Raw genomic sequence first — 47,857 nt, forward strand, 5'->3', positions numbered from 1 at the left:
CGCGCGGCCGAGCTGGACCTGGGCGCCGCGGCCGGGCCGCTGCTGATCGTGCAGGGCGGCAACGACACCTTCGGGCGGCCCGCGGAATTCCCCGCCGGGTACGCGCCGGTCGAGGTGCCGTACGGCGATCACTCGTTCGCCGTACCCAAGCGCGCGGAGCTGACGCAGGACGCGGCGCTGGCCGTGCTGACCGGGGCCGTCAGCGACTGGCTGGCCGGGCTCGGACATGCATCCGCTCGCCCTGGCGGCCGAAAAGGCTGAGCACCTCGACGGTCTCGTCCCCCGCGGGCCCGAACCAGTGCGGCAGCCGGGTGTCGAACTCGGCTGCCTCGCCCGCCCGCAGCTCCAGATCCTTGTCGGCGAGCAGCAGCCGCAGCCGCCCGGAGAGCACGTAGATCCACTCGTAGCCCTCGTGGGTGCGCTGCTCACAGGGTTTGTTCGGCTCGATGATCATCTTGTACGCCTGAAGCGCGCCGGGGTGCCGGGTCAGCGGCAGCACCGTCATGTGGTCCATCATGCGCGGCACCGTGCGCACCCGCGGGTCGCCGACCTCGGGCGCGCCCACCAGTTCGTCCAGCGGCATCCGGTGCGCGCGGGTCAGCGGCAGCAGCAGTTCGAGGGTGGCGCGCCGCTGCCCCGACTCCAGCCGCGACAAGGTGCTCACCGAGATCCCGGTCGCCTCCGCCAGCGCGGCCAGTGTCACCCCGCGCTCCACCCGTGCCGCCCGCAGCCGCGGCCCGACCCCGGCCAGAGTGCGCTCGACGCCGTCGTCCGTACCCCTGGGTGCTTTCTCCGCCATGCGCCGATTTTGCCATGCCGGCAAGCGCGTTTGCCGTCCGACTCCGGTGTGAACTCCGTACGCCCGCCGCGCGACGTCCGCGCGATCCGCCCGCGCGCCCCCTGTGCCACCGGGAATGAGCCGCGCGATACCGGTGTTGTGCGAATCGGCAGAACGATTCGATCCCGCATCGACGAAGCGATCCGTGAAGATCTGTTGAGAGAGGCAGCCGCATGGTTTCAGCCGCTTGCCGGACCCGCGCCGAGGCCGCACAGGCCACCGCGCGACCGGACGCAGCCGCGCCCTACCTGAACTGGGCCGAATGGCCGGTCAAGGACGACGGCAAGGGCGCATCCGGCACGTCGATCTCCAGCGGGATATCCTCCGGAACAGGCGTGGCCGCTCTTGGGCGCGCTGACGTTTCTGAGGAGGTGGGTGCGGTCACCGGCACCGACGACAGCACGGCGGAAAACGCGGGTGCGTCCGGTGAGGCAGCACAGGAGAGCAGCGCGGAGCGCACCGAGCGCTTCGAGCGGGACGCCCTTGGCTTCCTCGACCAGATGTACTCGGCCGCGCTGCGGATGACCCGCAATCCGGCCGACGCGGAAGACCTCGTCCAGGAGACGTACGCGAAGGCGTACGCCTCCTTCCACCAGTTCCGTGAGGGCACCAACCTCAAGGCGTGGCTCTACCGCATTCTCACCAACAGCTTCATCAACTCCTACCGCAAGAAGCAGCGCGAACCGCTGCGCAGCGGCTCGGAGGAGATCGAGGACTGGCAGCTCGCGCGCGCCGAGTCGCACATGTCGACCGGTCTGCGCTCGGCGGAGTCCCAGGCGCTCGACCACCTGCCCGACTCCGATGTGAAGACGGCATTGCAGACGATTCCCGAGGAGTTCCGCATCGCGGTGTACCTCGCGGACGTCGAGGGCTTTGCCTACAAGGAGATCGCGGACATCATGGGAACACCCATCGGCACAGTGATGTCCCGGCTGCACCGCGGGCGGCGCCAGTTGCGCGAGCTGCTGGAGGACTACGCGCGGGACCGCGGTCTTGTACCGGCGGGCGCGGCGGATGAGAAGGGCGCGGATTCATGAGTTGCGGCGACGCACATGAGACGGACTGCTCGGAGGTGCTCGACCACCTCTACGAGTACCTCGACAACGAGATGCCCGATGAGAGCTGCGCCAAGTTCAAGGAGCACTTCGACGAGTGCCACCCGTGCCTGGAGAAGTACGGCCTCGAACAGGCCGTCAAGAAGCTCGTCAAGCGGTGCTGCGGCTCCGACGACGTGCCGACCGACCTCCGTTCGAAGGTCATGATGCGGATCGAGCTGATCCGCTCCGGTGAGGTCGCCCCGGTCCCGGACCAGGCGCCCGACATCCTCGCCGCCCCGACCGAGGCCGAGGCCCGCTGAGGCTTCGCCCTCCGCCGCCGTCCGCCCCCCGGCGCCGGCGTATCTGTCAGTTCGCATACGCCTCACGTCACCCGTGCGGGTGAGCGCCGGGTCCCGCTGACGGCCCCACGCCGGCCAACGCCCCTTCCACGACGGGCGCGGCCCTGTCCTCCTGACGCTCAACGGGCCGGGAGCCGACCGGGCCGCGCCCGTCGCGCGTTCGCACCCGTTTCGAGCGCGCCTCGCGCACGGTCGCGCACGTTCGCGTACGGCCGGGCGCGGCCCTCGGCCACCGGCTCGCGACGGTCGGGCGGCTACGGCCGGCGACCGCACGTACGTACGATCCGCAGGTGGTGGCGGCCCTCACCAGGGTGCTCGCACGGCGCCCCACCTGGGCATGGTTGGATGCCCACGGGAGTGGCAAGGGTGTCGAGTGAGGAACCGCGCTCACCGGTGAGCCGCGGACCGCACGGACCGGGTGGCCGGCCCCGGGGGACGGGGGCGGCGGCCGGGCTGAGACAACGGCCAAAATGTGCAAGGTTGGAGTCGTGCGGGGGGACGCGATCGTAGTGGTGCGGGAAGGCGACGTCCTGGCAGTGATCGGCTGAGCGGGCAGGCGGGTAACGACGTTGAACATCTTCGGAAGAGTGCGGCACCGGCCGTCGCCCACGTGGCGGCAGGCCACTGACCGGGCGTTCTCGCTGATCGGCGACGGCCGTTACGAGGACGCCGGAGCGCTGCTGACCCGGGCCGCCGATCTGGAGCCGTGGCTGTCGGAGTCCTGGTACAACCTCGCGCTGCTGCACAAGTTCCGGCACGACTGGGCGCAGGCCCGGATCGCCGGGCTGCGCGCGGTGGCGCTGCTCGACCGCCCGGTCGGCTCCCCCGACTGGTGGAACCTCGGCATCGCCGCCACCGCCGTGCAGGACTGGCCGCTGGCCCGCCGCGCCTGGCAGGCGTACGGCCTGCGGATGCCCGCGGGCACCGCGAGTCACAACGGCGAGGAGTCGGTGCGGCTGCCGCTGGGCAGCGCCGCCGTACGGCTGTCGCCCGAGGGCGAGGCCGAGGTCGTGTGGGGCCGCAGGCTCGACCCGGCGCGTGTCGAGGTGCTCTCCATCCCGCTGCCGTCGTCCGGGCGCCGCTGGGGCGAGGTCGTGCTGCACGACGGCGTCCCGCACGGTGAGCGCGCCACCGCCGACACCGCGGGCGGCGCGGTCTACCCCGTCTTCGACGAGATCGAACTGTGGGCGCCGTCCCCGGTGCCGACCTGGCTGGTGCTCCTTGAGGCGGACACGGCCGCCGACCGCGACGCGCTGGAACGGCTGGCGGCGGAGGCCGGATACGCGGCCGAGGACTGGTCGTCGTCCGTCCGGCTGCTGTGCCGCACCTGTTCGGAGAGCCGGATGCCCACCGACGACGGCTCGATGGCCACGCGCGACCCGCACGACCACGGTGAGCCCGGTCACCCCGGCCACCTCAGCCACCACAGCGCGGGCGTGCGCTGGTCGCCGGAGCGCGAGTGCGGGATCGCCGCCCCCGCGTCCCTGGTCCGCGGCCTGCTCGACGGCTGGGTCGCCGACAGCCCGGACACCCGGGACTGGCGTGACCTCGAAGAGGTCTGCTGAACGGCCGGGCCTGACGCCTGCCCTGAACCGCGCGCCTGAACCGCGCGCCCTGAACCGCGTGCCCGTGCCTGAACCGCGTGCGTGAACGCCGCGGTGTGACGAACGACGAGGTGTGGGGAACACCGTCTTGCGCGGGCCCGTACCCTAGGGGGGTTCGTTTACGGGTTCGCGGAAGGCGTACGGCGCAGATGTCCCAGCAGCACACCGAGCACGGCCACGGTCACCAGCACCACCACGGTCATGACCACGACCACGCGCACAGCCACGACGCGGCCACCGAAGGCTTCCTCGACGACGTGGCCGACGCGAAGGCGCGCGAACTGGCGTACCGCGAGCGCGGCACCGTCCGCCCGATCACCGTGGTCGGCAACCCGGTACTGCACCGGGAGTGCGAGGACGTCACGTCCTTCGACGACGACCTGGACGCGCTGATCGCCGACATGTTCGCCAGCCAGCGCGCGGCCGAGGGCGTGGGCCTGGCCGCCAACCAGATCGGCGTCGGCCTCAAGGTCTTCGTCTACGACTGCCCGGACGACGACGACAACCGGCACGTCGGCGTCATCTGCAACCCCGTACTGGACGAACTGCCCGCCGACCGGCGCCGGTTGGACGACTCCAACGAGGGCTGCCTGTCCGTCCCCGGCGCCTACATGGAACTGGCCCGCCCCGACTACGCGGTGGTGCGCGGCCAGAACGCCAAGGGCGAGCCGATCGTCGTCCACGGCAACGGCTACTTCGCCCGCTGCCTCCAGCACGAGACCGACCACCTCTACGGCCGCCTCTACATCGACCGTCTCTCCAAGCGCGACCGCAAAGACGTCATGAAGCAAATGGCCGAAGCCACCCCGAAGTTCGAAACGGTCCCCAACGACTGACCCGCCCCGCGCACCCGTTCAGCGACGAGGGGGCGGCGGAAGGCGATGAGCCTTCCGCCGCCCCCTCGCGCTGTCGGCTGCTGTTCGGACCCCGGGTCTAGAAGTCCTCGTCCAGGGCGAAGCTGCCCTCGACCGCGACCTGGTAGGCCGACGAGCGGCGCTCGAAGAAGTTCGTCAGCTCCTGCACGCCCTGCAACTCCATGAAGGAGAAGGGGTTCTCCGAACCGTAGACCGGGGGAAAGCCGAGCCGGGCGAGGCGCTGGTCGGCGACGCACTCCAGGTAGGCGCGCATGGACTCGGTGTTCATGCCGGGCAGGCCGTCGCCGCACAGGTCGCGGCCGAACTGGAACTCGGCCTCGACGGCCTCGCGCAGCATGTCCGTGACCTCCTGTCGCAACTGCTCGTCGAAGAGATCGGGCTCCTCCTTGCGGACGGTGTCGACCACGTCGAAGGCGAAGCTCATGTGCATGGTCTCGTCGCGGAACACCCAGTTGGTGCCGGTCGCGAGCCCGTGCAGCAGGCCGCGCGAGCGGAACCAGTAGACGTACGCGAAGGCGCCGTAGAAGAACAGGCCCTCGATACAGGCGGCGAAGCAGATCAGATTGAGCAGGAAGCGGCGCCGGTCGGCCTTGGAATCCAGGCGGTCGATCTTCTCGGCCCCCTGCCCGTCGAAGTTGGCCATCCAGCGGAAGCAGAACTGGGCCTTCTCGCGGATCGAGGGGATCTCCTCGACCGCGTCGAAGGCCGCCGCGCGGTCCTCGGGATCGGGCAGGTAGGTGTCGAGCAGCGTCAGATAGAACTGGACGTGCACGGCCTCCTCGAAGAGCTGGCGGGACAGGTACAGCCGCGCCTCGGGGGAGTTGATGTGCTTGTAGAGGGTGAGCACCAGGTTGTTGGAGACGATCGAGTCACCGGTCGCGAAGAACGCGACCAGGCGGCCGATCATGTGCTGCTCGGCGGGGCTGAGCTTGGCGAGGTCGGACACGTCGGAGTGGAGGTCGACCTCCTCCACGGTCCAGGTGTTCTTGATCGCGTCGCGGTAGCGCTCGTAGAAGTCCGGGTAGCGCATCGGACGCAGGGTCAGCTCGAAGCCCGGGTCGAGCAGATTCTTGTCGGCGGAGCGAGTGGTCGGGGTGGTCATTACTGGCAGGCCTCGCAGGACTCGGGGTTCTCAAGGGAGCAGGCGATCGCGTCGGCGTCGGCGATCACCGGTACGGGTACGGGGGTCGCGGCCGTCTGCTGCTGGGCGCGCGCCGCGCGGGCGATCCGGGTCGCGGGCCGGGACCGCAGGTAGTACGTCGTCTTCAGGCCCCGCTTCCAGGCGTACGCGTACATCGAGCTGAGCTTGCCGATGGTGGGCGTCTCCAGGAACAGGTTCAGCGACTGGCTCTGGTCGAGGAACGGCGTACGCGCCGCCGCCATGTCGATCAGGCCGCGCTGCGGGATCTCCCACGCCGTGCGGTACAGCTCACGGATCTCGGCCGGAATCCAACTGAAGCCGTTCACCGAGCCGTTGGCCTCGCGCAGCGCCTCGCGGGACTGCGCGTCCCACACGCCGAGCCGCTTGAGGTCGGCGACCAGGTACGAGTTGACCTGGAGGAATTCACCCGACAGCGTCTCGCGCTTGAAGAGGTTGGAGACCTGCGGCTCGATGCACTCGTAGACACCGGCGATGGACGCGATGGTCGCGGTCGGCGCGATGGCCAGCAGCAGCGAATTGCGCATGCCGGTGGCCGCGATCCGGGCGCGCAGCGCCGTCCAGCGCTCCGGCCAGTTCAGCTCGGTCGCGTAGTGGTCGGGGTGCAGCACACCGCGGGCGGTACGGGTCTTGTCCCAGGCGGGCAACGGGCCCTGCCGCTCGGCGAGATCGCAGGACGCCTCGTACGCGGCGAGCATGATCCGCTCGGCGATCCGGGTGGACAGCTCGCGCGCCCGCGCCGAGTCGAAGGGCAGCCGCAGCTTGAAGAAGACGTCCTGAAGACCCATCACGCCCAGGCCCACCGGGCGCCACTTGGCGTTGGAGCGGCCCGCCTGCTCGGTCGGGTAGAAGTTGATGTCCACGACCCGGTCGAGGAAGGTCACGGCGGTGCGGACGGTCTCGTCCAGCCGCTCCCAGTCCAGCTCGCCGCCCGCGCCGCCCCCCGGCGTCACGAAGGCGCCCAGGTTCACCGAACCCAGGTTGCAGACCGCGGTCTCGCCGTCGTCGGTGACCTCCAGGATCTCGGTGCACAGATTCGAGGAGTGCACGGTACGGCCGGGCTCCGCCGTCTGGTTGGCCGTACGGTTCGAGGCGTCCTTGAAGGTGATCCAGCCGTTGCCGGTCTGTGCGAGGGTCCGCATCATCCGGCCGTACAGCTCGCGCGCCGGGATCGTGCGCTGGGCCAGGCCCTTCGCCTCCGCCCTGCGGTACGCGGCGTCGAAGTCGTCGCCCCACAGGTCGACCAGCTCCGGCACGTCGGACGGCGAGAACAGCGACCAGTCGGCGTCGGTCTCCACGCGGCGCATGAACTCGTCCGGGATCCAGTGCGCCAGGTTCAGATTGTGGGTGCGGCGCGCGTCCTCGCCGGTGTTGTCGCGCAGTTCGAGGAACTCCTCGATGTCGGAGTGCCAGGTCTCCAGGTAGACCGCCGCCGCGCCCTTGCGACGGCCGCCCTGGTTGACCGCGGCCACCGACGCGTCCAGCGTCTTCAGGAACGGCACGATGCCGTTGGAGTGGCCGTTGGTGCCGCGGATCAGCGAACCGCGCGAGCGGATACGGGAGTAGGACAGGCCGATGCCGCCCGCGTGCTTCGACAGCCGCGCCACCTGGTGGTAGCGGTCGTAGATCGAGTCCAGCTCGTCCAGCGGCGAGTCCAGCAGGTAGCAGGAGGACATCTGCGGGTGCCGGGTCCCGGAGTTGAACAGCGTGGGGGAGCTGGGCAGGTAGTCCAGCGCGCTCATCAGCCGGTAGAGCGAGGCGACTTCCTCGGCGGCGCGCACCGAGTCGTCCTCGGCGAGACCGCAGGCCACGCGGAGCATGAAGTGCTGCGGGGTCTCGATCACCTGACGGGTGAGGGGGTGCCGCAGCAGGTAGCGGCTGTGCAGGGTGCGCAGGCCGAAGTAGCCGAAGCGGTCGTCCGCGCCGGCGGCCAGCGCCTCGTCCACCAGCGCGTCGAGCCGGGGCTTGTGCAGGGCCACGAAGGCGGCCGTGCGGTCGGCGATCAGGCCCTCGCGGTGCCCGACCGAGACGGACGCGGAGAACGACACCGAGCCCTGGCCCGCGGCCTCTTCGGCGATGGCCGAGGTCAGCAGCCGGGCGGCCAGCCGCGAGTACGCCGGGTCCTCGGAGATCAGCCCGGCCGCCGCCTCGGTGGCCAGGCTGTGCATCTCGGCCGCGTCGGCGGCGGCGCTGCGGCCGCGCAGCGCGGCGGCGGCGACCCGGCCGGGGTCGGTGTCGGACAGGTCGGCGGTGAGCCGCACCAGCGTACGCAGCAGGTCCGCGCCAGGGCCCTCGTCGGGGCCGGCGGGAGGTCCGGGGAGAGGTCCGGAGGGGGGAGCCGAGGGGATCCGGGGGGCGACGGTGCGGAGTTCGGCTGAGGCGGGGTCTGCGGGCGCGATGGTCACGGTGGTGCTCTCTCCCTCGAACGCGGCGACGGCCAGGCGGGGAGGAGCGGGTACGCGTGCGGAGGCGCACCCCCGCTCAGGCATGGGCGTGCCGCGACGCGTCCGCCGGCCCAATCCGCGAGGCCCGGACACAACTGCGCCCGTCGCTTGTGGGCGCTACGGGCGCGCTGGCGGCAGGTCCTCGGGCTGTGCGGGCGTACGCCCGCTCACCGTTGCGGGGCAGCGCCGGATTCGCACCGGCTTCCCCTGCTCGACAGCGAAGTTGAGCATACATGTAGTGCCACGGTTCGCGTGGAAGCCCAGATGTTGTGTCGCGAGGGTGGGTCGCCGGGGTCGGCGCACAAGCGCCGGAGGGATTTTATTCCCTCCGGCGGCCTCAGATCCGCGGGGCTGCGGCCGGTGTGCGGGCGGGTGTGCGGGCGGGTGTGCGGCCCGGTTCGCGGCCCGGTTCGCGGTCCGCGCGCGCCGTACGTCTCGCGTGCGCCCGGCGTGTCGCCTCGGCCTCGCGGGCGGCGTCGGCCGCGCGGATCTGGCGGGTGATCCTGGCCTCGGCGCGCAGGCCCAGGACGGGGACGAAGGACAGGATGAGGAGGAGGGCGGAGAGGGCTGCGAGGTCCAGGAGAACGGTCATGGGCCAATCGTGCTCGCGCCGCTTACCCGCGAACAGTGGCAGGACCGCCGTACTACCGCGACATCCTGCCAAGTGGCATCCTCGGGAGCATGCTGAAGAACGTGGCCGCGGTACTGCTGGAGGGTGTCCACCCCTTCGAACTCGGGGTGCTCTGCGAGGTGTTCGGCCTCGACCGGAGCGACGACGGGCTGCCCGTGTACGACTTCGCCGTGATCTCCGCCGAGGGCCCGACGCTGCGCACGCACGCCGGGTTCGACCTCGCGGTCTCCTGCGACATGGACCGGCTGGAGGAGGCGGACCTGATCGCCGTACCGGCCGGGGACTCGTACATCCACCGGGACTTCCCGCCGCGGGTGCTCACGGCGCTCAACCGGGCCGTGGAGCGCGGCGCGACGGTGCTCAGCGTGTGCTCGGGCGTCTTCGTGCTGGCCGCCTCCGGCATGCTCGACGACCGGCGCTGCGCCACGCACTGGCGGCACGCCGAACGCCTCGCGCTGCGGTACCCGCAGATCAAGGTCGAGTCGGACGTGCTGTACGTGGACGACGCGGGGGTGATCACCTCGGCCGGTACGGCCTCCGGCATCGACGCCTGCCTGCACCTGGTGCGCAAGGAGCAGGGCAGCGCCGTCGCCAACGGCATCGCCCGCCGCATGGTGGTGCCCCCGCACCGCGAGGGCGGCCAGGCCCAGTACGTGGACCGGCCGCTGCCGCGCGGGCAGAGCGACCCCGTGGCCGGGGTGCTGTCCTGGATGGAACGGCACCTGGACCGCGAGGTGACCGTCGAGGAGCTGGCCGCCCGCGCCCACATGTCGCCGCGCACCTTCGCCCGCCGCTTCCAGCAGGAGACCGGCACCACCCCGTACCGCTGGCTGCTGGGTCAACGGGTCCTGCTGGCACGGGAGTTGCTGGAGGCCACCGACCACACCATGGACGCCGTCGCGCTCCGCGCGGGGTTCGGGAACGCGGCGACCATGCGGCATCACTTCGCCCGTTGGACGGGGACCACGCCGCAGGGATACCGCAGGACCTTCGCCTCGCGCTGAGGCGCGGCTCCCTGCCTGCCCCCTCGCGCGTTACACCGGTGCGGGAACCTCCTCTTTCGCCGTCTCCTCCGCCTCCGCCACGTAGTCGCCCCTCGCCGTCTCGTCCACGCCGTCGGGGGCCTTGAAAGCGCGCAGGACCAGGGTGAGGACGACCGCGACCGCCGCGTTCAGGACGAAGGCGGTGAGGCCGATGTAGCCGAGCTCGCCGATGCCGGGGATCTTCGCGGAGTTGCCGCCGAAGTGCGACTGGCTGGCGCTGGTCTGCTCGTACGCCTTCCACGTGCCGTACGCCATGCCCGCCGCCCAGCCGGCCAGCAGCGCCCAGCGGTGGAACCAGCGGGTGAACAGGCCGCCGACGATGGCCGGGACGGTCTGGAGAATCCAGATGCCGCCCAGGAGCTGGAAGTTGATCGCGACCGTCTTGTCCATCGAGAGCACGAAGACGAGCGCGCCGACCTTGACCACCAGGGACGCCGCCTTGGAGACCTTGGTCTCCTGCGCGGGGGTGGCGTCCGGTTTGAACAGGTCCCGGTAGATGTTGCGGGTGAACAGGTTGGCCGCCGCGATGGACATGATCGCCGCCGGGACCAGCGCGCCGATGGCGATGGCGGCGAAGGCCACCCCTGCGAACCAGGAGGGGAACATGTCCTCGAAGAGCTGGGGGATGGCCAGTTGGGCGTTGTAGCCCTTGACGCCCTTTCCGACGCCCGCCGCCAGCGCCATGAAGCCGAGCATCGCCAGCAGGCCCAGCATCAGCGAATACAGCGGCAGGATCGTGGTGTTGCGGCGGATGGTGTCGCGGCTCTTGCCGGAGAGCACGGCCGTCACCGAGTGCGGGTACAAGAAGAGCGCCATCGCCGAGCCCATCGCGAGGGTGGCGTAAGCCCATTGGGCCTGCGGCGCCGACACCAGCGAGCCGCGCGGTTTGCCGGTGGCGGGGTTGGTCACCTTGTAGGCCGCGTCCGCCTTGTCGAAGATGTCGCCGAACCCGCCCAGTTTGTACGGGATGTAGATGATCGCCACCACGATGACGATGTAGATCAGCGCGTCCTTGACGAAGGCGATCAGCGCGGGCGCGCGCAGCCCCGAGGAGTACGTGTACGCGGCCAGCACACCGAAGGCGATCAGCAGCGGCAGGTCCTTGACGAACCAGTTGGTGGAGTCGCCGCCGCCGACGCCCATCACGTCCAGCACGGCCTGGATGCCGACCAGTTGGAGCGCGATGTACGGCATGGTCGCGACGATCCCGGTGAGCGCCATCGCGACCGACAGGCTCTTGGACCCGAACCGGCCGCGGATGAAGTCCGACGAGGTCACGTACCCGTGCTTGTGCGAGACCGACCACAGCCGCGGCAGGAAGAGGAACACCAGCGGGTAGGTGATGATCGTGTACGGGACCGCGAAGAACCCGGCGGCGCCCGCGGAGTAGATCGCGGCGGGCACGGCGACGAAGGTGTACGCGGTGTAGAGGTCGCCGCCGAGCAGGAACCAGGTCACCCAGGTGCCGAAACTCCGGCCGCCCAGGCCCCATTCGTCCAGGTGCAGGGCGTTCTCCGCGCGTCGCCAGCGGGCGGCGAGGAAGCCCATCACCGTGACCAGGACGAAGAAGAAGACACAGACGCCGAGCGCCACGCCGTTCACGTCGTTCGTCACCTGGCCGCACCCCCCTTGCGCGCCCGCTCCTCGCGCCGCACCAGGACGTACGCGGTGTACGTCAGCAGTGCAGCCGCCGGCACCCACGCCATCTGGTACCAGTAGAAGAACGGGATGCCGATGAATCTTGGGGTGAGCCGTGCGTACGAGCTGACCCAGAGCAGGGCCACGAAGGGCGCGACCAGGCATATTCCGGCGGTCACGCGCGACGCGGTGACCACCGGCTGCCGCGGCGGCGCGGGGTGTTCCTCAAATGACAGGTCGTCGGGCATACGTGCGGCTCCCGTCCCCTAGAGCTACGAGTGTGACTCGCGGGAATCTAGGGGAGGGGAGTGGCGCACGTCACCATGTGTGCGGCGATCTCACTCGGGAGAATTCAAACCGGCGGTCTCAGTCGGTGGGGCGGCTCAGGCGTGCCACGAACTTGTAGCGGTCGCCGCGGTAGACCGAGCGCACCCACTCGACCGGTTCGCCCACGGTGTCGATCGAGTGCCGGGAGAGCATCAGCATCGGCAGGCCGACGTCGGTGCCGAGCAGTCCGGCCTCGCGCGGGGTGGCCAGCGAGGTCTCGATGGTCTCCTCCGCCTCGGCCAGCCGCACGTCGTAGACCTCGGCCAACGCCGTGTACAGGGAGGTGTACTTGGCGAGGCTGCGGCGCAGCGCGGGGAAGCGCTTGGCCGACAGGTGCGTCGTCTCGATCGCCATCGGCTCGCTGTTGGCCAGCCGCAGCCGCTCGATCCGCAGCACCCGGCCGCCGGCCTTCATGTCGAGCAGCCCGGCGAGCCGGTCGTCGGCGGTGATGTAGCCGATGTCCAGGAGCTGGGAGGTGGGTTCGAGGCCCTGGGCGCGCATGTCCTCGGTGTACGAGGTCAGTTGGAGCGCCTGGGAGACCTTCGGCTTGGCGACGAAGGTGCCTTTGCCCTGGATGCGTTCGAGCCGGCCCTCGACCACGAGTTCCTGGAGCGCCTGGCGGACCGTGGTGCGCGAGGTGTCGAACTCGGTGGCCAGCGTGCGCTCCGGCGGTACGGGCGTGCCGGGGGGCATGGTCTGGGTGATGTCCAGAAGATGCCGCTTGAGCCGGTAGTACTTGGGCACGCGTGCGGTACGGACCGCGGTGCTCGCGGTCCCCGCCGTACTCTCCGCGCCACTGCCCGCGTCGCTGTCCATGACGTCTACTCCCGACTGCTGTCGTGCTGCCGTCACCGGCTCCTCCGTTATATGCGGCTCACATCGTGGCACGGCCTGACCTGGAGCGGGGAGGCGGTAGTGGTCGCTTCCCGCTCAGGTGTCGGTCCGATAACAGAGCCGACATGGGTTCTTATACACCCTTGACACCCCCAAAGGTCTAGGCCAAGCTCCCGGTACTGGTCTAAACCATTTACGACCACATCCCAGACCCACGAGCAGGACGCGGCTGCACACGTGTCTCGCGGTAGCCGACATTTCGGGTGGTGGGGGGAGTTTCGGGCATCCTGAGGAGGGTGGCGTGAAGCGCAAGCTCATCGCGGCGATCGGCGTCGCGACCATGATTGCTGGTATTGCGGCCTGTGGGTCGGACAAGAAGGACGACAAGGCCGCTGAGAAGCCGGCCGACCAGACCGGCACGGTGACCGTCTGGCTGATGGGTGAGGCGCAGACGGCCTGGCCCGAGCTGGTACAGAACACCACCGCTCAGTTCAAGGCGAAGTACCCGAAGGTCAACGTCAAGATCCAGTACCAGCAGTGGAGCGACAAGGTCCAGAAGCTGGACGCCGCCCTCTCCGGTTCCAGCGCCCCCGACGTGGTGGAGCTGGGCAACACCGAGACCCAGACGTACATCCTCAACGGCGCCCTCGCCGACCTGGACAAGAAGACCTTCCAGAACTCGGACACCTGGATCAAGGGCCTCGAGGACACCTGCACCTACCAGGGCAAGCTCTACTGCGCGCCCTACTACGCCGGTGCCCGCGTCGCGATCTACAACACCGCCGACTTCAAGGCCGGTACGGGCTCCGACGCCTTCCCCGCCACCGAGGACGAGCTGACCGCCGCCCTGGACAAGATCGAGGCGAAGAAGGGCGGCGACAAGACGTACTCGCCGCTCTACCTCCCCGGCCAGTACTGGTACGCGGCCATGTCGTACGTCGCCGCCTACGGCGGCCAGATCGCCAAGGACGACGGCGGCAAGTGGAGCGGTGACCTGGAGAGCCCGCAGGCGCAGCAGGGCCTCCAGCACTTCATCGACCTGGTGAAGAAGTACAACCACGGCGACCAGACCAAGGACGAGGCGGACCACGCCAACGTCATGGCCCACGGGAAGGCCGGCGTCATCTACGGCAACGGCTGGGAGGCCGGTTCGGTCATCACGCCGCCGAACGGCAACGCCAAGCTCAAGGACGTCATCAAGACGGCCACGATGCCCGGCCCGAACGGCAAGGCGCTGCCGTCCTTCATCGGCGGCTCCGACCTCGCCGTGGTCAACAAGTCCAAGGTGAAGGACCTCGCCAAGGAGTGGATCGCGGACTTCACCAGCGAGAAGAACGAGGCCGTCCTCGTCACCAAGGCCACGCTGCCGAACAACACCAAGCAGCTTGAGCCGATGAAGGCCGACCCGGCCACCGCCGCCGCGGCCAACGCCGTGCCGGACGCCTGGTTCACGCCGATCGCACCGGGCTGGGCCGCGATCGAGAAGCAGGGCATCCTCAAGACGATGCTGCTCGACATCCTCAAGGGCAAGTCCGTCGCCGACGCCGCCAAGGCCGCCGACGACAAGATCAACTCGCTGATCAACACCGCCTCCTGACACGGCGGTCGTCACCAGGGGAGGGCGGTCCGCGGTCGCGGGCCGCCCGCCCCGGTATCCCGGCATGGACACCGAAGAAAGGTCAGAGCGGATGAGTGCCGCCGACACGCATGCCACAGAGCCGGTGACGGGGGGCCGCCCGCAGATCCCGCCGCCGCGCTCGACCGGTCCGGTCGCCCCGACAGCGGGCCGCGCCCCCAAGCGCAAGCGGCAGAGCAGATCGCTGCCGTATCTGCTGATCGCTCCGGCGCTGGTCGTCATCATCGGCGTGCTGGGCTATCCGCTCGTCGACACCATCGTGCTGTCCTTCCAGGACGAGCGGCGCAACAACCTCTGGAACGGCGTCGCGGCGCCCTGGGTCGGCTTCGACCAGTACAGCTCGATCCTCGGCGACAGCGAGTTCTGGGCCGTGGTGCTGCGCACCGTGGTCTTCGTCGTCGTCTGCGTCGTCGCCACCATGGCGCTCGGCCTGCTGATCGGGCTGCTGATGCAGCGGGTCTCCAACTGGGTCCGGGTCACCATGAGCAGCGTGATGATCGCCGTGTGGGCGATGCCGCTGCTGGTCGCCACCTCGGTCTTCAAGTTCATGTTCGACTCCGACTACGGCCTGATCAACCAGCTCCTCACCCGGCTGCCCGGCGTCGACTACACCCGGCACAACTGGTTCCTCAACCCGACCACCGGCATGGCGATCATCGCCGTCCTGGTCGTCTGGGGCGCCATCCCCTTCATCGCCATCAGCCTGCACGCGGCGCTCACCCAGGTCCCCAAGGAACTGGAGGAGGCCGCGCGGATCGACGGCGCGAGGGGCTTCGGCATCTTCCGCTACGTCACCTTCCCGATCATCAAGCCGGTCTTCGTGATGACCAGCACCCTGTCGGTGATCTGGGACTTCGGCGTGCTCGGCCAGATCCTGCTGATGCGCGGCGGCCAGCCGGAGCAGGACTACCAGACGCTCGGCCTGTACGCGTACACCCAGGCGTTCATCTCCAACTCCTTCAGCCGGGGCGCGGCCATCTCCGTGGTCTCCGTCCTGCTGCTGTCCGGTGTCGCCGTCTACTACCTGCGCCAGCTTCTGAAGATCGGAGAGGTCGAGTGAGCACCGCTGTCAAGAGCGGCCCCGCCGTCCAGGGCCCCACGGCCGGAGTCACCTACCGCACTCCGAAGAAGAAGCGCAACGGCTGGAACGTGCTCGGCCTGATCGTCACCGTGATCATGGGCTTCCCGGTGTACTGGATGGTCATCACCGCGCTCCGCCCGAGCCAGGAGATCCTCAGCTACCACCAGAAGCTCTATCCCAGCTCCGTCACGCTGAACCAGTTCAAGCGCGCGATGGACATGCCCAACTTCTGGGACAACGTCAAGAGCAGCGTGATCATCTCGGCGTGCAGTGTCGTGATCGCCATCGGCATCGGCCTGCTCGCGGCGTACGCCATCGGCCGGTTCAGGTTCTGGGGCCGCCGCGGCCTGGTCATCGCCCTGCTGGTGATCCAGCTCATCCCGGCCACCTCGATGCTGATCCCGATCTACATCCAGCTCAACAAGATGGGCGGCCTCAACCAGTACTGGGGCGTCATCGTCGTCTACGCGGCGAGCACACTGCCCTTCGCCGTCTGGATGCTGCGCGGTTTCATCGTCAACATCCCCAAGGAGCTGGAGGAGTCGGCGATGGTCGACGGGTGCAGCCAGTTGGAGGCGTTCCGCCGCGTCGTCCTCCCGCTGCTCGCGCCCGGCCTGGTCGCCGCGTCGATCTACGCGCTGATGACCGCCTGGAACGAGTACCTGTTCGCGTACGTCATCCTCCAGGACAATGACAAGTACACGTTGAGCATCTGGCTGCTGAAGTTCACCGGACAGCGCGGTACCGACTACGGGGCCCTCATGGCGGGCTCGATCCTGATCGCCCTGCCCGTCGTGGTCTTCTTCCTGTTCGTCCAGCGCAAGGTGGCCTCCGGCCTGACCGCAGGCGCGGTGAAGGGATGACCGTCATTACCGTCGACACGCCCGCGGACGTCCTGGCCCGCGACGCCCTCACCGTCCTCCAGCCCGGCTTCCGCGGCACCGAGGCCCCCGACTGGGTGCTGCGGCTGCTCGCCGAAGGGCTCGGCGCGGTCGCGCTGTTCTCCCGCAACATCGAGTCGCCCGAGCAAGTCGCCCGGCTCACCGCCCAGTTGCGCGCGGTACGGCCCGACGTGCTCGTCGCCGCCGACGAGGAGGGCGGCGACGTCACCCGCCTCGAAGCGCGCGGCGGCTCCTCTTTCCCGGGCAACCTCGCGCTCGGCGCCGTCGACGACGTCAAGCTCACCCGGGCCGTCGCCGCCGAACTCGGCCGCAGGCTCGCCGCGTGCGGCGTCAACCTCAACTGGGCGCCGTCCGCCGACGTCAACTCCGACCCGGACAACCCGGTCATCGGAGTCCGCTCCTTCGGCGCCGAGCCCGAGCTGGTCGCGCGCAACACCGCCGCCTACGTGGAGGGAATGCAGTCGGCGGGCGTCGCGACCAGCGTCAAGCACTTCCCCGGCCACGGCGACACCGGCGTCGACTCGCACCACGCGATGCCGCGCATCGACGTCGGCCTCGACACCCTGCGCGACCGCGAACTCGTGCCGTTCAAGGCGGCCGTCGCCGCCGGCACCAAGGCCGTGATGAGCGCTCACATCCTCGTCCCGGCCCTCGACCCCGACCTGCCGGGCACGCTCAGCTCCGCCGTCCTCACCGGCCTGCTGCGCGCCCCGCGCGAGCGGGGCGGCCTCGGCTACGACGGCCTCATCGTCACCGACGGCATCGAGATGCAGGCCATCTCCGCCGCCTACGGCATCGAACGCGGCACCGTCATGGCCCTGGCCGCCGGGGCCGACGCGATCTGCGTCGGCGGCGGCCTGTCCGACGAGCAGACCGTGCTCGGCCTGCGCGACGCCATCGTGCGCGCGGTGCGCGAGGGCGACCTCCCCGCCGAGCGGCTGGCCGACGCCGCCGCCCGGGTGCGCGACCTCCAGGTGTGGGCGGCCGAACGGGCGGGCGCCGCCGGGACGGTCTCCGACGGTTCCGACATCGGCCTGGAGGCGGCCCGCCGCGCCCTGCGGATCACCCGCCGCGCCGAGTTCACCCCGCTCACCGAGGCGCCCTACGTCGCCGCCCTCACGCCGGTCGCCAACATCGCGGTCGGCGACGTCACCCCCTGGGGCATCGCCGCCGACCTCGCCAAGCTCCTGCCCGGCACCGTCACGGGCACCTACCCCGGCCGCGAGGTCGAGGATCTGGGCGCCGAGGTGTTCGCCGCCGGACTCCTCGACGAGGCCGGCGACCGTACGATCGTCCTCGTCGTCCGCGACGCCCACCGGCACCGCTGGATGTCCGAGGCGCTCGCGGCGGTCGTCGCCCGCCGCCCCGGCACGGTCGTGGTGGAGATGGGCGTCCCCCAGGCGCCCGCCACCGGCGCCCTCCACATCGCCACCCACGGCGCGGCCCGCGTCTGCGGCACGGCCGCCGCCGAGGCCATCGTGGGCTCCGTCTAGCACGACAGAGCGCCGGACAGGACCGCGATCGGTCCTGTCCGGCGCTCTTCCGCGTTCCGGGCCGCCGGCCAGGCCCTAGACGCCCTGCCAGGCGGGCTTGGCCGCGAAGGTGGCGCGGAAGTACGGGGCCAGCTTCAGCTTGGAGGCGGCGGCCTCGTCCACGACCACGGTGGCGTGCGGGTGGAGCTGGAGCGCCGAGGCGGGAACGACGGCGGCGACGGGCCCCTCGACGGTCTGCGCGACGGCCTCCGCCTTGCCCTCGCCGGTGGCGAGCAGCACCAGGTGCCGGGCCTCCAGGATGGTGCCGATGCCCTGCGTGATCACGTGGTGCGGCACCTGCTCGATGTCGCCGCCGAAGAAGCGGGCGTTGTCGACCCTGGTCTGTTCGGTGAGCGTCTTGATCCGGGTCCTGGAGGCGAGCGACGAGCAGGGCTCGTTGAAGCCGATGTGCCCGTCGGTGCCGATCCCCAGGAGCTGGAGGTCCACGCCGCCCGCGGCGGCCAGCGCCGCGTCGTACGCCTCGCAGGCGGCCTGCACGTCGTCGGCGGCCCCGTCGGGCCCCATGAAGGACTTCTCCGACAGCCCCAGCGGCTTCACGACCTCCCGCAGCACGACCGAGCGGTACGACTCCGGGTGGCCGGTGGGCAGGCCGACGTACTCGTCGAGCTGGCAGACACGGGCACGGGCCGCGTCCACCGCGCCCGAGCGGACCTTCGCCGCCAGCGCCTCGTAGACGGGCAGCGGGGTGGATCCGGTGGCCACGCCGAGCAGAGCGTCCGGCGTGCGGCGCAGCAGCGCGGCCATGGCCTCCGCGATCAGCTCGCCGCCTGCCGCGGCGTCCGGGACGATGACAACTTCCACGCTGGGCCTGCCGTTCTGGAGGGGACTTGTGTGGTATAGACCAATCTAGCAGAGGGGGGTCCTGTCGACGTCGGGCCGGTCTTTTCCCGCCCGCTCACCCGTCGGCGTCCGCTCTGTTCGCTCTGTTCGCTGTGGCTGAGGCTGTGGCTGAGGCCAGAAAAACCCACGGGCCACGGTGCTCGGCGGGGACCCTCAACCCCGCCGGCACCGCAGCCCGGAGCAGCCGTCGGCGCCTGGCCGGCGGGGTGTGCGGTTCCCCCCGGCGCGATGGGCCGACCTTGAGGTCAGGGCGTAGTCAGGGCAGAGAACGCCTTGCCTCGGTCCGTCCTCCTGTGCGGGGAGGACGGAGGTCTGATGCCACGCGCGTACGCGCCACGCGTGGTGTCTCGCTTCATTGTGGACTAGACCATTCGGCCTTGTCTACGGTTCCCGGCGAGGCTTCCTCCCCAGGCCCCCGGCGGGTCGATGCACCCTCCAGCGAAATCATCGCCGAAAACGGCTCGTCCCGCACCCCCCTCCCCGGCCGGTACGCTCACAGGCGTGCCCTCCATGAACGACCTCGTACGCGAGCACACGGCCCTCGACGACTCCGACCTCGAATGGCTGCATCTGCTCGTCTCGGAGTGGCAGCTGCTCTCCGATCTGTCCTTCGCCGACCTCGTGCTGTGGGTCCCCACCCGCGACGGCACCCGGTATGTGTCCGTCGCGCAGATGCGGCCGAACACCGGGCCGACCTCGTACCAGGACGACATGGTCGGCCACCTGGTGCCGCGCGGGCGGCGTCCGCTGCTGGACGTGGCGCTCGACGAGGGCCGTATCGTCCGCGAGGGCGACCCGGAGTGGCGCGAGGAGGTGCCGGTACGGGTCGAGTCGATCCCGGTGCGCCGCGACGGCCGGGTGCTCGGCGTGATCGCGCGCAACACCAACCTGCTGACCGTACGCACCCCCAGCCGCCTCGAACTCACCTACTTGCAGAGCGCCAGCGACCTGGCCCAGATGATCGCCCAGGGCGCCTTCCCGTTCCCGGCCGAGCAGGTCGACATGGACGCCTCACCGCGCGCCGGTGACGGGCTGATCAGGCTGGACGCGGACGGGCTCGTGCAGTACGCCAGCCCCAACGCGCTGTCCGCGTACCACCGGCTGGGCCTGGCGGCCGACCTGGTCGGCCACCACCTGGGCAAGGCCACCGCCGAACTGGCCCCGGCCCGCGGCCCGGTGGACGAGGCGCTGGTGAAGCTGGCCAGCGGCTGGGCGCCGCGCGAGTTCGAGGTCGAGGGCGGCGACGGCGTCATCCAGCTGCGCGCGATCCCGCTCAAGCCCAAGGGCGTCCACACCGGTTCGCTGGTGCTGCTGCGGGACGTGACCGAACTGCGCCGCCGCGAGCGCGAGTTGATGACCAAGGACGCCACCATCCGGGAGATCCACCACCGGGTGAAGAACAACCTCCAGACGGTCGCCGCGCTGCTGCGCCTCCAGGCCCGCCGGATGGACTCCGACAACGCCCGTGAGGCGCTGGAGGAGGCGGTCCGCCGGGTCGGGTCGATCGCCATCGTGCACGAGACGCTCTCCCAGACCCTGGACGAGCGGGTCGAGTTCGACGAGATCGCCGACCGCGTGCTGTCGATGGTCGCGGAGATCTCGCCCGGCCGGGTCACCCCGCGCCGCGCCGGCCGGTTCGGCATCCTGACCGCCGAGATCGCCACTCCGCTGTCCATGGTCCTGACCGAACTGCTCCAGAACGCGCTCGAACACGGCTTCGGGCCGGGGGAGTCGGGCACGGTGGACGTCACCGCCACCCGCGGCCGGGAGCGGATCACCATCTCGGTGCAGGACGACGGCCGCGGCCTGCCCGACGGCTTCGACGCCCAGGAAGCGGGCAACCTCGGCCTCCAGATCGTCCGCACCCTCGTGGTCGGCGAACTGGGCGGCACCTTCGACATGGTCCCCGCCGAGCCGCGCGGCACCCGCGTCGTCCTCGAACTGCCCCTGGAGAGCTGAGAGTTCGCCTTTCCTCCGTGGGGGCACAGCAAAGGACCCCGGCCTGGAAGGCCGGGGTCCTTCATGATGCTGTGTGCTGCGCGTGTTGGTGGGTGCTGCGCGCTGCGGCTCGGGGGGAAGTGGTAAGTGCGCGTCAGGCGCTGGCGTTGCGGGCCCGGTTGCGAGCGGCGCGGCGCTTCATCGCGCGGCGCTCGTCCTCGCTGAGGCCACCCCAGACACCGGCGTCCTGGCCACTCTCCAGCGCCCACTGCAGGCACTGCTCCATGACGGGGCAGCGGCGGCAGACGGCCTTGGCTTCCTCGATCTGCAGCAGCGCAGGACCGGTGTTGCCGATGGGGAAGAAGAGCTCGGGATCTTCCTCGCGGCAAACGGCGCGGTGACGCCAGTCCATGGCTGCTCCAACTCCTTGTGTGACAAGCACGTTGCTTGTGAATGTGAACGCTTTCACGAATCCCTACGCAGGCAACGGGACGCTGCCCAGTCTTCACTGGTGCTGGTCCCGCTGAGTGAGGTAGAAGATTCGGGCTCTCAAGGGGGTCGTTGTCAGACCGTCCCGAGCGCCACCTAGAGACTCGCAAACCTCGGCTGGAGATACAACCCCTTCAGAGAAGTTTTTTTGGATTCCTCGGTGTCGCCTCGGTCACAGCCGTACTTCCATGGGGTGCAGGGCAGTCTAAACGTTCGAGTAAAAGGACTTTAGGCTCTTCGACTTACACAATCACACGCAGTGCACGGCGTACGCCTGTGAAGGTCGCGCTCGTTCGCAGCCCCAGGTGGTCACCGTCCACCTGGAAGGGCAGTGCCGCCTGCGATTGCAAGGTGAAGTCGGTCAGGTCGTGGAGCGCCAGCGCGTTCTTTCCGTGCGGTCCCCGCTCCGGAGTGGAACGGAGCAATTGCGCCGAGTAACGCGTGGCAGAGGCCATGGACATCTTTGTCACGCCCAGCAGATCGAGGGCGGTGTCGAAGGACGCGCCGGGGGAGGCGTACACCGGTCTGTTCCCGAGATAGGTCCACGGCGAGGTGTTGCAGATTATCGCCATCGCGAGCCCCGACACCGGTTCGCCGTCCGGGCGTTGCAAGGAGATCGTGCCGTGCCTGCGGTGCGGATCGGCCAGAAATTGACGTGCGACCTGGCGCAAATACAGCGCGTGCGTGGAGCGCTTGCCCAACTCCCGCTGCTGTTCGACCCGTCCGACCACCCCGGCGTCGAACCCCAGACCCGCGCAGAAGGTGAACCAGCGCGGCGGCACCCCTTCGTCCTCGGTGCCCGGCGTCCCGCTCACCAGACCGAGCCCCACCGTCCGCGAGGACCCCTCGCGCATCGCGTCCAGCAGCGCGCCGGTCGCCTCCACCGCGTCGTTGGGCAGTCCGAGCGCCCGCGCGAAGACATTGGTGGACCCGCCGGGCACCACCGCGAGCTGCGGCAGCGCCTCCGGGTCGGGGCCGTGGTGCAGCAGCCCGTTCACCACCTCGTTGACCGTGCCGTCGCCGCCGAGGGCGACCACCAGGCCCACCTCGCCGCCCTCCGCGGCCCGCCGCGCGAGGTCCCGCGCGTGCCCCCGGTACTCCGTCGTCGCGACGTCCAGCTTGAGGTCGCTCGACAGTGCGGTACTGATCACATCACGCACCCGCGCGCTGGTGGTGGTGGCGGCAGGGTTGACCACGAGGAGAGCGCGCATGGTCGACAGCGTACCTACCGTCTGGTACGGCGGGCTACGCTGGCCGGTGTGAGCCAGCCCTCGAAGAAGACCCGGAACACGCCTCGGAAGCCGCCCCAGCGGGTGGCGGAGAAGATGCGGAAGTTCGTGCCGCCGATGCGCGAACAGCCCACCGAGCGCGAGCGGGAGGCCGCCGCCGCCGCGAAGGCCGCCGCGGACGCGGACGCCGGACCGCCGCCGCTGCGGCTGACCGCCGCTGCCGCCGTCGCCGCCGTGGAGGGCCTGGCCGTCGTCGCCTGGGGCGTCACGATGTTCTTCGGCGGCTCGGGCAGGGCCGTGCTCGCCGGGCTGCTCGTCCTCGTCCTCGCGGGCTTCCCGCTCGCCGCCGCGTACGGGCTGCGCAAGGCCCGCCGGTGGAGCCGCGGGCCCGCGCTGATCATCCAGCTCCTGTCGCTGCCGGTCGCCTGGACGCTGCTGCACAGCGACGGCGGCGGTTTCGTCGCGGGCGGCGCGGTCCTGGGCGCCCTCGCCCTGACCTGTCTTGTCCTCCTGGCCCACCCGGCCACCACGGACGCCCTGGGAATGAGCCGGACGTCGTCCTGACTGGGCGCGGCCGGGCGTGGCCGGCCCCGGGCGGGCCCAGCTGTTGGCCGCCCGCCCGGCGAGGGCTACTCCTCGATCAGCAGCTTGTCCCGGAGCTGGGCCAGGGTGCGGGCCAGCAGGCGCGAGACGTGCATCTGCGAGATGCCGACCTCCTGGGCGATCTGCGACTGCGTCATGTTGCCGAAGAACCGCAGCAGCAGAATCGTCTTCTCACGCGGCGGGAGCTGTTCCAGCAGCGGCTTGAGGGATTCGCGGTACTCCACGCCCTCCAGCGCCTCGTCCTCGGAGCCGAGGGTGTCGGCGACGGCCGGCGACTCGTCGTCGGTGTCCGGGACGTCCAGGGAGAGCGTGCTGTAGGCGTTGGCGGACTCCAGGCCCTCCAGCACCTCCTCCTCGGAGATCTTCAGGTGCTCGGCCAGCTCGTGCACCGTCGGCGCGCGCCCGTGCCGCTGGGACAGCTCACCGGTCGCGGTGGTCAGCGCCAGCCGCAGCTCCTGGAGGCGGCGCGGCACCCGTACCGCCCAGCCCTTGTCCCTGAAATGACGTTTGATCTCGCCGACCACGGTGGGGGTGGCGTACGTCGAGAACTCCACGCCGCGGTCCACGTCGAACCGGTCGACGGACTTGATCAGCCCGATCGTGGCCACCTGCGTCAGGTCGTCCAGCGGCTCACCGCGGTTGCGGAACCGCCGGGCCAGGTGCTCGACCAGCGGCAGATGCATCCGTACGAGCTGATTGCGCAGCTCCGCGCGCTCGTCGGAGCCCTCGGGGAGCTTGCTCAGCTCGACGAAGAGGGCGCGGGCGCCCGCCCGGTCGTGCGGGTCGTGCGCCTCCCGCTGCTCCTCGCGGTCGGCGTCCCGGCTGGCTTCCCCGTCTGCTTGTCGACCGGACCGGGGATCCGCCTCCTGGCGCGCGGACGGCTCGGCCGACTCCGTCTGCTGCTCCGTCTGCTGCTCCGGCGGCGCGTCCCGTCGCTCGGGCGGCTCGGGCTGTCCGGGCCGCTCCGGCTGCTCGCGCTGGTCCTGCTGCTCCATGGGGTCCGCCTGCTCCGCCTGCTGCGCCGCGTCCATTCCGTCCATACGGTTGTCCATGCGGGTCTCCCCGCCGGGTTCGGGGTGCTGCCTGGCCGTGTGCCGCCCGGCCGGCCCCGCGGGATCCGGTTGGGCCGGTACGGAGGCGCGGCCGTGCACCGCGGGCGACTGACGTGCGTCGTGCGCGTCGTCGTGGCCCGCGGGCGTGCCGGGGTCTTCACCCCGGGATAGCTCAGCACTCATGGCGATTCCCCGTCTTCCCGCACGCGAGAGTCACGACAGCCCTGGACCGGCGCCGCGCTTCTTGTGGAGGCTGATGCTGACGGTCTTGTCCTCGGCGACGGTGGAGTCCACCTCGCCGGCCAGTGCCGACAGCACCGTCCACGCGAAGGTGTCCCGCTCCGGCGCCCTGCCGTCGGTGGTGGGCGCGGAGACGGTCACCCACAACGAGTCCCCGACGAGCCGGAAGACACAGCTCAGCACGGACCCGGGGACGGCCTGCTGCAACAGGATCGCGCACGCCTCGTCCACGGCGATCCGCAGATCCTCGATCTCGTCGAGGGTGAAGTCCAGCCGTGCCGCGAGTCCGGCCGTGGCCGTGCGCAGCACTGACAGATAGGCTCCCGCCGCGGGCAGCCGGACCTCGACGAAGTCCTTCGACCCGGGCTCGCCTGCGATCTGGGACACCCTCACCTCCACGGTGGCACACAGTGATTGCTCTGGTTCGCAGCGACGCTATCGCGATCCGTACCCCGCTGTCGCCCGGACGGCGCACGGTAGGAGAACGGTACGGTATCCGTATCTCTGTCACCCATGGTAAGCGCACGGGCACGGACCGTGGGTAGTGATCTGCCGACTCAATTCGCATAAGAATTCGCCCGGTTCACCGAGCGTGCGCCAGCGCGGCCAGTTCGGCCAGCGCCGGGCCGGAAAGCCGCTGTACGGTCCACTCGTCCTGCGGGCGGGCGCCGATGGAGCGGTAGACGCCCAGCGCCTTCTCGTTCCAGTCGAGCACCGCCCACTCGAAGCGCTCGTAGCCGCGCTCCACGCAGACCGCCGCGAGCGCGGCCAGCAGCGCCTTGCCGTGCCCGCCGCCGCGCGCCTGCGGGCGGACGTACAGATCCTCCAGATAGAGCCCGGGGGTGCCGGTCCAGGTGGAGAAGTTCCGGAACCACAGCGCGAAACCGACCACGGTGCCCGAGCCCGCGCCCTGGCTTGAGTCCTCGCCCGTACGGTCCGCCGCGGGCTCCTCGGCGATCAGCGCGTGCGCCACCGCGTCGGGGCCGAACAGGGCCGCGTGCACCTGCTCCTCCGTGGCCCGCGCCTCCTCCAGCGCCCGCTCGTACGCGGCGAGTTCGCGGATCAGCGCGTGGATCACGGGGACGTCGTCCGGGGTCGCGGTGCGGATCATGCCACCAGGTTACGGCTCGATGATGTGACGCAGGTAAGCGCGGGGGTCGGCCAGATAGCGGCGCCAGTGGTCGACGATCGCCAGGTCCTCCCAGGCCGTCTCGTGCACACCACGCTCGCCCACCTCCAGGATGGCCGCGTCGGGGGTCGCGGTGAGCAGCGGGGAGTGGGTGGCGCAGATGACCTGCGCGCCGGAGCGGCCCAACTCGTGCATGAGGCCCACCAGATGCAGACAGGCCGTGAACGACAGCGCGGACTCCGGCTCGTCCAGCACGTACAGGCCCACGGGGTGGCTGAAACGCTCCCGGAAGGCGAGCAGGAAGCCCTCGCCGTGGCTCATGGACTCCACCGGCAGGAATTCGCGGCCGAGCGCGTCCATCGCGGTCTCGGCGCGCAGGAAGAAGCCGCGGCGGCCGGTACGGGGGCCGCCGAGCATCCGGCCGCCCGCGGCCGTCGTGTCGAAGCGGATGCGCTCGCCGAGCGGGGAGCGGGGGCGGTCCGAGACGTAGCGGTAGCCCGCCCGGCCGCCGTGCGGGTCCAGGCCGAAGCCCTCGGCGATGGCCTCGACCAGCGTGGACTTGCCCGAGCCGTTCTCGCCGACCAGGAAGGTGACGGGCGCGGTGAAGCGCAGCCCGTCGCGCAGCAGTCCGGCGACGGCCGGGACCGACCACGGCCAGCGGTCCCTGCGGAACTCCTCGTCGCCCTCTGCGGCGGCGGGGATGTGCGCGTACGCCCTCTCGATGATCATCCGGTCTCCCCGGGGTCGGTGCCCGTGATCACCGCGGCCACCCGGGTGCCCGGCGGGAAGGCGCCCTCCTCGGCCAGGGTGTGGACGCCGTGCAGCATCTTCGCCACGTACACCGGCTCGGGACGCAGCCCGTGCCGGGCGGCGAAGTCCGCGGCGAAGGCGTCGAGTTCGGGGGTGGTACGGGCGTAGCCGCCGTGGTGGAAGCGGTCGTCGAGGCGCCACCGGCCGCGTCGCCCGCCGAACGCCTCCTCCTGGAGCCGCAGCACCTCGGCGGCCAGGAAGCCGCCGCCGCGCAGGACGGGGAAGCCGATCGCCTCCGCCCGGCCGGAACCGCTGCCGGAACCGCTGCCGAGCCCGGCCGCGAGACCGGCCGCGAGCCCGGCAAGCGTGCCGCCGGTGCCGACGGCGACGGCCACCACGTCGGCTTCGCCGTCCAGCTCGCGCCCCAGCTCGGCGGCGCCGACGGCCGCCAGCGCGTTGCTGCCGCCCTCGGGCAGCACGTAGGCGGGCCCGAACCGGTCGGTGAGCGCGGCCAGCGTCTCGGGCTCGGCCTTGCGGCGGTACGTGGCCCGGTCGACGAATTCCAGCCGCATCCCGTCGGCCGCGGCCCGTGCCAGCGAGGGGTTGAGCGGCCGGTCGGCCAGTTCGTCGCCGCGCACGAGGCCGACGGTGCGCAAGCCCAGCAGTCGGCCGGCTGCCGCCGTCGCTCGCAGGTGGTTTGAGTAGGCGCCGCCGAAGGTGAGCAGCGTGGTGTGCCCGGCCTCGGCCGCCGCGGCCAGATTCAGCCGCAGCTTGCGGTATTTGTTGCCCGGCAGGTCGGGGTGGATCAGGTCGTCCCGCTTGAGCGCGAGCCGCACCCCGCGGGCGGCCAGGCGCTCGTCCGCCACCTCGACGAGCGGCGACGGCAGCCGGGCGTCCAGCGGGTCGGCGGCACCGGAGCCGGCGGGTTCCGGGGCGGCGGGCGGCGGAGGGGTCACGCCGACATTGTCACCCGGACGTGTGACATTCGCCGGGGGCGGCCGGGTGCCGCGATGGTCCCCTGACAGCACAAGAGAATCCTCCCGGCAGGTCCCACGCGGAGGATTCACGGTGCATTCTTTCCCCGTGCACGAAAACGTCCCGGGACGACCGGCCACCAGAGCAGCCAGCGTCACTGCGGCCAGTGACGCCGGTGACGCGCTCACCGCCACGGTGCGGGGGCTGCTGCCCTCGCTCACCCCGGCCGCCGCCAGGATCGCCTCGCTGATCGTGGAGGACCCGGCGCAGGTCGCGCGCAGCACGATCTCCGAGCTGAGCGCGCTGGCGGGCACCAGTGAGTCGTCGATCGTCCGCACCGCGCGGGCGCTGGGCTTCGCCGGGTACCCCGAGCTGCGGCTGGCGCTGGCGGCGTCCGCCGCCCGGCAGGCGCCGCGCTCCACGCTGACCTCGGGGATCACCGAGGACGACTCGCCCGCCGAGGTGATCGCCAAGCTCGTGCACACCGAGTCGCAGGCGGTGCTGGAGACCGCCACGCAGCTCGACCCCGAGCAGTTGGCGGGCGCCGTCAAGGCCGTCTGCGGCGGCGGGCAGCTGCACATAGCCGGGGTCGGTGCGTCCGGCCTCGTCGCCCAGGACCTCCAGCAGAAACTCGCGCGGATCGGGCGGCCCTGTCACGCCCACGGGGACTCCCAGTCGGCGCTCACCAGCGCCGTGCTCCTGGGGGCGGGGGACGTCTTCCTCGCCGTCTCGCACTCCGGCGAGAGCCGCGACGTCCTCGCGCCGCTGCGGCGCGCCGCAGCCGAGGGCGCGACGACCGTGGTGATCACCAACCACCCGCTGTCCACCGCCGCCCGGCTCGCCGACTTCATTCTCGTCTCGGCGGGCCGGGAGACGACGTTCCGCCCCGGCGCGATGGCCAGCCGCATCAGCCAACTGGTCGTCGTCGACTGCTTCTTCGTCTGCGTCGCCCAGCGCACCTTCGACACATCCAGCCACGCGCTGCGCGTCACCCACGCCGCCCTGGAGGGCGACCGCCCCGGTTAGGGCTCCGCCCCGGACGAATGGGGGCACGCCCTCGCCCACGACGTTCCCGCAGGTCACCACCAGTCCCGGAAGGGCAGGTCGGTTGTCATCGGACCACCGGCCCGGTGGTGGGTCGCTCGCGCAGTTCCTCGCGCCCCTTCGGGGCTCGCCTCGCGTGCGGCGGTGGGGGAGCGTGACCCAGGGGCGCGGGGAACTGCGCGACCAGCCACGACGCTCCCGCAGGTCACCACCGGTCCCGGAGGGGCAGTTCGGTTGTCATCGGACCACCGGGCCGGTGGTGGGTTGCTCGCGCAGTTCCTCGCGCCCCTTCGGGGCTCGCCTCGCGTGCGGCGGTGGGGGGAGCGTTACCTAGGGGCGCGGGGAACTGCGCGACAAGCCACGACGCGTCCCGCAGGTCACCACCGGTCCCGGAGGGACAGTTCGGTTGTCGCCGGGCCACCGGGCCGGTGGTGGGTTGCTCGCGCGGGCCCCGCGCGCCGGGCCGGAGGCTAGCGGGCCGGGATGACGTCCACGTCGGCCGCGTTCACGAACGCTACGCGGTGGTTGTAGACGATCTCGTACACCTTGGTCGTGCCGACGAAATCGTGCCGGTCGTAGGGGGCGGAGCCGTCGTAGTAGATGGCGAAGTAGGAGTCGGTGTACTCGGCGGGGCCGGCGGAGACGTAGGACTGGCCGGCCGGGATGGTGTATTTGGCGCGGGCGAGCTGGGCGCGAGGGGCGACGCCGCCCTCGAAGGCCACGAAGTCCGGCGGATAGACGGAGGCTTCGGGGTAGGCCGTGGTGTAGACGGGGATGGAGGTCTTCCCGGCCTTGGGGACGATGCGGGACGCCTTCACCGGGACGGTGGCCGGGTGCCGCGCGGAGTCCTGGAGCCAGGCTTCGGCGCCGCCCCACCAGATCGCGGTCCAGCCGGGCCTGCGCTCGGCGACGACGTACTGCTCACCGGCCGGTGCCTTGTCGCCCCAGTCGTTCATCGCGGTGGTGCCCGCGCTGCCGTCCGGGTGCAGATACGGGTCGGCGACCAGCGGCGCGCTCGTGCTGGGCGCGGTGTGGAGCGGTACGAAGCTCGACGGGACGTCGGTGGACGTCACCGGGCAGTCGAAGGCGCGGTACGGGCCGGGGAACTGCTTGTAGCCCTGCACGTCGTCGCAGTACGTGGTGGTCTGCTTGTTGCGCGCGTAGCCCGGCTTGATGGCGACGACGGCGCTGCCCGGCTTGGCGGTCGCGTGGATCGGCGCGCCGAGCAGGTCGAAGAAGTGCTCCCAGTCCCAGCCGGGTCCGGGGTCCCAGTGCTGGGTGGCGACGCCGCTCTCGGTGCCGCCGGGGATGTTGTCGTGGCCGAGGATGTGCGCGCGGTCCAGCGGGATGTCGTACTTCGCCGCGAGGTAGCGCACGAGCTGGGCGGTGGAGCGGTACAGGTTCTCGCTGTACCAGCTCGCGCCGTGCGTCGCCCAGCCCTCCTGCTCGATGCCGATCGAGTGCTGGTAGAAGGAGCGGTTCGCGCTGTCCCACGCGATGTCCTTGGTGGGGATCATCTGCGTGACGTGGCCGTCCTGCGAGCGGACGACGTAGTGCGCGCCCGCCGCGTAGGTCGGGTCGCGGAAGAGGTCGAGCGTGCCGTCGTACGTCTCGTCGGTGCTGTGCAGCGTGATGTAGCGGACGTCGAGGTCGCCGCCCGGACGGTCGGCGAGGTCATGGCTGCCGTAGTCCGCCAGGTCCGACGGGTCGAGCAGGGTGTACGCGCCGGGTATGAAGTCGCAGTTCAGCGACTTGGGGCACTCCGGCTTCTGACCGCTCTTGGGCGGAGTGACCTCTTTCAGGCCCAGCTTGCGCACGTCGTCGCGGTTCGGGCGCAGGCGCCCGGTCGGCGCGAGGGTGATGTGCTGGCCGTCCTGCGTGGTGCGGGTCGCGCCGCCGCGCATGGTGTCCCACACACCGTCGGCGAAGACCTGCGCGACCTTGTTCTCGGTCGACTGGCTGTAGCGGGCCGCGGCGGCGTACCAGCCGTCGATGTCACGCGGCAGCCTGCCGTGGCCGTAGCCCTTGGCGTACGAGGCGAGCAGCGCGGCGCCGCCGCGGATGTTCAGCGTCTCGTCGCTCTGCACGGCGGCGGTGTCGGCGCCGAGGAGCCCCGCCGCGACGGCGGCGGTGTGCTCGGCCGGGGCCTTCAACAGGTCGGCGTAGCGCGGCGACTGGGTGGTCAGGCCGTCCGCGTCGAGTTCCTTGGCGGTGAGGTTCGTCAGGTTCATCGGGCCGTATCCGGCCTCGGCGTTGGACTGCCCTGCGTGTGCCTCCCACCGGGTCTCGTAGAACGACACGGCTTCCAGTACGGGCAGCGGTACGCCGAACTCGTGGGCCGCCGCGGTGAATTCCGCCTGCCGGGCGGTCTGCGGGTCGTCCGCGGTGGCGGCGGTCGTGGTGACGGCGGTCACCGAGAGGCCGGCCAGCAGGGAGAGTGCGGCGGCCATGGTGAGGGTTCTGCGGCTGCGCGGTTGTCTGAGGGGGCGGTGCATCCGTGCTCCTCGCGTGTGCGTGGGTCTGCGTGGTGGGGCTGTTGTCGGGCATGTTCGGGGGCGGGCGGGCGCGTGCGGGGCAAAACTGTCGGGGGTACGTCAAGAAACTGCTCCGCGCAGCCTGTCGAGCCTGGCTGGCAGTAAGCAACCACTTGGACGTAAATCTTGGAACTTTTTGCCAGCGCGGCCGGAAATCCTCCTGGCCTTGACGCGTACGTCAAGGTCTAACGTCGTCCGTATGCGCATCGGCGAACTCGCGGAACGGGCGGGCACCACCACCCGGACCCTCCGCTACTACGAGTCCCTGGGCCTGCTGCCGCCGGCCGACCGGTCGGGCAACGGGTACCGGTCGTACGACGAGGACCATCTGCGGCTGCTGGAGCAGATCCGGGTGCTCCAGGACTTCGGCTTCGGTCTGGAGGAGACCCGGCCGTTCGTGGACTGCCTGCGCGCCGGGCACCCGGCGGGGGACACCTGCGCCGCCTCGCTGGAGGTCTACCGGCGCAAGCTCGCCGAGCTGGACGCGTGCGTCGACCGGCTCCAGGAGGTACGGGCCCAGGTCGCCGCCCAGCTCGCCCGCGCGGAGCTGGCGGCGGATCTGGCGGCGGAGTCGGCGGCGGGGCCGGGCACCGCGGGGAGCGCCGCCGAGCCGATGTGCGAACTGTCCGTCAGCGAAAGGGATTCACCATGACCAGTACCGCCACATCCGTCCCCGCCGTCACCGACGCGACCTTCGCCGCCGAGGTGCTCGGCTCCGAACTTCCCGTCCTGGTCGACTTCACCGCCGACTGGTGCCCGCCGTGCCGGATGATCGCCCCGGTGCTGGCCGAGATCGCCGCCGAGGAGTCGGACCGGCTGCGGATCGTCCAGCTCGACGTGGACACCAACCCCGCGACCCAGGCCGCGTACGGCGTGATGTCGATGCCCACGCTGCTGCTGTTCCGCGCGGGCGAGCCGGTCAAGGTGCTGGTCGGCGCGCGCCCCAAGAGGCGGCTGCTCCAGGAGCTGGCCGACGTCCTGTGACGTCGGGCGGCCCGTCAACACAAAAAGCCCCCGTCCGCCGGTACGGGGGACCTGACGGACGGGGACGTTCTGTGATCGTGCCGGTTTCCTCCGGCGCTACATAAGAGTGCGCGGGACGGGGAGATGTGACAGCCCATCACTGTGGCGCACGCCACATTCTCGGGTGATGACGAGGACTAGAAAAACGCCCGCGCTCGGCCGTATGGGTGACGGCCGGGCGCGGGCGGTTGACGCTCCGGGGTGAACCGGGGGTCAGGCCTGCTTGGTCTCCCAGAAGATCTTGTCGATCTGGGCGATGTAGTCCAGGGCCTTCTGCCCGGTCGCCGGGTCGTTCGACGCCTTCGCCGCGCTGAGCGCCTTGAGGGTGTCGTTGACGAGCTGGTGCAGCTCCGGGTACTTCTCGAAGTGCGGGGGCTTGAAGTAGTCGCTCCAGAGCACCGAGACGTGGTGCTTGGCCAGCTCCGCGCGCTGCTCCTTGATCAGAACGGCACGGGTGCGGAAGTCCGCGTCCTCGTTGGCCTGGTACTTGTCCTGGACCGCCTTGACGGACTCGGCCTCGATGCGGGCCTGGGCAGGGTCGTATACGCCGCAGGGCAGGTCGCAGTGGGCGCTGACCTTGACCTTGGGCGCGAACAGGCGAGTGAACATGGCTGTCCTTCCTCGTGATCGTCTTTCCACGTGGGAGATTACTCCCTGGGAGAGTCGTTTTCTCGGGTGCCCCAGGTGGCTTAGGACAAAAGTCTGGTGCCACTCTGGAGTCGGTGGAGGAACGAACCAGGAGGCGCAGGATGCGGGAGCAGGGGGCCAGGCTGTCGTGGCAGTTGGCCGAGGTCACTGGTCCGTCGATGGCACCCACGCTGCTGCACGGGGACTGGCTGCTGATCCAGCGGATCGCCAGCGGCGCCGAGCAGGTGCGTGAGGGCGACGTGGTGGTGCTGCGGCACCCGTTGCAGCAGGACTTGCTGATCGTCAAGCGTGCCGTGGAGCGGCGCGAGGGCGGCTGGTGGGTGCTGGGCGACAACACGTTCGTCGAGAACGACAGCCGGGAGTTCGGCGCGGTGCCCGACGAGCTGGTCATGGCGCGTGCGCGGGGCCGGTTCCGGCCGCCGGGCGAGGTTCAGCGGTCGGTGGCGGGGGCGGCCTCCTGGGCGGCGTCCTGCGTGCGGCTGCTGCGGCCCGACCGGTCGTTCTCCAGGCGCTTGCGGGCCCGGTAGGCCGCGACGTTGGCGCGGGTGGCGCACCGGTCGGAGCAGTAGCGCCGGGAGCGGTTGGTCGAGGTGTCCACGTAGGCGTTGCGGCACGGCGCGGCCTCGCAGATGCCGAGCCGGTCGACGCCGAGCGTGGTGAGCTGGACGGCCAGGCCCATGCAGGCGGTGGCCGAGTAGGACGCGCCGGCGTTCGCCGCGTGGTCGGCGAGGTGCATGTGCCAGTCGGGGCGTCCCGTGGCGTCGTCCGGGTAGTCGTGCCCGGAGATCTGCGGGCTGACCGGGAACTCCAGCATCAGCGCGTTGAGCAGGTCCACCGCCCGGACCTCGTCGCCCTCGTCGGCGGCCTCGAAGATCCCGCGCAGCCGGACGCGTACCGCCCGCAGCCGGGCCACATCGGCGTCGACCGCCCGCGCGGCGGCCTGCGAACCTGCGCCGATCAACTCCCGTACGGCCTCGACCGAGGTCAGCGCGTCCGTGCCGCGCTTGGGCTCCTCGGTGTTCACGAGGCGCACGGCGTATTCCGAGTAATAAGCCAGTTCCACTTGTGGTCCTTACTGGGTGCGGTCTAGGCTCGGTAATGGCTGAACGGGCTATCAGGGTATTACGAAACGGAGGCTGGTGTGGCTGTGGCGACGGAGAGTGTCTGGCAGGACTGGCAGCGGAGCTGGGACCGCCAGCAGGAGTGGTACATGCCCGACCGCGAGGAACGCTTCCGGGTGATGCTGGACATGGTCGAGGCACTGGTCGGCGCCGCGCCCAGGGTGCTGGACCTCGCGTGCGGTACCGGAAGTATCACGGACCGGCTGCTCCGGAGGTTCCCGGCGGCCGGCAGCACCGGCGTCGACCTGGACCCCGCGCTGCTCGCCATCGCGGCCGGTTCCTTCGCCGGGGACGCCAGGGTCACCCTCGTGACCGCCGACCTCAAGGACCCGCGCTGGACCGAGAAGCTGCCGCACGACTCGTACGACGCCGTGCTCACCGCGACCGCGCTGCACTGGCTGCACACCGACGCGCTCCAGACGCTGTACGGGCAGGTCGCCGGACTCGTGCGCGCGGGCGGGGTCTTCCTCAACGCCGACCACATGCCGGACCCGGCGACCCCCGCGATCAACGCGGCCGACCGCGCGCAGCGGCACGCCCGGATGGACCGGGCCAAGGCCGAGGGCGCCCTGGACTGGAGCCAGTGGTGGCAGCTCGCTGCCGCCGACCCCCTGCTGGCCGCCCCGACCGCCGAGCGGTTCGCGATCTACGGCGAGCACGCCGACGGCGACACCCCGCCGCTCGATTGGCACGCGCGCACGCTGCGCGAGGCGGGCTTCTCCGAGGCCCGGGGCGTGTGGAGTTCGCCCAGCGACGGCCTCGTGCTCGGCCTCAAGTAGCCCACCGTGTAAGGGAGTTGACGCGGGGCGTACGACGGAGGGGGTACGGGCCCGAGGCCCGTACCCCCTTGTGATCCCGCGTCGCGTCACAGTACCTTTGATAGGAAGGCCCTCGTGCGCTCGTGCTGCGGATTGCCCAGCACCTCCCGGGGATGGCCCGACTCGACGACGACACCGTCGTCCATGAAGACCAGAGCGTCGCCCACCTCGCGGGCGAACCCCATCTCGTGCGTGACCACGATCATCGTCATGCCGTCCTCGGCCAGCCCCCGCATCACGTCGAGGACGTCGCCGACCAGCTCCGGGTCGAGCGCCGACGTCGGCTCGTCGAACAGCATCAGCTTCGGCTCCATGGCCAACGCCCGTGCGATGGCCACCCGTTGCTGCTGCCCGCCGGAGAGCTGCGACGGGTAGTTCGCCGCCTTGTCACCGAGGCCGACCCGGTCGAGCAGCCGTACGGCGCGCTCGCGCGCCACCGCCTTGGACTCCCGCTTGACCTGGACCGGGCCCTCCATGACGTTCTCGATCGCCGTCATGTGCGGAAAGAGATTGAACCGCTGGAAGACCATCCCGATGTCCCGGCGCTTGGCCGCGACCTCACGGTCCCGCAACTCGTGCAGCCGGTCGCCCTGCTGCCGGTAGCCGACCAGTTCGCCGTCCACCCACAGCCGCCCGGCGTTGATCTGCTCCAGGTGGTTGATACACCGCAGGAAGGTGGACTTGCCGGAACCGGAGGGACCGATCAGACAGAACACCTCGCGGGGCGCGACCTCCAGGTCGATGCCCTTGAGGATGTGCGCGGCGCCGAACGACTTGTGGACGGCCTCCGACTTCACCATCGGCTGGACGCTCATCAGGCCACCTTCGGTCGGCGCAGGGTGGACAGGTTGGACATGACCTTCTGCCACGGCGTGAGCGGCAGACTCCGCAGCGAGCCGCGCGCGTAACGCCGTTCCAGATAGAACTGGCCGACGCTGAACACGCTGGTCAGCACCAGGTACCAGACGGACGCCACGAACAGCATCTCCATCACGGCGCCGGAGTCGGACCCGATGTCGGAGGTGGCGCGCAGCACTTCCGTGTACTGCACCACCGACACCAGCGAGGAGGTCTTCAGCATGTTGATGAACTCGTTGCCGGTCGGCGGGATGATCACGCGCATCGCCTGCGGCAGCACGATCCGCCGCATGGTCCTGCCGCCGGTCATGCCGAGCGCGTGCGCCGCCTCGGTCTGGCCCTCGTCCACCGACTGGATGCCGGCCCGCACGATCTCCGCCATGTACGCGCCCTCGTTGAGGCCGAGGCCCAGCAGGGCGGCCACGAAGGGGGTCATGACGGCGACGGTGTCGTTCTTGTAGATCGGCCCGAGGTTGATCACCGGGAAGATCAGCGACAGGTTGAACCACATCAGGAGCTGCACGTACACCGGGGTGCCCCGGAAGAACCAGATGTACAGCCAGGACACCGCCCCCGTCACCGGGTTTTTCGACAGCCGCATGACCGCGAAGAGCACGCCCAGCACCAGGCCGAGCGCCATCGAGCACACGCTGATCAGGACGGTGTGCCACAGACCCTTGAGCACCTGCTGGTCGAGGACCTTGTCCCCGACCGTGCCCCAGATGACATCACCCTGCGAGAACGCGTAGACCAGCCACCCCAGCAGCACGACCACCACGACGGCGCTGACCCAGCGCCCGTAGTGCCGTACCGGGACCGCGCGGATGGCCTCGTACGGCGTGACCGGTCGCGGGTCCTTCCGCAGCGGGTCCCGCGGTGCGGAGTCCTGCGGCGCCCCGTCCTGCGGCGCCCCGTCCGGGAGCGTGGTGTCCTGCGGCGGGGTGTCCCCCGATTTCTCGAAGGGGGCCGGTGTGCCCGATGCCACGTCAGGAACCGCCGTTGATCGCGGCCGACGCGATGGCGCCGCTGCTCGCGTTCCACTTCTGGAGCACCTGCGCGTAGGTGCCGTCCGCGATGATCGCGTCCATGGCCGCCTTCAGCGCGTCCCGGAGTTGCGTGTTGTCCTTGCTGACCGCGATGCCGAACGGACCGGCGTCGGCGGGGGAGCCCGCGACCTCGAAGTCGTTGCCGTTGCCGGACTTCTGCGCGATGTACGCGGCCACCGGGGTGTCGTTGAGGTCGGCGACCGCGCCGCCCGCCTTCACCCGGGTCTGCGCCTCGGAGTCGGTGTCGAACTTCTGGATCTTCAGGCCCTTGGAGCCGCACTCCTTCTTCTGGGCCTCGAACGCGTCGTCGTAGATCGTGCCGCGCTGGACGGCCACGGTCTGCCCGCACACGTCGGCCAGGGCCTTGATGCCCTTCGGGTTGCCCTTCTTCACCAGCAGGGAGGAACCGGAGGTGTAGTAGTCGACGAAGTCGACGCCCTTGCCGATCTTCTTGCCCTTGTCGTCGAGACCGCCCTGGCGGGCCTTCGTGTCGCTCATAGCGGACATCACGATGTCCGAGCGGCCGGTGTAGATGGAGGTGATCAGACCGTCGAACTTGCCGTTGGTGAACTTGAAGGTGACGCCGAGCTGCTTGGCCAGCGCGTCCGCGATGTCCGGGTCGATGCCGACGATCTTGCCGTTCTCGGTCTGCTCCATCGGCGCGTACGAGGCGTCCGTGCCGACCTGGATCGTCTTGGAGTCCTGGTACTTCTGGGGCAGCTTCGAGAAGAGCGGGGCGACCGCGGAGGTCGCCGAGGACCCCGTCCCACTAGGGGAGACGGTGTTCGCGGGCTTGTCCTTCTTGGTCTGGTCGCCGCATCCGGTCAGTACCAGGGTGCCGGCGACCGCTATGGCGGCGACCGCGGTGAGACGAGTGAGAGCGGCCGGACGCCGGGTCGTACATGCGGTCATCGCTGTGTCCTCCTGCGGAAGTGAGGGGGTCGTGCAGTGGACATGGCACACGCCATCGAGTACCGCCACCGTGTGTGATCTGTGCATCTTGCCATCCGGACACCCCCGGGCAGGGTTCCTGTTGTGTCAAAATCGGATAACGGGCGATCCCCGGGCCTCCACCAGGCCGGCACACCAAGGCCGGACCACGCGGAGGCCATGCCGATCAATTCCCACTCGTCCCCGGAACCGACTTCCGGTAGAACGGGTCCTCACCCCTCATCCGGGGCCCATGGCGTGCGTGCGGCGCGCCTGGCGTCGCGGTCACCTCGCTCACTCGTACCTGGTGACGCGGACGCCGAGCCCACCTCCACCCCCTTCGGGCGGAGTACCCTCATTCATCATTCAGACAAAGGGGTCAAAAAGTGGCAGCGGAGATCGTCAATCCCCGGACCGATGCGGACAGTACGGACACCGCGGACGGTGCCGACCGTGCGGACGGCGTGAGCGGTACGGACGACGCGTTCCCCATCGATCCGGTCTTCGCCCTGCACCGCGGCGGCAAGATGGAGATCACCTCGACCGTGCCGGTCCGCGACGCCGACGACTTGTCGCTCGCGTACACACCCGGTGTCGCCGAGGTCTGCACCGCCATCGCGAACAAGCCGGAGCTGGTGCACGACTACACCTGGAAGTCCCAGGTCGTCGCGGTCGTCACCGACGGCACCGCGGTGCTGGGCCTCGGTGACATCGGCCCCGAGGCGTCCCTGCCGGTCATGGAGGGCAAGGCCATCCTCTTCAAGCAGTTCGGCGGCGTCGACGCCGTGCCGATCGCGCTGGCCTGCACCGACGTGGACGAGATCGTGGAGACCGTGGTCCGGCTCGCCCCGTCCTTCGGCGGCGTCAACCTGGAGGACATCTCCGCCCCCCGCTGCTTCGAGATCGAGCGCAAGCTCCAGGAGCGGCTGGACATCCCGGTCTTCCACGACGACCAGCACGGCACCGCCGTCGTCACCCTCGCCGCGCTGCGCAACTCCTGCGCGCTCACCGGCCGTACTCTCGGCGACCTGCGCGCGGTCATCTCCGGCGCGGGCGCGGCCGGGGTCGCCATCGCCAGGATCCTCGTCGAGGCGGGCATCGGCGACGTCGCCGTCACCGACCGCAAGGGCATCGTGCACGCCGGACGCGACGACCTGAACCCGGTCAAGCGCGAGCTGGCCTCGTATACGAACAAGGCCGGTATCACCGGGCCGTTGGAGGCCGCGCTGGACGGCGCCGACGTTTTCATCGGGGTCTCCGGCGGTACGGTCCCGGAGTCCGCTGTCGCCACGATGGCCAGCGGCGCCTTCGTCTTCGCCATGGCGAACCCGACGCCCGAGATCCACCCGGACGTCGCGCACAAGTACGCGGCGGTCGTGGCGACCGGGCGCAGCGACTTCCCGAACCAGATCAACAATGTGCTCGCCTTCCCCGGGATCTTCGCGGGCGCCCTCCAGGTGCGGGCCTCGGCCATCACCGAGGGGATGAAGATCGCCGCCGCCGAGGCGCTGGCCGCCGTCGTCGCCGACGAGCTGTCGCCGCAGTGCGTCATCCCGTCGCCCTTCGACCCGCGGGTCGCCCCCGCGGTGACGGCCGCCGTCGCCGCCGCCGCGCGGGCGGAAGGGGTGGCGCGCCGCTGACCGCCCGCGGCGGGCTTGAGGGGTACGGGGGCGCGTCCGTGGGCCGCCCCCGGCGCCGGTCGCGCCCGCGGCCGTACCGTTCCTTCGGCGGGTCACGGGGAGGGCTTTCCCCGGCGGGGTGGGTGGAGGGTCACATGGCGGGGCGGTTCCTCGGGCGGCGGGACCGACCGTAGGGTCAACGGCATGTATGCCGCATACGCCGCACGTATTGACGCCGACAAGCCGTTGAGCGGGTTGGAGTTGGGGGAGCGGCCGGAGCCGTCGGAGCGCCCCGGCTGGACCACCGTCACGGTCAGGGCCGCTTCGCTCAACCACCACGACCTGTGGTCGCTGCGCGGGGTGGGCCTCGGCCGGGAGAGCCTGCCGATGATCCTCGGCTGCGACGCCGCCGGGATCGACGAGGACGGCAACGAGGTGGTGCTGCACTCCGTGATCGGCCAGACCGGTCACGGGGTCGGCCCCACCGAGCGCCGCTCCATCCTCACCGAGCACTACCAGGGCACCTTCGCCGAACGGGTCTCCGTACCGGCCTGGAATGTGCTGCCCAAGCCGAAGGAACTCTCCTTCGAGGAGGCGGCCTGCCTCCCGACCGCGTGGCTGACCGCCTACCGCATGCTCTTCACCAACGCCGGGGTACGGCCGGGTGACGCGGTCCTCGTGCAGGGCGCGGGCGGCGGTGTCGCCACCGCCGCGATCGTGCTGGCCCGCGCCGCCGGGCTGCGGGTGCACGCCACCAGCCGGGACGCCGCCAAGCGGGAGCGCGCGCTCGAACTGGGCGCGCACGCGGTGTACGAGTCGGGCGCGCGGCTGCCGGAGCGGGTGGACGCCGTCATCGAGACCGTCGGGGCGGCGACCTGGTCGCACTCGGTGAAGTCGCTGCGGCCCGGCGGCACGCTCGTCATCTCCGGCGCCACCAGCGGGCAGAATCCGCCTGCCGCCGAGCTGAACCGGATCTTCTTCCTGGAGCTGAAGGTGGTCGGTTCGACCATGGGCTCCAAGGAGGAGTTGCAGGACCTGCTGGCCTTCTGCGCGGCCAGCGGCGTACGGCCGGTGATCGACTCCGTACTGCCGCTGGACCGCGCCCGCGAGGGCTTCGAACGGCTCGCCGCCGGGGAGCTGTTCGGGAAGGTCGTGCTGACCGTATAACCGTCTACTCGGGCGGCGGGCGGTGCAGGGCCGCCGCGATGTGCGCCGCCGCGGCGGACAAGTGGCGCCGCACCTCGCGCAGTTGGGTGTCCTTGACGCCCAGGTCGCGGGCCGTGTCGCGGATGTCGTCGCGGAAGCGGTCCAGCAGGCGTTCGAGGTCGCGGAAGGGGTCGGTGGACGGCGGGGTGCCGTCGTCCGCGGGCTCCGCCGCCGTGTCCTTTTCCGCCTCCTCTCCCGTCTCCTCACCCGTCCCCTCCTTCGTCTCCTCCTTCGTCTCCCCGGCGGGCTCGGCCGTGGCGTCGGCCCAGACCGGGGGCGTACCGGCGGGCGCGCCCCAGGGCGTGGTCGGTACGTCCATGCCCTTGCCGAACCGGCCCAGCTCCTTGGTGAGTTCGGCGAGACCGTCGCGCAGCCCCGCCTGCCAGTCGCCGGAGCGTACGTGCGACTGCACCTGCTCCTGGACCTGGCGGGCGATCCGCTCGACCTCCTCGCGCGCGGCCTTGGCCTGGCGGCGGGCGTCGCGCGCCTCCTCCTTGGCCCGGCGGCTCTCCTCCTTGGCGCGCGCGGCCTGCTCGCGCCACTCCTGCTTGGGCGACGGGGGCGTACGCGCCTCCTGCGCGGCGGCGCGCACCTCGCGGCGCAGGTCACCGGCGGCGCCCCGGACGTCCTCGCGGATCTCCGCGGCCAGCGTGGAGACGGACTCGCGGATCTCCGCCTCCAGGCCCGCGATCTCGTCGGCGCGGTCGGCCAGCTCGCCGCGGCCCGCGTCGGTGAGGGCGTAGACCTTGCGGCCGCCCTCGGTGGAGTGCGTGACCAGGCCCTCCTTCTCCAGCTTCGCCAGCCGCGGGTAGACGGTGCCCGCCGAGGGCGCGTACAGCCCCTGGAACCGCTCCTCCAGCAGCCGGATCACCTCGTAGCCGTGCCGGGGCGACTCGTCCAGCAGCTTGAGCAGGTAGAGCCGGAGTCGGCCGTGGGCGAAGACGGGCGCCATGTCAGATGTCCTTCCGGAACGAGGGCGCGTCCTCCAGCGGCGGCCTGCGCAGCAGGGCGATGGCGCCGGAGACGGTGGTGGCTCGCAGGCGCGCCCCGCCGGAGCCGATCCGGCCGGTGATGCGCTTGGCCCCCCACTGCCCGGTGACGCGCAATTCGTCGAAGGCGCAGGAGACATGGCCGCTGGTGGTGTTGGCGTCGACCTCCGCGTCGCCCGGTTCCGGGATACGGATGGCGATCTCGCCGGAGACGCTGGTGAGCCGGACGTCCGCCCCCGCGGACGGATCGAGGTCGAGCACCATGTTGCCGCTCACGGAGTCCGCTTTGACCTCGGCGCCGCTGCCCTCGACCACGGTGAGGTCACCGGAGACGGTGTTGATCCGCAGGCTGCCGGAGACGGACTGGGCCTCGACGCTGCCCGCGACCGTGTTGGCCCGCACCGGGCCGCTGAGGCCGACGAGTGTCGTGTCCCCGTTGACCCCCTGGACGCTGGTCTCTCCGGCGATCCCGGAGATCACGGCGCCGGCGCCGACGACTCCCACTTCGACCTTCGTGCGCTGCGGGACGGCGAGGGTCACGACCGCGTGACGCTGCCAGCCCTTGGGGTCGAGCCACTTCAGGAAGCCTTTCCATGGCAGGTCGTCGTAGGTCACGGTGAGGGTGCCGCCGCGGTGGTACACCTTCAGCGGTGGGCCGTCGATCTCGGTGACCTCCACGCGGGCGGGGCCGTCCTCGGTGCCGACGACGTTCACGGCGCCGTTGACGATGCGGACGCAGAGGGTGTCGACGGGCTCTTCGAACACGAACTTTTCTGGCTCCGCCACGGTTCGGTCCGACGACGTGCGGCTCATCGTGCCCCTCCTCGGGTACGCCCTGTGACGCAACATATCGCGTCTCCTGCACTCACGATATATCGCGTGGCTCACAAGTCAAGTGCCTTGTCTTTGCCCGCCCGCCCACCCGTGCGGGTGTGTTGTTCGTCTGCGGGTGCCGCTTGTGCCTGGTCGGTCCCGGCCCGGGGTACCTCCTCGAAATCCGTAACACCTGGCCATTCCGAATCCGGTGACGTTCTTGTCAACGTATTTCTGCGGGGGCACCCCGCCCCGTCCCCTCCGGGTCCGTCGGCGTCCGCCTGTCCGGTGGGGGTGGCCGGGAGGGGGGTGGGTGGGGACCGGGCCCTGCGCCACCCGGCCGTCCAACCGGGGTGGGTGGGAGGGGGGTGGGTGGGCTCGGGTACGTCGGGGTCCGCCTGCCGGTGGGGGTTGGCCGGGGAGGGGGTGGCGGGTCCTGCGTTGCCGTCAGCCCGCCGGGGAGGGGGTAGGCGGGCTGGGGCACGGCGGCGTGTGTCGGTTCGCTGTGGCTGAGGGTGGTCTCAAGGACCGGTGACGGCGCCGCGCAGCTGTTCGTCCACCGTGGGGATTGGCGGAGGCCGGCTGTCTTCTGGCGCCCGTCCGTCTGCGGACCGTCCGAGGGCGTCACCCAGCACCCTGAGCGGAGGACGCCCGGGGCGACCTCACGGTCTTTGACACCCCCGGCTGGGCGGTTGGGTGGCGGAGAGGCTCGGGCTCCCACCCTCCTCCCGCCCACCCCCACCGACAGGCGGACGCCGCCGTACCCGAGCCCGCCCACCCGCTCCCGCTCACCCCCACCGGACCGTTGGACGCCGCCGTACCCGAGCCCGCCCACCCGCTCCCGCCCACCCCACCAGACCGTTGGACGCCGCCGTACCCGAACCCACCCACCCCCGCCCGCCCACCCGCACCGGACAGCCGGACGCCGCCGTACCCGAGCCCACCCACCCCTGCCCCCCCTCAGCCCCCACCGGACAGGCGGACGCCGACGTACCAGGAGGGGACGGGCCGGGGTGCCCCCGCAGAAATACGTTGACAAGAAGGTCACCGGATACGCGGGGCCAGGTGTTACGGATTTCGAGGAGGTACCCCGGGCCGGGACCGACCAGGCACAAGCGGCACCCGCAGACGGAGAACACACCCGCACGGGTGGGCGGGCGGGCAAAGACAAAGACAAAGACACAGGACCGAGCCGGAGGCTAGTCCTCGTCGTCGAGCCGCGCCAGCCACGTCGCCAACCGCTCGGTCGGAATCTCGAATTCGGGGTTGAGGTCGACGAATTCGCGCAAGCGCTCAGCCAGCCAGTCGAAAGTGACTTCCTCTTCGCCGCGCCGGGTGGCGAGCTCCTCGATGCCGCGGTCGGTGAAGTACAAGATCTGCTCCGGAACGGGGTGGGACGGTGGTGGACGGGGAAGAACGGGAGGGACGAGACGGGACGTACACCGCAAGGATAGGGAGTATGTCCGAAGGCCCTCGCGCCGGTCCTGGCCGCGGGCTAGCCTTCGGAGACGATCAGTCACTGGGGGTGGGATGGGGGCGCAGACGGCTGCCGCCGCGGCACCGCGATTAGGGCGGGGCGCGCGATGACGGCGTTCGGCGGTCCCGGAGGGCTCGACGAGCCCGCCGACCCCGCCGAGATCCTGACCCCGCTGGTCAGTGAGGCGACCGTACGCGTTCACGGCCGGGAACCCGGCTACCCGCTGCGGGGCAGCGGCTTCTTCGTGGCGCCGAACTGGGTGCTCACCTGCGCGCACGTCGCGCTGACCCAGAGCGGCCCCGGCGGCCCCGGCGACGGCCCCGGCCAGGCCGCCCCGGCCGGCCGCAAGGTCTCCGTGGGATACGGCGACCGCATGCTCAGCGGCGTCGTGGAGTGGGCGGAACCGGCGGGTCACACCGGCACCGGCCGCTGGCCGTCCCCCGACCTCGCGCTGATCCGGCTGCTGGACAGCGTCGACCACCCCTGCGTCTGGCTCACCGAGCGCACCGCGAAGGGCTACACCACCAACCAGGTCGCGTACTTCGGCCACATCCCGATGGACGGCGAGGTCGTCGCGTACAACGGCCGCTGCTCCATCAGCGGCCAGCTCGGCAGCGGCGGCCTGCTCAAGCTCGGCAACGAGGACGAGATGCCCAACGGCGTCTCGGGCGGCCCGGTCGTGGACCTCGTGCGCGGCGAGGTGATCGGGGTGCTGAAGGCGCGCCGCACCGGCCAGGACGGCGGACTCGCCATCGGCGTACAGGAGTTGCGCAGGCTGCCCGCCACCGGCACCGCGGCCGACCTGTACCACCGCGTGATGACGGCGCACGACCTCTACCACGCCGACCGCTACGCCTTCGTCGGCGGCCAGGAGGTCACCTGGACCGACGCGCACGGCGAGATCGGCGCCGCCGCGGGCCGCGCCCTGACCCCGGGGCAGCGCACCGCACTGCTCGGGATGCTCGCCCAACTCCCGCCGCCAGCCAGTGCGAAGAGCCTCCAGGACATCGTCGGAGCGGTCCGCGGCAGCCCCGCGCAGGGCCTGCCGACCGCGCCGCGCGCCTGGCGGGACGGCCTGGGCCTGCTGTACGACCTGCGGCGCGGCACCAGCGAGTTGGAGGCGGTGCTGCGGTACGCGGTGCAGGCCGCGACCGCCGACAGGACCCGCGCGGCGGACGAGGCGGCGGAACGCGTCCTGTGGCACTGGGCGCAGGACACCGCCGCCGACGCGATCGGGCTGACCCGGCTGTTCCGCAACACCCTGGTCACCGAGCGCAAGGCCCGGCTGCGCGCCCGCGGCACGCTGGTCACCGGCCTGACCGGCGGCCTCGGCGCCGGACTCGGCGCGGACCCGGACGTCGGCCTCGGCGCCGACTTCGACGCCCCGGGCACGGACTTCGGCGACGTTCAGGGACCGGACAGCGGTACGACCGCCGGTGCGGCCGGCGCGGGCCCCGGCGGCCGGCCGGACCGCCGTATCCGCCCCGAGGCCCTGCTGGAGATCATCCCGCGCGGCTGGGAGCCGGGCCGCCTCGACTGGCGGGTCTGCGTCGTCCCGGAGAACGGCGAAGTGGAGTGTGTCGAGGAGGACTTCCGCGGCACCGCGCTCGACGACCTGCCGGTCCGGCTGCGCGAGCCGCTGGACGAGGTGTTCCGCCGCTGCGACCAGCCCGGCTACCCGGCGCCGCTGCAACTGGCCGTCCCCGGGGCCCTGGTGGGCTTCGCCGTCGACACCTGGCCGCTCGGCCCCGGCGGGCGCGCGCTCGGCGCCGTACGCCCGGTCGTGGTGCGCCGCACCGACGCGCCGCCCGACGACGACCCGGCGGTGACCGAGGCCAGGCACGGCCGGTGGCACACCCTGCACCAACAGCGGCCGCACGCCGATCTGTTCGACTGCGACGACGGCACGCCGGGCCCGCTCCCGGCCGACGACGAACTGCGCGACCGCCCCCGCGACACGCTGCCGGTGCTCTGCCGCAGCGCCGCGACCGCCCCGGAGGAGCTGCACCGCCTGGTGACCTCCGGCTACCCGGTCGCGATGTGGCGCAGGGAGCCGGTCGCCCCCGAGACGGCCTGCGGCGACTTCCACCGCGGCGTGACCCGTACGGTGCGCGCCGCGCGTACCGCCGCACGGCTGCCCCGCGCCCTCGCCGTCCTGCGCGCGGCGGTGGACGCGGGAGTGCCCGAGGCGTTCTGGTCGGCGGGAATCACCCTGCTCTACGACGATCCGACTCGCCCCCTACCGGGGACCGACGAGCTGTTGGAGACTCCATGAGGACGAGGTATCGAGGTGAGTGAGATGACCGACGCCAGCCCCGCCGGCGAGTGGCTCATCTACCGGGGCACGGGAGAACCGCACACCGGCATCGACGGACTGCCAGAACCCCCGCCCTGGCGGGACTTCGACGGCGGCCCGCTGGTCCAGCAGGGCCCTGGACCCGACAGTTCCTCCGCCCGCAGGCTCGGCGCGTACCGGCACATGGCCGAGATGCACCGGCCGAGCCCGGAGGAGCTGGAGATGGTCAACGCGGCGCTGTACCTGCGCCGTCCGCTGCTGGTCACCGGCAGCCCCGGCACCGGCAAGAGCACCCTCGCGCACGCGGTCGCGTACGAACTCGGCCTCGGCCGTGTGCTGCACTGGCCGATCGTCAGCCGCAGCGCACTCCAGGACGGGCTCTACCGCTACGACGCCATCGCCCGCCTCCAGGACACCCAGATCGCGGCGAATTCCGGCACCGCCCCGCCCGGCGGCATCGGCAGCTACATCCGGCTCGGCCCGCTGGGCACCGCCCTGCTGCCGACCGCCAAGCCCCGGGTGCTGCTCATCGACGAGCTGGACAAGAGCGACATCGACCTGCCCAACGACCTGCTGAACGTGATGGAGGAGGGCGAGTTCGGCATCCCCGAGCTGGAGCGGCTGGCCGAACGCGAGCCGCAGGTCGAGGTGTTGACCGACGACGGCGCCAAGGTCTCGCTCCGCGAGGGCCGAATCCGCTGCCGGGCCTTCCCGTTCGTCATCCTCACCAGCAACGGCGAGCGCGACTTCCCGCCGCCGCTGCTGCGCCGCTGCATTCACCTGGAGCTGGGCCGCCCCGACCACAAGCGGCTGTCCACCGTGGTGCGCGCCCACCTCGGCGACGAGGCGGCGACCGTCGGCGACGACCTGGTGACCCGCTTCCTGGAACGATCGCGCAGTGAACTCCTCGCCACCGACCAGCTGTTGAATGCGATCTTCCTCACCCATCACGCCGCGCCCCCCACCCGCAGCCGGTTGGCGGACATGCTCATCCAACGGCTCGACCGGCCCAGGTGAACCGGCCGTGGCCACCCGGAGACCCGACTCGCAGGCCCCCGACCCAAGGACTCCTCGCCCCACCGGCACCGGCACCGAGACCGACAGCGACGACGAACGGCCCGACCCGCTCGCGTCCGTCGTCGGCGCTCTGACCGAGGCCGGACTCGAGCCGGGACCCACCGAGTTGGCCGACGCGCTGTGGCTGGCCCGCTGGTCCCGCCCGACCTCCCCCGCGAGCGCCGCGGGGGAGGCCCGCGACCCCGGCGGCGCCGGTACCGGCAGCGGCGCGCACCACCCGGGACTGTCCGGCGTCACCGACCCCACCCCGCCCGGCGGCACCGTACTGCCGCGCAGCCTCACCGACCCGGACGACGACCGCCTCGTCCAGCTCTACCCGGGCGTCAGCGCCCCCGGCCGGGCGCGTACCGGACCGGCCGCCGCCGCGCTGTCGGTCGCCGTGCCCGAAGCGGCCACCCTGCCCCGGCTGCTCGAACTCCAGTCGGCGCTGCGGCCGTTGCAGCGCTACCGCAGTCCCGCGCGGCCGTTGCGCGAAGTGCTCGACGAGTCCGCCACCGCCGAGAACAGCGCGCGCGCCGCCGGACTGCTGCTGCCGGTCTTCCGGCCGGTGCTGCGCGGCGACGCCTCGATGCAGCTGCTGATGGACGCCTCGTCCTCGATGTACGTGTGGGAGCGGATGCTCCGCGAGCTGAGCCAGGTCTTCGAACGGCTCGGCGCCTTCCACGAGGTGCAGGTCCGCTATCTGCACGCCACCCCGGACGGCGACCCCGCGGTCAGCGGGCGCTTCGACCCCGAGGCGGTCGGGATGCGCTCCGCCGAGCAGTTGAGCGACCCCACGGGCCGCCGGGTGACCCTGCTGGTCAGTGATTGCGCCGGACCGCTGTGGCGGTCGGGGCAGGCGCACCGGCTGCTGCACCGGCTGGCCAGACACGGCCCGGTCGCCGTACTCCAGCCGCTCCCGGCCCGGTTGTGGGCGCGCACCCGGCTGCCCGTCTCGTACGGCGTGCTGCACCGCGGTGAAGGGCTGCTGCCCGCCGCGCCGCCGCGCTTCTCCTCGGGCACGGGCGGTTCCTCCCATTACGTCCCCGTCGTGCCCGCGGGCGACGCGCTGCCGGTGCCCGTACTGCCGCCCACCGCCGAGGCGTTGGGCGCGTGGGCGCGGCTGCTGGCGGGCACGGGCGCGGCCCGGGTGCCCGCCGCCGTCGGCTGGGT

45 protein-coding genes, 1 pseudogene and 1 riboswitch are annotated in these 47,857 nt (G+C 71.2%); of the genes and pseudogenes, 22 read left to right on the forward strand and 24 right to left on the reverse strand.

Features of this window, described 5'->3' with window-relative positions:
• Positions 1–261: pseudogene (locus BGM09_RS22145) on the forward strand (hypothetical protein); the annotation flags it as partial.
• On the opposite strand, the gene BGM09_RS22150 reads toward BGM09_RS22145, so the two are convergent.
• Complete coding sequence (locus BGM09_RS22150; protein WP_188283417.1) at positions 200–799, reverse strand: helix-turn-helix domain-containing protein; 600 nt, start codon at positions 797–799, stop codon at positions 200–202. The pseudogene BGM09_RS22145 and the gene BGM09_RS22150 sit on opposite strands and share 62 nt — an antisense overlap.
• Before the next feature lie 410 nt (positions 800–1,209).
• Between BGM09_RS22150 and BGM09_RS22155 the strand changes: the two genes are divergently transcribed.
• From BGM09_RS22155 to def, 4 genes are all read left to right on the forward strand, one after another.
• On the forward strand, positions 1,210–1,875 hold the full coding sequence (locus BGM09_RS22155) for a sigma-70 family RNA polymerase sigma factor (RefSeq protein ID WP_411158353.1): 666 nt from the start codon (positions 1,210–1,212) through the stop codon (positions 1,873–1,875).
• Positions 1,872–2,195, forward strand: a complete 324-nt coding sequence (gene rsrA, locus BGM09_RS22160) for a mycothiol system anti-sigma-R factor (RefSeq protein WP_188283419.1) — start codon at positions 1,872–1,874, stop codon at positions 2,193–2,195. Before BGM09_RS22155 ends, rsrA begins: the two co-directional genes overlap by 4 nt.
• 608 nt (positions 2,196–2,803) lie before the next feature.
• Positions 2,804–3,799, forward strand: coding sequence for a tetratricopeptide repeat protein (locus BGM09_RS22165; RefSeq protein ID WP_188283420.1), 996 nt, complete (start codon positions 2,804–2,806; stop codon positions 3,797–3,799).
• 188 nt (positions 3,800–3,987) lie between these two features.
• Complete coding sequence (gene def / locus BGM09_RS22170) at positions 3,988–4,674, forward strand: peptide deformylase (RefSeq protein ID WP_188283421.1); 687 nt, start codon at positions 3,988–3,990, stop codon at positions 4,672–4,674.
• Positions 4,675–4,771: 97 nt separating this feature from the next.
• Here the strand turns inward: def and BGM09_RS22175 are convergent, their stop codons facing one another.
• The 3 genes from BGM09_RS22175 to BGM09_RS22185 all read right to left on the reverse strand — a co-directional run bounded on the left by BGM09_RS22175 (position 4,772) and on the right by BGM09_RS22185 (position 8,908).
• Positions 4,772–5,815 (reverse strand): ribonucleotide-diphosphate reductase subunit beta, encoded by a 1,044-nt coding sequence (locus tag BGM09_RS22175; RefSeq protein ID WP_188283422.1) that lies wholly within the window; start codon positions 5,813–5,815, stop codon positions 4,772–4,774.
• On the reverse strand, positions 5,815–8,220 hold the full coding sequence (locus BGM09_RS22180) for a ribonucleoside-diphosphate reductase subunit alpha (protein WP_317452833.1): 2,406 nt from the start codon (positions 8,218–8,220) through the stop codon (positions 5,815–5,817). Before BGM09_RS22180 ends, BGM09_RS22175 begins: the two co-directional genes overlap by 1 nt.
• Positions 8,221–8,431: 211 nt before the next feature.
• Positions 8,432–8,574, reverse strand: a riboswitch (cobalamin riboswitch).
• A 79-nt stretch (positions 8,575–8,653) separates the two neighbouring features.
• Positions 8,654–8,908 (reverse strand): hypothetical protein, encoded by a 255-nt coding sequence (locus tag BGM09_RS22185; RefSeq protein ID WP_188283424.1) that lies wholly within the window; start codon positions 8,906–8,908, stop codon positions 8,654–8,656.
• A gap of 89 nt (positions 8,909–8,997) precedes the next feature.
• Between BGM09_RS22185 and BGM09_RS22190 the strand changes: the two genes are divergently transcribed.
• Complete coding sequence (locus BGM09_RS22190; RefSeq protein WP_188283425.1) at positions 8,998–9,951, forward strand: GlxA family transcriptional regulator; 954 nt, start codon at positions 8,998–9,000, stop codon at positions 9,949–9,951.
• Between the two features lie 30 nt (positions 9,952–9,981).
• Here the strand turns inward: BGM09_RS22190 and mctP are convergent, their stop codons facing one another.
• The 3 genes from mctP to BGM09_RS22205 all read right to left on the reverse strand — a co-directional run bounded on the left by mctP (position 9,982) and on the right by BGM09_RS22205 (position 12,771).
• Positions 9,982–11,604, reverse strand: coding sequence for a monocarboxylate uptake permease MctP (mctP, locus tag BGM09_RS22195; protein ID WP_188283426.1), 1,623 nt, complete (start codon positions 11,602–11,604; stop codon positions 9,982–9,984).
• Positions 11,601–11,876: a DUF3311 domain-containing protein gene (locus tag BGM09_RS22200; protein ID WP_188283427.1), complete on the reverse strand. Its 276-nt coding sequence runs from the start codon at positions 11,874–11,876 to the stop codon at positions 11,601–11,603. The genes mctP and BGM09_RS22200 overlap by 4 nt, the downstream gene beginning before the upstream one ends.
• 118 nt (positions 11,877–11,994) lie before the next feature.
• Positions 11,995–12,771, reverse strand: coding sequence for a GntR family transcriptional regulator (locus tag BGM09_RS22205; RefSeq protein ID WP_188283452.1), 777 nt, complete (start codon positions 12,769–12,771; stop codon positions 11,995–11,997).
• Positions 12,772–13,090: 319 nt separating this feature from the next.
• On the opposite strand from BGM09_RS22205, the gene BGM09_RS22210 reads away from it, so the two are divergent.
• The 4 genes from BGM09_RS22210 to BGM09_RS22225 all read left to right on the forward strand — a co-directional run bounded on the left by BGM09_RS22210 (position 13,091) and on the right by BGM09_RS22225 (position 17,901).
• Positions 13,091–14,386: an extracellular solute-binding protein gene (locus tag BGM09_RS22210; protein WP_188283428.1), complete on the forward strand. Its 1,296-nt coding sequence runs from the start codon at positions 13,091–13,093 to the stop codon at positions 14,384–14,386.
• A 91-nt stretch (positions 14,387–14,477) separates the two neighbouring features.
• Positions 14,478–15,485, forward strand: coding sequence for a carbohydrate ABC transporter permease (locus tag BGM09_RS22215; protein ID WP_188283429.1), 1,008 nt, complete (start codon positions 14,478–14,480; stop codon positions 15,483–15,485).
• The gene (locus tag BGM09_RS22220; protein ID WP_411158351.1) at positions 15,482–16,369 is read left to right on the forward strand and encodes a carbohydrate ABC transporter permease; all 888 of its coding nucleotides are present in this window, start codon (positions 15,482–15,484) and stop codon (positions 16,367–16,369) included. Before BGM09_RS22215 ends, BGM09_RS22220 begins: the two co-directional genes overlap by 4 nt.
• Positions 16,366–17,901, forward strand: a complete 1,536-nt coding sequence (locus tag BGM09_RS22225) for a glycoside hydrolase family 3 protein (protein ID WP_188283430.1) — start codon at positions 16,366–16,368, stop codon at positions 17,899–17,901. The genes BGM09_RS22220 and BGM09_RS22225 overlap by 4 nt, the downstream gene beginning before the upstream one ends.
• A gap of 75 nt (positions 17,902–17,976) precedes the next feature.
• Here BGM09_RS22225 and nagB read toward each other — a convergent pair whose 3' ends face one another.
• Positions 17,977–18,762, reverse strand: a complete 786-nt coding sequence (gene nagB, locus BGM09_RS22230; RefSeq protein ID WP_188283431.1) for a glucosamine-6-phosphate deaminase — start codon at positions 18,760–18,762, stop codon at positions 17,977–17,979.
• 549 nt (positions 18,763–19,311) lie between these two features.
• On the opposite strand from nagB, the gene BGM09_RS22235 reads away from it, so the two are divergent.
• Complete coding sequence (locus BGM09_RS22235; RefSeq protein WP_188283454.1) at positions 19,312–20,760, forward strand: sensor histidine kinase; 1,449 nt, start codon at positions 19,312–19,314, stop codon at positions 20,758–20,760.
• A 133-nt stretch (positions 20,761–20,893) separates the two neighbouring features.
• Here the strand turns inward: BGM09_RS22235 and BGM09_RS22240 are convergent, their stop codons facing one another.
• Together BGM09_RS22240 and BGM09_RS22245 are read right to left on the reverse strand one after the other, a co-directional pair.
• Complete coding sequence (locus tag BGM09_RS22240; protein WP_031520293.1) at positions 20,894–21,151, reverse strand: WhiB family transcriptional regulator; 258 nt, start codon at positions 21,149–21,151, stop codon at positions 20,894–20,896.
• A 319-nt stretch (positions 21,152–21,470) separates the two neighbouring features.
• On the reverse strand, positions 21,471–22,439 hold the full coding sequence (locus BGM09_RS22245) for a diacylglycerol/lipid kinase family protein (RefSeq protein ID WP_188283432.1): 969 nt from the start codon (positions 22,437–22,439) through the stop codon (positions 21,471–21,473).
• Between the two features lie 48 nt (positions 22,440–22,487).
• Between BGM09_RS22245 and BGM09_RS22250 the strand changes: the two genes are divergently transcribed.
• The gene (locus BGM09_RS22250; RefSeq protein ID WP_317452830.1) at positions 22,488–23,021 is read left to right on the forward strand and encodes a hypothetical protein; all 534 of its coding nucleotides are present in this window, start codon (positions 22,488–22,490) and stop codon (positions 23,019–23,021) included.
• A gap of 65 nt (positions 23,022–23,086) precedes the next feature.
• Here the strand turns inward: BGM09_RS22250 and BGM09_RS22255 are convergent, their stop codons facing one another.
• From BGM09_RS22255 to BGM09_RS22275, 5 genes are all read right to left on the reverse strand, one after another.
• Positions 23,087–24,112: an RNA polymerase sigma factor SigF gene (locus BGM09_RS22255; RefSeq protein ID WP_223187419.1), complete on the reverse strand. Its 1,026-nt coding sequence runs from the start codon at positions 24,110–24,112 to the stop codon at positions 23,087–23,089.
• 213 nt (positions 24,113–24,325) lie between these two features.
• Positions 24,326–24,739: an anti-sigma regulatory factor gene (locus BGM09_RS22260; protein ID WP_188283433.1), complete on the reverse strand. Its 414-nt coding sequence runs from the start codon at positions 24,737–24,739 to the stop codon at positions 24,326–24,328.
• Between the two features lie 196 nt (positions 24,740–24,935).
• Positions 24,936–25,463 (reverse strand): GNAT family N-acetyltransferase, encoded by a 528-nt coding sequence (locus BGM09_RS22265; RefSeq protein ID WP_188283434.1) that lies wholly within the window; start codon positions 25,461–25,463, stop codon positions 24,936–24,938.
• 9 nt (positions 25,464–25,472) lie between these two features.
• Entirely contained in the window at positions 25,473–26,210 is a 738-nt protein-coding gene (locus BGM09_RS22270; protein ID WP_188283435.1) for an AAA family ATPase, read from the reverse strand.
• Positions 26,207–27,187 carry a pyridoxal-phosphate dependent enzyme gene (locus tag BGM09_RS22275; protein ID WP_188283436.1) on the reverse strand — a complete coding sequence of 327 codons (981 nt, stop codon included), beginning with the start codon at positions 27,185–27,187 and terminating at the stop codon, positions 26,207–26,209. Before BGM09_RS22275 ends, BGM09_RS22270 begins: the two co-directional genes overlap by 4 nt.
• Before the next feature lie 127 nt (positions 27,188–27,314).
• Between BGM09_RS22275 and BGM09_RS22280 the strand changes: the two genes are divergently transcribed.
• Positions 27,315–28,232, forward strand: coding sequence for a MurR/RpiR family transcriptional regulator (locus BGM09_RS22280; protein WP_188283437.1), 918 nt, complete (start codon positions 27,315–27,317; stop codon positions 28,230–28,232).
• Positions 28,233–28,720: 488 nt separating this feature from the next.
• On the opposite strand, the gene BGM09_RS22285 is transcribed toward BGM09_RS22280, so the two are convergent.
• On the reverse strand, positions 28,721–30,745 hold the full coding sequence (locus tag BGM09_RS22285; RefSeq protein ID WP_188283438.1) for an N-acetylmuramoyl-L-alanine amidase: 2,025 nt from the start codon (positions 30,743–30,745) through the stop codon (positions 28,721–28,723).
• 238 nt (positions 30,746–30,983) lie between these two features.
• On the opposite strand from BGM09_RS22285, the gene BGM09_RS22290 reads away from it, so the two are divergent.
• Together BGM09_RS22290 and trxA are read left to right on the forward strand one after the other, a co-directional pair.
• Positions 30,984–31,436, forward strand: a complete 453-nt coding sequence (locus BGM09_RS22290; RefSeq protein WP_188283439.1) for a MerR family transcriptional regulator — start codon at positions 30,984–30,986, stop codon at positions 31,434–31,436.
• Positions 31,433–31,768 carry a thioredoxin gene (gene trxA, locus BGM09_RS22295; RefSeq protein WP_188283440.1) on the forward strand — a complete coding sequence of 112 codons (336 nt, stop codon included), beginning with the start codon at positions 31,433–31,435 and terminating at the stop codon, positions 31,766–31,768. The genes BGM09_RS22290 and trxA overlap by 4 nt, the downstream gene beginning before the upstream one ends.
• Positions 31,769–32,020: 252 nt before the next feature.
• Here trxA and sodN read toward each other — a convergent pair whose 3' ends face one another.
• Positions 32,021–32,416: a superoxide dismutase, Ni gene (gene sodN / locus BGM09_RS22300; RefSeq protein ID WP_188283441.1), complete on the reverse strand. Its 396-nt coding sequence runs from the start codon at positions 32,414–32,416 to the stop codon at positions 32,021–32,023.
• Between the two features lie 140 nt (positions 32,417–32,556).
• On the opposite strand from sodN, the gene sodX reads away from it, so the two are divergent.
• Positions 32,557–32,982, forward strand: a complete 426-nt coding sequence (gene sodX, locus BGM09_RS22305) for a nickel-type superoxide dismutase maturation protease (protein ID WP_188283442.1) — start codon at positions 32,557–32,559, stop codon at positions 32,980–32,982.
• Here the strand turns inward: sodX and BGM09_RS22310 are convergent.
• Entirely contained in the window at positions 32,886–33,518 is a 633-nt protein-coding gene (locus tag BGM09_RS22310) for a CGNR zinc finger domain-containing protein (RefSeq protein WP_188283443.1), read from the reverse strand. The two genes, sodX and BGM09_RS22310, sit on opposite strands and share 97 nt — an antisense overlap.
• A gap of 78 nt (positions 33,519–33,596) precedes the next feature.
• Between BGM09_RS22310 and BGM09_RS22315 the strand changes: the two genes are divergently transcribed.
• The gene (locus BGM09_RS22315) at positions 33,597–34,355 is read left to right on the forward strand and encodes a class I SAM-dependent methyltransferase (protein ID WP_411158352.1); all 759 of its coding nucleotides are present in this window, start codon (positions 33,597–33,599) and stop codon (positions 34,353–34,355) included.
• 86 nt (positions 34,356–34,441) lie between these two features.
• On the opposite strand, the gene BGM09_RS22320 is transcribed toward BGM09_RS22315, so the two are convergent.
• The 3 genes from BGM09_RS22320 to BGM09_RS22330 all read right to left on the reverse strand — a co-directional run bounded on the left by BGM09_RS22320 (position 34,442) and on the right by BGM09_RS22330 (position 37,210).
• Positions 34,442–35,209 (reverse strand): amino acid ABC transporter ATP-binding protein, encoded by a 768-nt coding sequence (locus tag BGM09_RS22320; protein ID WP_317452831.1) that lies wholly within the window; start codon positions 35,207–35,209, stop codon positions 34,442–34,444.
• Entirely contained in the window at positions 35,209–36,117 is a 909-nt protein-coding gene (locus BGM09_RS22325) for an amino acid ABC transporter permease (protein ID WP_188283458.1), read from the reverse strand. The genes BGM09_RS22320 and BGM09_RS22325 overlap by 1 nt, the downstream gene beginning before the upstream one ends.
• A 121-nt stretch (positions 36,118–36,238) precedes the next feature.
• Complete coding sequence (locus BGM09_RS22330) at positions 36,239–37,210, reverse strand: ABC transporter substrate-binding protein (protein WP_188283444.1); 972 nt, start codon at positions 37,208–37,210, stop codon at positions 36,239–36,241.
• 482 nt (positions 37,211–37,692) lie between these two features.
• Here BGM09_RS22330 and BGM09_RS22335 point away from each other — a divergent pair, with 482 nt between their 5' ends.
• Both BGM09_RS22335 and BGM09_RS22340 read left to right on the forward strand, forming a co-directional pair.
• Positions 37,693–38,868, forward strand: a complete 1,176-nt coding sequence (locus BGM09_RS22335; protein WP_411158354.1) for an NADP-dependent malic enzyme — start codon at positions 37,693–37,695, stop codon at positions 38,866–38,868.
• A gap of 183 nt (positions 38,869–39,051) precedes the next feature.
• Entirely contained in the window at positions 39,052–40,014 is a 963-nt protein-coding gene (locus BGM09_RS22340; protein WP_188283446.1) for a zinc-binding dehydrogenase, read from the forward strand.
• Between the two features lie 4 nt (positions 40,015–40,018).
• On the opposite strand, the gene BGM09_RS22345 is transcribed toward BGM09_RS22340, so the two are convergent.
• From BGM09_RS22345 to BGM09_RS22355, 3 genes are all read right to left on the reverse strand, one after another.
• Positions 40,019–41,005 carry a PadR family transcriptional regulator gene (locus BGM09_RS22345; protein WP_188283447.1) on the reverse strand — a complete coding sequence of 329 codons (987 nt, stop codon included), beginning with the start codon at positions 41,003–41,005 and terminating at the stop codon, positions 40,019–40,021.
• A gap of 1 nt (position 41,006) precedes the next feature.
• Positions 41,007–41,855 (reverse strand): DUF4097 family beta strand repeat-containing protein, encoded by an 849-nt coding sequence (locus tag BGM09_RS22350; RefSeq protein WP_188283448.1) that lies wholly within the window; start codon positions 41,853–41,855, stop codon positions 41,007–41,009.
• Positions 41,856–43,054: 1,199 nt separating this feature from the next.
• Positions 43,055–43,228: a DUF6104 family protein gene (locus BGM09_RS22355; protein WP_188283449.1), complete on the reverse strand. Its 174-nt coding sequence runs from the start codon at positions 43,226–43,228 to the stop codon at positions 43,055–43,057.
• A 210-nt stretch (positions 43,229–43,438) separates the two neighbouring features.
• Between BGM09_RS22355 and BGM09_RS22360 the strand changes: the two genes are divergently transcribed.
• The 3 genes from BGM09_RS22360 to BGM09_RS22370 all read left to right on the forward strand — a co-directional run.
• On the forward strand, positions 43,439–45,607 hold the full coding sequence (locus tag BGM09_RS22360) for a trypsin-like peptidase domain-containing protein (RefSeq protein ID WP_188283450.1): 2,169 nt from the start codon (positions 43,439–43,441) through the stop codon (positions 45,605–45,607).
• Positions 45,608–45,631: 24 nt separating this feature from the next.
• The gene (locus tag BGM09_RS22365; protein ID WP_188283451.1) at positions 45,632–46,645 is read left to right on the forward strand and encodes an AAA family ATPase; all 1,014 of its coding nucleotides are present in this window, start codon (positions 45,632–45,634) and stop codon (positions 46,643–46,645) included.
• Between the two features lie 7 nt (positions 46,646–46,652).
• Positions 46,653–47,857 (forward strand): SAV_2336 N-terminal domain-related protein (locus BGM09_RS22370; RefSeq protein ID WP_317452832.1); only part of this gene is annotated, 1,205 nt, incomplete at its 3' end.

This window comes from Streptomyces sp. CBMA29, assembly GCF_014596445.1.
Lineage (GTDB): Bacteria > Actinomycetota > Actinomycetes > Streptomycetales > Streptomycetaceae > Actinacidiphila.

What these genes read in the sequence shown, in the direction of transcription:
- BGM09_RS22175 (WP_188283422.1), bottom strand. Translation starts at nt 5,815, where the DNA reads ATGACCACCCCGACCACTCGCTCCGCCGACAAGAATCTGCTCGACCCG.
- BGM09_RS22205 (WP_188283452.1), bottom strand. Translation starts at nt 12,771, where the DNA reads ATGGACAGCGACGCGGGCAGTGGCGCGGAGAGTACGGCGGGGACCGCG.
- BGM09_RS22350 (WP_188283448.1), bottom strand. Translation starts at nt 41,855, where the DNA reads ATGAGCCGCACGTCGTCGGACCGAACCGTGGCGGAGCCAGAAAAGTTC.
- BGM09_RS22255 (WP_223187419.1), bottom strand. Translation starts at nt 24,112, where the DNA reads ATGGACAACCGTATGGACGGAATGGACGCGGCGCAGCAGGCGGAGCAG.
- BGM09_RS22200 (WP_188283427.1), bottom strand. Translation starts at nt 11,876, where the DNA reads ATGCCCGACGACCTGTCATTTGAGGAACACCCCGCGCCGCCGCGGCAG.
- BGM09_RS22225 (WP_188283430.1), top strand. Translation starts at nt 16,366, where the DNA reads ATGACCGTCATTACCGTCGACACGCCCGCGGACGTCCTGGCCCGCGAC.
- BGM09_RS22340 (WP_188283446.1), top strand. Translation starts at nt 39,052, where the DNA reads ATGTATGCCGCATACGCCGCACGTATTGACGCCGACAAGCCGTTGAGC.
- BGM09_RS22360 (WP_188283450.1), top strand. Translation starts at nt 43,439, where the DNA reads ATGACGGCGTTCGGCGGTCCCGGAGGGCTCGACGAGCCCGCCGACCCC.
- BGM09_RS22330 (WP_188283444.1), bottom strand. Translation starts at nt 37,210, where the DNA reads ATGACCGCATGTACGACCCGGCGTCCGGCCGCTCTCACTCGTCTCACC.
- BGM09_RS22190 (WP_188283425.1), top strand. Translation starts at nt 8,998, where the DNA reads ATGCTGAAGAACGTGGCCGCGGTACTGCTGGAGGGTGTCCACCCCTTC.
- BGM09_RS22265 (WP_188283434.1), bottom strand. Translation starts at nt 25,463, where the DNA reads ATGATCCGCACCGCGACCCCGGACGACGTCCCCGTGATCCACGCGCTG.
- rsrA (WP_188283419.1), top strand. Translation starts at nt 1,872, where the DNA reads ATGAGTTGCGGCGACGCACATGAGACGGACTGCTCGGAGGTGCTCGAC.
- BGM09_RS22290 (WP_188283439.1), top strand. Translation starts at nt 30,984, where the DNA reads ATGCGCATCGGCGAACTCGCGGAACGGGCGGGCACCACCACCCGGACC.
- BGM09_RS22270 (WP_188283435.1), bottom strand. Translation starts at nt 26,210, where the DNA reads ATGATCATCGAGAGGGCGTACGCGCACATCCCCGCCGCCGCAGAGGGC.
- def (WP_188283421.1), top strand. Translation starts at nt 3,988, where the DNA reads ATGTCCCAGCAGCACACCGAGCACGGCCACGGTCACCAGCACCACCAC.
- BGM09_RS22235 (WP_188283454.1), top strand. Translation starts at nt 19,312, where the DNA reads ATGAACGACCTCGTACGCGAGCACACGGCCCTCGACGACTCCGACCTC.
- BGM09_RS22150 (WP_188283417.1), bottom strand. Translation starts at nt 799, where the DNA reads ATGGCGGAGAAAGCACCCAGGGGTACGGACGACGGCGTCGAGCGCACT.
- BGM09_RS22320 (WP_317452831.1), bottom strand. Translation starts at nt 35,209, where the DNA reads ATGAGCGTCCAGCCGATGGTGAAGTCGGAGGCCGTCCACAAGTCGTTC.
- trxA (WP_188283440.1), top strand. Translation starts at nt 31,433, where the DNA reads ATGACCAGTACCGCCACATCCGTCCCCGCCGTCACCGACGCGACCTTC.
- sodX (WP_188283442.1), top strand. Translation starts at nt 32,557, where the DNA reads ATGCGGGAGCAGGGGGCCAGGCTGTCGTGGCAGTTGGCCGAGGTCACT.
- BGM09_RS22215 (WP_188283429.1), top strand. Translation starts at nt 14,478, where the DNA reads ATGAGTGCCGCCGACACGCATGCCACAGAGCCGGTGACGGGGGGCCGC.
- BGM09_RS22185 (WP_188283424.1), bottom strand. Translation starts at nt 8,908, where the DNA reads ATGACCGTTCTCCTGGACCTCGCAGCCCTCTCCGCCCTCCTCCTCATC.
- sodN (WP_188283441.1), bottom strand. Translation starts at nt 32,416, where the DNA reads ATGTTCACTCGCCTGTTCGCGCCCAAGGTCAAGGTCAGCGCCCACTGC.
- BGM09_RS22345 (WP_188283447.1), bottom strand. Translation starts at nt 41,005, where the DNA reads ATGGCGCCCGTCTTCGCCCACGGCCGACTCCGGCTCTACCTGCTCAAG.
- BGM09_RS22240 (WP_031520293.1), bottom strand. Translation starts at nt 21,151, where the DNA reads ATGGACTGGCGTCACCGCGCCGTTTGCCGCGAGGAAGATCCCGAGCTC.
- BGM09_RS22365 (WP_188283451.1), top strand. Translation starts at nt 45,632, where the DNA reads ATGACCGACGCCAGCCCCGCCGGCGAGTGGCTCATCTACCGGGGCACG.
- BGM09_RS22285 (WP_188283438.1), bottom strand. Translation starts at nt 30,745, where the DNA reads ATGCACCGCCCCCTCAGACAACCGCGCAGCCGCAGAACCCTCACCATG.
- BGM09_RS22245 (WP_188283432.1), bottom strand. Translation starts at nt 22,439, where the DNA reads ATGCGCGCTCTCCTCGTGGTCAACCCTGCCGCCACCACCACCAGCGCG.